We start from the raw sequence: 53,741 nt of genomic DNA, 5'->3' as shown, positions 1-53,741 counted from the left end.
GCGCGACGATCCAGCTCGCCTACGCGATCGGCGTCTCGAAGCCCCTGTCGATCTACGTGGACCTGCATGGCACCGGCACGGTGGACGAGGCCAAGCTCGAAGCCGTCCTGATGGACGCCATGGACCTGTCGCCCCGCGGCATCCGCACGGCGCTGGCCCTCAACAAGCCGATCTACGCGCGCACCGCGGCCTATGGCCATTTCGGCCGCGCCCCGGAGGCCGATGGCGGCTTCTCCTGGGAGCGCATCGACCTCGCCGACAAGCTGAAGTCGGCGCTGGCCTGAGCCTCCGCGCCAAGCCCGCCGGACACCCGGCGGCCTTGGCGCGACCGCCGACGCATCCGCCAGCGCACCGTCCCGGATCGGAGACGGTGCGCTGGCGTTTTTCTGAGGGCTGGTTTCATAAGGTCCGGGACCTTTTGCGGGTGCCGGGCCGAGCCCTGCTTCGAGGCCGCGCGCCCCTTTGAAACCCGTCCTGGCCGGGGCCGGACGACGCGTTGGAAACCGATGTCTGACCTGAACGGAGGGCCCGGTCGCGAGGCCGGGGAGCCGGAGCGTGCCTTCTTCGGGCGCCGCAAGGGCAAGCGCCTGCGCGGTCAGCAGGAGCGGCGGCTCGCCGACCTGCTTCCCGCCCTGCGGGTCGACCTGCCGCCGGAGAACGGGCCGCTCGATCCGCGCACGCTGTTCCCGGCCCTCGGCGGCGACCCGGAGGCGGTCTGGCTGGAGATCGGGTTCGGCGGCGGCGAGCACCTCGCCGCGCAGGCCGAAGCCCATCCCGGCATCGGCATCATCGGGGCCGAGCCCTTCGTCAACGGCGTGGTGAAGCTGCTCGCCGCGATCGAGGCGCGGTCCCTGCGCAACGTCCGCATCCGCGATGCGGACGTGACCGCGCTGCTGGCGCGCCTGCCGGATGCCTGCCTGGATCGGGTCTACCTGCTCTATCCCGATCCCTGGCCGAAGCGCCGCCAGCGCAAGCGCCGCTTCGTCTCGGACGGCTCCCTCGCCGAGATCGGCCGGGTCCTGAAGGATGGCGGCCTGTTCCGCTTCGCCAGCGATATCGACGATTATGCCGGCTGGACCCTGGTCCGGGCCGCGCGCTGCCCGGTCCTGGCCTGGACGGCGCGGGCTGCGCCGGATTGGACGCGGCCCTTTCCGGGCTGGCCCGGCACCCGCTACGAGGCCAAGGCGCTGGAAGCGGGCCGGCGGCCGACCTACCTGGAATTTGCCCGCCTGCCGCGCGGCTCTCGGGCGCTCGCCGCCGGAGCGGAGACCGGTTCGGCGTAGGCGAGCGCGGAGAATCAAGGACTTAGGGCCGTTCGCGATGGCAACGCGGTCGGGAACGGCTCTGGGGCATCGTCCCGAAAGAGGGCTGCCGGCTATCGGGAAAAAACGAGATCGTTCAAAAAGTTAGCGCGTCGTGCCGGTTCGGATATCCGGTACGATGTGCTAGGAAACGGCCTGGCGTGCGGTCACGCACCGAACCACCTTCCGCGGCGGCGGGCCCGCGGGGATCGCGCGCCGCATTCCCGGAGGACACCTTGCCACGGCCAGGCTCGGGCGCCATCCTGAAGTGCGGTCGCGGCTCGCGCCAGGCGCGGGGCCTTCCCCCTGCGGGAGCGCGCCAGGGCGCGGTCGAGGATTCGTTCAAGTGAGTGAGCGGGTGGGGCAGGGTTCGGCGGCGGACGACCCGTATCGCATCGGCTTCGAGGAGGCCGCGATCGGCCTCCTCGTGCTGTCGGCGGACGAGACCGTGATCGTCGCCGCCAACCGGACGCTGCACGACTTGGTCGGCTGGGCGCCGGGCACGCTGCCCGGGCAGGCGGCCGCCGCGCTGCTGGGCGAAGGGTCGGGAACCGAAGGGCCCGGGAGTCTTCGCGCCGGCCTCCAGTACTGGCGGCGCGCGGATGACAGCCCCCTCGACGTGCGGGTGCGCCGCACCGGTCATACCCTCGTGGTCGAGGCCGTCGACGTGGACGTGGCCGCCCATTCCGAGGCGAACCGCGAGGCGCTGGCTGCGGCCGGCCTCGGGGAATGGCGCTGGGAGCGGGCGACGGGCCTGCTCACCCTGTCGCGCCGGGCCGCGCGGATCCTGGGCCGCCCGCCGGGCCGCTCCGTGTCGTGGGACGCGCTGAAGACCGGCCTGTCCGAGACGGAACTGGTCCGCCTGAGCGCGATCATCGCGGAGGCGAGCGCGGCCGGCGAGCCTTACCAGTTCGACACCCCCACGACGGTGGCGGGGCGCACGGTGATCCTGCGGGTCCGCGGGCAGGCCGTGCCGGGCCCCGACGGCACGCCCGCCAGCATGGTCGGGATCATCCAGGACATCACCACCCGGGTCGAGGCCCGGGACGAGATCCTGTCCCGCGACCAGCGCCTGAGGGTCGCGACCACGATCGCCAAGCTCGGGATCTTCGAGTGGCACATGCTCGAGGATCAGGCGATCTGGGAGAACGAGCACATGTACGAGATCTTCGGGCATGCGCCCGAGGACGGCACCATCGGCAAGGCCGAGTTCCTCAACGACATCCTCCATCCGGAGGACCGCCCGGCGGTGCGCAAGGCGATCTCCCGGGCCCTGCGGGAGGACGGGATCCTGCAGATCGGCGGCCGCATCCGGCGCAAGTCGGACGGCGTGTGGCGCACGATCGACATGGCCGGCCGGTTCGAGCGCGACGCCCCCGGCCGGCTGCCGCGGCGCCTGATCGGCGTGGTCGCCGACGTGACCGACCGGCGCATCGCCGAGGAACGCCAGAGCCTGCTGATCCGCGAACTGCACCACCGGGTGAAGAACACCCTGGCCACCGTCCAGGCCATCGTCGGCTCCACGGCGCGGACGGCGTCGAGCATCGAGAGCTTCTACGAGGCCTTCGTCGGGCGCATCAAATCGCTGGCCCACACCCATTCGGTGCTCACCGAGGACACATGGCAGACGGCATCCCTGGCCAACCTCCTGCTCAACGAGCTGAAGCCCTACGCCGAGGTGGCGCAGGAGGACGGCGCCGAGGGCCGCATCAGCCTCGAAGGACCGGCGATCGACCTGCCCTCCGAGGTCGCCGTGCCGATCGGGATGGCGATCCACGAACTCACCACCAACGCCGCCAAGTACGGGGCGCTCTCCAACCGCACCGGGCGGGTCGCGGTGGAATGGTCGCTGGAGCCCGGCGGCACGGCCGGCATCCTGCGCTTCTCCTGGCGGGAGACCGGCGGTCCCCGGGTCGCACCGCCGAGCCGCCAGGGCTTCGGGTCGCGCCTGCTGCAGCGGGTGCTGATCACGCAGGTCCAGGCCGAGGTGGTGACCGACTACGCCCCCGGCGGCTTCTCCCTGACCATGCGCGCCCCGATCCCGCCGCGCAACGACAGCCTCAACCCGTTGGTGTGACCCGCCCGCCGGCGGCGCCTCAGGCCGCGCCCCGCGTGCCGGACTCGCCGCCATTGTCCACGAAGGCCTTCAGCTCATCGAGGGACGCGAAGGTGAAACGGCCCTGCGGCGTCTCCGCCTCGATCGATCCGTTCTCGAACATCACGTAGGTGTTGCCGCCGGAGGCGTAGCGGCCGACCACGGTGCGCGCGTCCGGCTTCGGGGCGGGCGGTGCGGGTTCGGGCACCGTGTCGAGGCTCGGACGCAGGGACGGCTCCGGTTCCGCAGGGGCCTCGGGCGCGGCGAACAGGTCGTCCTCGGGGGCGGTCACGGGTGCGGGCGGGGGCGTCTCGGATCTGGACACGTCCGGCCTGGGCACGTCCGGCTTGAGCCCATCGAGCTTGGGCCCGTCAGGCTTGGGCTGGAGGATCGGCGCCCGCGCCAGGGATGGCGGCGCGGCGGGCATCGGCTCGGCCCGGGTCGGCGGCTCGATCGGCGGCGGGGCCGGTGCGGGCTCCGCGTCCGTCCGGACGTCCAGACTCGGCGCGATCCGGGGACGTTCCGGATCGAAGGGCGGCTCGACCACCGACGGCACGATGAAGGCCGGGGCGGTGGGCATGAGCGGCGGCGGCCGGATCCGGCCCTCCACGGCAGAGGCGGCGACGGTGTCCCGCACCCCGGATGCCGGGGCCTGCTCGATCGCCCGTGCGACGCGCCGGAAGGCGAGGGCGAGCACGCCGAGCCCTAGAAGGACGGCCCCCGACGACGCCGCCACCGAGCCCGCGATCACCATCGCGAGGCCGCTCTCCAGACGCACATAGGGGAAGCCCTGGATCACGGCGGCGCAGCCGCCGATGATCATGGCGGCGGCGAGCGCGAACAGCGCAGCGATCATGATACTCTCTGGCACGTGCCGGCTCCCAGCCGGCGCTCAAGGCGTGGCCTACAGTAAGGCCTGGCCGTCATATTGCAAAACCATACGGCGATATCCCCCGGGATACCGGACTCCGCCGCCGCCCGGCGGTCCGCGATCCCGGAACTTCGCGCCCGCCCGACCGCGCCCGGCGTTGCCCTCGCGCGGCCCCCGACTTACCTAGCGGTCTCTCGACTCGGGCGCCCCCGCCGGGACCGAGGCTGCCCCCTGCCAAGCGGAGACAGACGCGATGACCTTCACCCTGCCGGAACTGCCCTACGCCTACGACGCGCTCGGGCCGTACATGTCGAAGGAAACCCTCGAGTTCCACCACGACAAGCACCACAAGGCCTATGTCGACACGGGCAACAAGCTGCTCGAGGGCACCGATCTCCAGGGCAAGAGCGTCGAGGAGATCGTCAAGGCCGCCTACAACACCAATCAGCCGCTCTTCAACAATGCCGGCCAGCACTACAACCACATCCACTTCTGGCAGTGGATGAAGCCCAACGGCGGCGGCGCCATCCCGGGGGCGCTCGCCAAGAAGATCGACGAGGATCTGGGCGGTGCGGAGAAGTTCAAGGCGGACTTCATCCAGGCGGGCATCGGCCAGTTCGGCTCGGGCTGGGCGTGGCTCGCCGTCAAGGACGGCAAGCTCGCGATCATGAAGACCCCCAACGGCGAGAACCCGCTGGTCCACGGCGCCAAGCCGATCCTCGGCGTCGACGTGTGGGAGCACTCCTACTACATCGACTACCGCAACCGCCGGCCCGACTATCTCAAGGCGTTTATCGAGAACCTCGTGAACTGGGAGCACGTGGAGAAGATGTACGCCGAGGCGACCGCCTGAGGCGGCTTAGAGCCGTGCCCGATCGCGTCGCAATCGTGCGCGGCTCCAAGCCCTTGGTGTGACGCGCTCTCGTGCGCCGAACCGGTATCCACTTCGGCGGAGAGCGCTTGAGCGGCTGCCGTGGGCCCTGTGTCCGCGGCACCCTTGAGGTGACGCATGAAACCGGCTCTTGATGCGCCCGACGCCGGATGACCCGGTGAAAAAAGGTTCGGCCATTCCTTTGTTGCGCGACGCTTCCGGCTTCACCCCCTCCCCCCTTTGCGGGGGGAGGGAGAGGCACGGAGCCGGTCACTCCTATTCTTCAACGTCGGGTGCTTCCGGCAGTCTGCTACGGCAGCCGTCCCGGCGGCATCCCCGCCCATGATCCGCTCCATCCTCTCGGTCGGCGGCTGGACCCTGGTCTCGCGCGTCACCGGCTTCGCCCGCGACGTGGTGATGGCCGCCGTGATGGGCGCCGGCCCGATGACCGACGCCTTCGTGGTGGCGTTCCGGCTGCCCAATCATTTCCGCGCGATCTTCAGCGAGGGGGCGTTCAACACCGCCTTCGTGCCGGCCTATGCCGGGCTCGCGGAGGCGGGCGCCCCGGGGGAAGCGCATCGCTTCGCCGACCGGGTCTTCACCCTGATGCTGATCGTGCAGCTCGTGCTGCTGAACCTCGCCCTGCCGGCGATGCCCTGGGTGGTGCGCGCCCTGGCGCCGGGCTTCGCGGAGGACGGCGCGCGCTTCCAGCTCGCGGTGGCGCTGACCCGCATCACCTTCCCGTACCTGCTGTTCATGACCCTGGTGACGCTGCTGTCGGGCATCCTCAACGCCCACCGGCATTTCGCCGTGGCGGCCGGGGCGCCGATCCTGCTGAACCTCGCCATGCTGGCCGCCCTGGGGTTGAGCGCTTTGTTCCCGAACGCCGCCTACGCGGCCGCCTGGGGCGTCGCCGTCTCGGGGGTGCTCCAGTTCGGCCTGCTCTGGTGGGGCTGCCGCCGGGCCCGGGTGATGCCCGACCTCGCGGTGCCGCGGGCCGATCCGGCGCTGAAGCGGTTCTTCGCGGTGCTCGGGCCGGCGGTGATCGGCTCCGCCGGCTTCCAGATCGCGGCCTTCGCCGACACGATCATCGCCAGCTGGCTGCCCACCGGGGCGGTCTCGGCGCTCTACTACGCCGACCGGCTCTACCAGCTCCCCTTCGGGGTCATCGCCATCGCGGCCGGCACCGTGCTCCTGCCCGAGATGAGCCGGCGGATCGCCGCCGGGGACGTCGCCGGCGCCCACGCGGCCCAGAACCGGGCGGCGGGGTTCTCCCTGGCCCTGTCGGCGCCGTTCACCGTGGCGTTCCTGACCATCCCGGGCCTGATCATGGCGGCCCTGTTCCAGCGCGGCGCCTTCAGCGCGGAGGATGCCGCCCGGGCCGCCGCGGTGCTCGCCGCCTACGGCTTCGCGCTGCCGGCCGTGGTGCTGGTGCGCAGCGCGGTGGCGAGCTTCTACGCCCGGCAGGACACCAAGACCCCGCTCTGGGCCTCGCTCACGGCGATCCTGGTCAACGTCGCCCTGAAGCTCTGGCTCACCGGCCCCTACGGCGTCACCGGGCTGGCGCTGGCCACCGCGGTCAGCCAATGGGTGAACCTGGTGCTGCTCCTCGTCCTGGCCAGGCGCCGGAACTGGACGGCGCCGGGGCGGACCCTGGGCCTCACCGTCGCCGGGGTCGCGCTCGCCTGCCTGGGCCTGGCGGCCGTCGCGGTCTATGGCGAAGGGCTCGCCCAGACCCTGGTGCCGGCCCTGCCGCACGGGCGTGAGCTCGCCGTCCTGGCGCTGCTGGGGCTGGCCGGGGCCGTCGTCTATGGCGGGCTGCTGGCGGGCCTGCTGCACCTGTTCGGCCTGCGCCTGCGCCGGGCCTGAGCGGACCGCGTCGGGCTCGCCATCGGGCGTCCCGGCCCCAGATCGGGAAAGAGCACCCAGTGAGGACCGCCATGACCGACGCCAAGGACCTGCTCGCGGGCGTGAAGGCCGTCCTGTTCGACGCCTACGGCACGCTGTTCGACGTCAACGCCGCGGTCCAGCGCTACGCCGCCGCGGTCGGACCGGACGCGGCCCACCTCTCAGAGGTCTGGCGCAACAAGCAGCTCGAATACAGCTGGACCCTGTCGCTCATGGGCCGCTACGCGGCCTTCTGGGACCTGACCGTACAGGCCCTCGACCATGCCCTGGCGCTCCATCCCGGGGTCGATCCCGGCCTGCGCGAGCGGCTGCTCGACGCCTATCGCGACCTCGACGCCTATCCGGAGGTGCCGGGCGTCCTGGCGGCCCTGCGCAAGCGCGGGATCCGTACCGCGATCCTCACCAACGGCAACGCCGCGATGGTCGACCGGGCCGTGGCCTCGGCGGGGCTCGCCGACCACCTCGACGCAGTCCTGTCGGTGGACGACGCGCAGGTGTTCAAGACCCATCCCGACGCCTACCGCAGCGCCCTGACGCGCATGGCGGTCGGGGAGGGCGACGTCCTGTTCTGCTCCTCGAACCGGTGGGATGTGGCCGGGGCCCGCGCCTTCGGATTCCGGACGGCCTGGATCAACCGCAAGGGGCTGCCGGACGAGTACGCCGATCTCGCGCCGGCCGTCGTGGTCGAGAGCCTCGACGGGCTGCTCTGACTCCGTCCGGCCGGACCGATCCGTTTCCCTGGCACACGATCGAATTGGGCCGCTTCGGGGATTTTTAATCCTCCCGGTGTTGGATCATCCCCAACACGAACGGGAGATGTTGCGCGTGTCCTTCAACGGTTCCTTCACGATGATCCGCGCCGGGGCCGCCGCCCTCGCCGCGACCCTGGTTCTCGGGGCCGTCGCCCCGGCCACCGCCCGCGACCAGACCGGCGCCATCGTCGGCGGCCTCGCGGCCGGCGTGGTCGGCGGCGTGGTCGGGAGCGCCCTCATCAACGGCGCGAACCCGCCCCCGCCGCCGCCGGAGTACCGCCCGCGCCGCGTCGTGGTCGAGGAGCCCGAGCCCGTCGTGATCCGCGAGCGCCGCGGCCCGATCTGCCACTACGAGCGCCGCAAGGAATGGCTCGGCGACGGCGAGTTCACCTATCGCCGCGTCGAGGTCTGCGAGTAGGTCCCGCCGACCCGGCGTCCTGTCTCTTGCGCAGGGCCGTGGCGGTCACACATCGCTTCCGGATGCGGGCAACGGCCAGCCCCGGGAGCGTCTCCCTCGCTGAGCTACGGGCGACACAGGTTTGAGGCACCGGCCCTGTTGCAGGCCGCGACCGGTCCCCTCTCCCGCTCCTGAGAGGGGACCTGCGCCTTGTGCGCCCATGGCATGATCACGGCGACGGTCGCACCCCGTGTCGTCCGTAGCCCGCAGGCGAGAGGGCCGTGCGTTTCCGCGCGTCAGGCCGCGGCCTGGCCCTCGGCCCGGTGATCCGCCCCGAGGTAATCCTGCACCGGCTGGGCCGGGCCGCCGCGCATCAGCACGTAGAGGAACGGCACCAGCAGCAGGGTCGCCGGGGTGGCGAAGGCGATGCCGCCCATCACGGCCCGGGCCAGCGCGGCGTTCTGCTCGCCGCCCTCTCCGGTGCCGAGCGCCATCGGGATCAATCCCAAGAACATCGCCGAGGCGGTCATCAGCACCGGCCGCAGCCGGGTCTCGCCCGCGGTGATCGCCGCCTCCAGGGCGCTGCAGCCCGTGGCCTCCCGGTGCTCCTTGGCGAAGGTGACGAGCAGGATCGAGTTCGCCGAGGCGATGCCCACGGACATGATCGCCCCGAAGATCGACGGGATCGAGAAGGCGGTGCCGGTGACGAACAGCGCGAAGGTGATGCCGCAGAACGCCATCGGCAGGGCGGCGATGACCACGAACGGGTCACCCCAGGTCTGATAGTTCACCGCCATCAGCAGGTAGACGGCGATCAGCGCGACGCCGAGACCGAGCTCCAGGCGGAAGAAGGCCGAGCGCATGTTCTCGATCTGGCCGCGGACCGCGATCCTGTCGGGCGCCTCCAGATTTTTCTGCTCGTCCTGGACGACCGCATCGATGTCGCGGGCGACCGAGCCGAGGTCGCGATCCTGGACCGCCGCGTAGATGTCGAAGGTCGGCTGGATGTTCACGTGGCTGATCATGGTCTGCGTCGGCGTCCGGCGCAGGTCCGCGAGGCTGGAGAGCAGCGTCAGCACCCCCGGACCCGAGCTCGAAGTCGCGGCGGCGCGCACGAACATCGGCGTGTTGCGCAGGTCGGTGAGCGAGGCGTTGCGGTATTCGGGCGTCTGCACCCAGAGCTGATACGGGATGCCGGTCTTGGGATCGGGCCAGAAGTTCGGCGTCACCTGGTAGCTGCCCGACAGGGAGATGTTCATGTTCTGCGCCACCTGCTGCTCGGTGAGCCCGAGTTCGGAGGCGAGGCGCCGGTCGACGTCGACGTAGAATTGCGGCTCGTTGACGATCTGCTGCAGGTGGACGTCGACGAGGCCCTTGGTGTGCTTCAGCCGCTGGACGATGCGCTGGGCGACCTCCAGGTCCTTCTCCGGGTGCCGGCCGGAGACCTGCACGTCGATCGGGGTGATGACGCCGAAGTTCAGGATCTGGGTGATCATGTCGGCCGGCTGGAAATAGACGGTCACGTCGGGGAAGCGCTTCATCAGCACCTCGCGCAGGCGCTTCGTGTAGCCCGCCACCGAGCCGTGGCCCTCCTTGAGGCTGACCAGCATCTGCCCGTCGTTGTAGGAGACGAACGAACCGTCCGAGAAGGCGAAGTTGTAGTTGTTCGACGGCAGGCCGATGTTCTGGAGGATCTGATCGATCTCGTCCGGCGGGATCACCGCCCGGACCGTGTCCTCGACCTGGGCGAAGACCTGCCGGGTGGTCTCGATGCGCATGCCGGTGCGCGTGCGCAGATGCATGGTCATCTGGCTCGCCTCGATCTGCGGGAAGTAATCCTGCCCGACGAAGACGAACAAAGCCCCGGTCATCGCCAGCACGACGCCGACGACGCCCAGCGTGACGATCCGGTGGCCCAGCACCGCGTGCAGCAGGCCGACATAGCCCCGGTGGAACCGCGTGAAGCCGCGCTCGAAGCCGGCATGGATGCCGCCGAACAGCCGCATCAGCGGGGCGCCGACGAGGCCGACGGCCCGGGCGATGCGGCCGCGCCGGGCCGGCGCCTCCCGGTTCTCGTCCCGGTCCTTGGCGTGGTTCTGGCGGTATTCCGGCGCCACGATCACGTCGATCATGAGCGGCACCAGGGTCCGCGACAGCAGGTAGGAGGTCAGCATCGCGAACACCACCGCGAGCGCCTGCGGGGTGAACAGGTATTTCGGCGTGTCGGTGAGGGCGAAGACCGCCGTGAAGGCCGCGCAGATCGACAGGGTCGAGATCAGCGCCGGCTTGGCGATGCCGGCGGCGCCGTGGACCACGCTCTCGCGGAACTCCTCGCCCTCCTCGAACAGCCGGTAGGTGTTCTCGATCGCCACCGTGGCGTCGTCCACCAGGATGCCGACCGCGAGCGCGAGCCCGCCCAGGGTCATCACGTTGATGGTCTCGCCGAGGGCGGCCAGCACGGCGAGCGAGGTCATCACGCAGAGCGGGATCGAGATCAGCACGATGATCGTCGAGCGCCAGGAGCCGAGGAACAGCAGGATCGCGAGCCCCGTCAGGGCGGCTGCGGTCAGGGCCTCGTGGAGCACGCCCTCGATGGCGTTCGAGACGAAGACCGACTGGTCGAACAGCTGCTTGACCGAGAGCCCCTCGGGCGCGGCCGCCCGGATCGTCGGCATCGCCGCCTTGACGTTGTTGACGACGTTGAGCGTCGAGGCGTTGCCGTTCTTGATCACCTGCATCAGCACGGCCTGCTGGCCGTCGGCGCTGACGACGTTGACCTGCGGCGGCCCGCCATCGCGGACGTAGGCGACGTCGCGCATCAGCACGGGCTGGCCGGCCACCACCTTGATCGGCGCGAGGTTGAGGGTCTCGATCGAGGGCGGGGTGGCGTTGAGCTGGACCGGGTATTGCTGCTCGCCGATCTTGGTGAGCCCCGACGGCACCGTCAGGTTCTGGGCCGTCATGGCGTTGGTGACGTCGAGCGGCGTCAGGCCGAGCGCCTGGAGGGCGTTGAGGTCGAGATCGACCATGATCTGCCGCGGCGCCCCGCCGAACGGCGACGGCAGGGTCGAGCCCGGGACCTGCGCGAGGGTCTGGCGGATCCGATACTGGGCGTAGTCGTAGACCTCGTTCAGGCTCTGCTTGGCCGAGGTCAGGGCGAGCTGGATCACCGGGACCGAGGAGGCGGAGTAGCGCACGATCACCGGCGGCTGGGTGCCGGTGGGCATCACCGCGCGGATCGAGTTGGTCGAGGAGACCACCTGGGCGATGGCGAGATCGATGCTGACCGAGGGGTCGAAGTAGATCCGCTGCACCGCCGTGCCCTGGAGCGTCGTCGACTCCATGCGGCGGATGTTGTTGACGTTGTTGGAGATGCCGTACTCGGCATAGGTGGTGATGCGCTGTTCCATCTCCGGCGCGGACAGGCCGGTATAGGTCCAGACCACCACGACGACCGGGATATCGACGACCGGCAGCACGTCCTTGGGCGTGACGAGGATCGCGCCGACGCCGCCGAGCATCATCAGCACCGCGAGCACGTAGGTCGTGATCCGGAACTTGAGGGCGTAGAGGACGAGGCCCATGCGGTCTCCGCCGGCCGGCACCGGGCCGGATTCTTCGCATCGCGTGCCGGTACATCGGACACCCGAATTGATTCGCTATCATGTCCGGCCAGGCAAAAAGCGTGCGGCTTCGCCGCAGGGGTGCCTTCCGCATCCGCCCCGCGACCGGGCCCAGCCTACGCCGCGGAGCGACGCTCCGGCACCTTCACGACCCGGCAGATCGCCGTCAGCGCCGATCGGACGGGCCGTCGAGCGGGCGGCGCCCGGATCGGGACCCGCGCCGCCACCGGCCCGACCTCGCGGGTCAGGGCGCCGGCGAGCGCGTCCGGTGCTCGCGTGCGCGATCGACCAGCGTCGGACCGAAGGCGATCTCACCCATCCGACGAACCGACACGGCTCACCCGCGCCTGAAAGCCCTCACCGCAGCAGCGCGGACTTGTCGACGTGCAGGGCGGCGGCGATCTCGTCGAGCGACGTGTGCTCGACCGTGCTGATCCCGTCGATATCGGCCACGTCGGCGCCGATCAGGAACACGTCCTGGCGCTGCTCGATCGGCCGCTCGGCGATGGCGGCCACGAGGCGCAGGTTCTCGAGCCGGCCGGCCCGGGTCTTGGCCCGGGCGATCGCCTCGTAGAGTTCCTGCTCGACCCGCAGGGTGTCGTAGGATTTCTCGAGGATCGGGTTGGCGCGGATCCCGGTGATCGCCGACTCGATCTCCTCCTCGGCCACGTCCCCGTCCGCCACGATGACGTTGGCCGCGGAGGAGACCGCGGCCTGCAGGAAGACCGCGTCGCCCGCATACGACATGATCGTGCGGCCGAACCGAAGGATGGCGTCCTGGAAAATGCTCATGCCGACCTCCCGTGGGACCGGAGATGGCGGATATTGTGGCCGCCGAGTCAAGCTCCGGCCGAGCTTGTCCCGGGGATGGGCGCCTCAGATGGCGGGCTCGTGGCCGGGCCAGTCCCGCCCGAGATGGGCCGCCACGCGGGCCGGATCGTCGCCCACCGCCGCCACCGCGGCCTCGACCCGCTCCACCGGCACCATGAACCGGCGCGCCCAGTAGGCCCGCTCCCAGGCATGGGCGACGTTCACGGCCCGGGGCTCAGTCTGATCCTGTGCACGCTCGTCGGTCATCGGCCCTTCCGCGTCTCGCGAGGGCCGGCCGGCCCTCCGGCGTGGAGAACGCCGGCCGGGCCGGATCGGGTCCGGACGACGGCAGACGCGCGTGTTTCGACCGTTGCGAGCCGCGCCCGCGAAGCCGGCGATCACGCTTACGTCAGCGACCGCGCGGCCGCCCGCAGGGCGTCGTTCATCCGGGTCTGCCAGCCCGGTCCCGTGGCCTTGAAGGCCTCGACGGTCTCGGCATCGAGCCGCAGGCTCACGAGCTGCTTGGTCGCCGCCTTCTGCGGTCCGCGGGACCGGCGCAAGGTGGCGGCCAGTTCGGGGAACGCCTCGGCGAAGGGACGCGCGTCGCGCGCCTGTTCGGCGGTGACCTCGGGGTTGTCCGGATCGGCGGCGATGCCGGCCTGGATCCGAGCCTCCTCCGCATCGGTGATCGGCGGCAGGTCGAGCTTAGGCATTCTCGTAGATCCTCCGTTCCGCACGGCTCGCCGGACGTAAACTGATGAGCGACAGCGCCTCCGATCCCAGCGGGGCCATCACCGCCGCAACGAGGAGCCCGTCCAGCACGCCTATCGCCACGAAGCGGGCTCTGCCGTCCCGCGCGGGATAAGACGGCACGATTACCGAATCCTCAAACAGAAAGCGGTCGCGGGCATCCGCGAAGTCGAGGCCGTGCTTTGCGAAATTGATCTCCCGCTTCCGCTCATCCCAGACGACGCGCATGCCGAGATCTACGATCCGAACCGCGATTGGTCAATCTGATCGTAGATACAATTTGCGATCGCCTGTTGAGAGATCGCGGCTCTCTGCCGTCTTCAACAGCAGCGGAAGCCGGAGGTATTCCCAACCCCGAAGCGGGCGTTCTCGCGATTGCGAAAAAACTCGACCTCGGTCATCGGCGCCCGGTCCGGATGGGTGCGGCGGAGGTGCTCGGCATAGGCCGCGTAGTCCCCCTGCCCGACCATCAGCCGGGCGCCGTCGCAGACGCATTTGGACAGCGTCCGGAGGCGATCCCGCAGGTTTGGCTGCTGCAGCATGACGTGCCCTACTCCGCCGCGGCCAGGCGCGGCTCGGTCTCGCTGGCGGTCCAGCGGTCGGCGCGCCACGCCTTGAGGCAGGCGGCGATGCCGAACCCCGCGATGGCGACGACGAGGCCGATGAACAGGGCCGCCAGCACCGCGTCGATCCGGTCGTTGAGGATGATCTGGCTCATCTGGTCGGCGGTCTTGGCCGGGGCCAGGATCTTGCCGTCCGCGGCGGCGGCCGCGTAGCGCTCGGCATGGGCCAGGAACCCGATCTTGGGGTCGGCGGACATGATCTTCTGCCAGCCGGCCGTGAGGGTGCACAGGCACAGCCACGCGGTCGGCAGGATGGTCACGAACGCGTAGCGCTCGCGCTTCATCTTGAAGATCACCACGGTGCACAGCGTCAGCGCCACCGCGGCCAGCATCTGGTTCGAGATGCCGAACAGCGGCCACAGGGTGTTGATGCCCCCCAGCGGGTCTGTGACCCCCTGGTACAGGAAGTAGCCCCAGGCCCCCACCGAGATGGCGGTGGCCGCGATGCTCGGCCCCCAGGACGTGGTGTTCTTGAACGACGGCACGGCGAGCGCCACGAGATCCTGCACCATGAACCGGCAGGCGCGCGTGCCCGCATCCACGGCCGTGAGGATGAACAGGGCCTCGAACAGGATCGCGAAATGGTACCAGAAGGCCATCATCGCCTTGCCGCCGATGGCCGAGGAGATGATGTGGGCCATGCCGACCGCGAGTGTCGGCGCGCCGCCGGCCCGGGAGATGATCGTGCGCTCGCCGACATCGGCGGCGGTCTGGGTGATGATGTCGGGCGTCGTGGCGAAGCCGAGCTTGGTGACGGCGGCCGCCGCGGTCTCTGGCGTCGTGCCGACGAGCGCCGCGGGCGAGTTCATGGTGAAGTACACGCCCGGGTCGATCACGCAGGCCGAGACGAGGGCCATGATCGCCACGAAGGATTCCATCAGCATGCCGCCATAGCCGATGAAGCGGGCATCGGCCTCGCTGGCGATCAGCTTCGGGGTGGTGCCCGACGCGATCAGGGCGTGGAAGCCCGAGACCGCGCCGCACGCAATGGTGATGAACAGGAACGGGAACAGGCTGCCCGCCCAGACCGGGCCGGTGCCGTCCACGAACTTGGTCACCGCCGGCATCTGCACGTGCGGCGCCACGACGGCGATGCCGAGCGCCAGACCCACGATGGTGCCGATCTTGAGGAAGGTCGACAGGTAGTCGCGCGGGGCGAGCAGCAGCCAGACCGGCAGGATCGAGGCGACGAAGCCGTAGCCGATCAGCATCCAGCAGAGCTGCGGGCCCGTGAAGGTGAAGGCCGGCCCCCAAACCGGGCTCGCCGCCACGGAGCCGCCGGCCAGGATCGCCAGCATCAAGAGGACGAAGCCGAGGATCGAGACCTCGCCGATCCGGCCGGGGCGGAGATAGCGCGCATAGACCCCCATCAGCATGGCGATCGGGATCGTCGACATCACCGTGAAGGTACCCCACGGGCTCTCGGCCAGCGCCTTGACGACGATCAGCGCCAGCACGGCGAGCAGGATCACCATGATCAGGAAGGTGCCGAACAGGGCGATGATGCCCGGCACGGTGCCGAGCTCGGCCCGGATCAGCTCGCCGAGCGAGCGCCCGTCCCGGCGCATCGATACGAACAGGACCATGAAGTCCTGCACGGCGCCGGCCAGCACGACGCCCGCCAGGATCCAGAGCATGCCGGGCAGGTAGCCCATCTGGGCGGCCAGCACCGGACCGACCAGCGGGCCCGCCCCCGCGATCGCCGCGAAATGATGGCCGAACAGCACGCCGCGGTTGGTGGGGACGTAGTCGAGCCCGTCATTGTGGCGCACCGCCGGGGTCACGCGCTTCGGGTCGAGGCGCATCACCTTCTCAGCGATGAACTTAGAATAGTAGCGATAGGCAATCAGATAGACGCAGACCGCGGCGACCACGATCCAGAGGGCGTTGATCGTCTCGCCCCGCTGGGTCGCCACGATCGCCAGAGCCGCGGCGCCGAGCGCGCCCACCAGGGCCCAGGGCCCATGGTCGCGGAGTTGCCTGCCGAGCGCCGTACCCATGTCGTTCCTCCCAGAACGCCGCCTCGGGCTCGGGCGGCTCCGGGGAGCCGCCGGCCGGGATTCGTTGATCCCGTGCGACAGGTCCGGTTTATCCTATCGGCCTCCCGTTGACGCAAGCGATCTGAACTGTGATGCAGCGCGTCAGACCGCACGATGACCGCCGCGTGTAACGGCGGATATCCGTCGCCGAGCCGTTTTCCTCGACCGGGCCGAACCATGGAATCCCGACGCCGCTCGCCGCTGATGTGGCTCCTGCTGCTGCCCTTCCTGGGGCTCCTGTGGGTGCCGTTCTACAACCAGCGCGATCCGATGCTGTTCGGCTTCCCGTTCTTCTATTGGTACCAGCTGGCCTGGGTGCCGCTGACCTCCCTGATCCTCTACGTCGTCTACCGGGCCGTGCGCGATGACCGCTGATCTCGATATCCCGGCCCTGTCGGTCTTCCTCTTCTTCTTCGTGCTCGTGACCGTGATGGGCTTCGTCGCCGCGCGCTGGCGCCGGCCCGAGACGCTGGCCCATCTCGACGAATGGGGCCTGGGCGGGCGCAAGTTCGGCACCTGGATCACGTGGTTCCTGATCGGCGGCGACTTCTACACCGCCTATACGGTCATCGCGGTGCCGGCGCTGGTCTACGCTGTCGGCGCCTACGGGTTCTTCGCCCTGCCCTACACGATCATCGTCTACCCGTTCGTGTTCGCGGTGATGCCGGTCCTGTGGCAGGCCGCCAAGGACAAGGGCTACGTCACGGCGGGCGACGTCGTGTACGGCACCTACGGCTCGCGGGCGCTCGAACTGGCGGTCGCCGTTACGGGCGTGGTCGCTACCATGCCCTACATTGCCCTGCAGCTGATCGGCATGGAGGTGGCGATCAAGGCGCTGGGCCTGCACGGCGAGATCCCGCTGATCCTCGCCTTCCTGGTGCTGGCCTTCTACACCTACTCGTCGGGCCTGCGGGCCCCGGCGCTGATCGCCTTCGTCAAGGACATCATGATCTACGTCGTGGTGCTGGTGGCGGTGGCGATCGTGCCGTCGAAGCTCGGCGGCTACGCCGCGGTGTTCGACGCGGCCGACGCGGCGTTCAAGGCCAAGGGCTCGGGCGGCACGCTGCTCAGCCCGGCGCAGATCCTGCCCTACGCCTCCCTGGCGCTCGGCTCGGCGCTCGCCGCCTTCATGTACCCGCACACGCTGACCGGCATCTTCGCCTCCTCGGGTGGCAACACGATCCGCAAGAACGCGGTGCTGCTGCCGGCCTACACGCTGCTCCTCGGGCTGCTGGCGATGCTCGGCTACATGGGCCACGCCGCCGGCATCAAGGTGGCGAGCAACAACGATGTGGTGCCGATCCTGTTCAAGACCCTGTTCCCGGGCTGGTTCGCGGGCTTCGCCTTCGCGGCCATCGCCATCGGCGCCCTGGTGCCGGCGGCGGTGATGTCGATCGGCGCCGCCAACCTGTTCTCGCGCAACGTCTGGAAGGCCTACGTCAACCCGAACGTGACCCCGTCCGGCGAGGCCCAGGTCGCCAAGATCACCTCGATGCTGGTCAAGATCGGCGCCCTGGTGGCGATCCTGGTCCTGCCGACGCAGTTCGCCCTCGATCTGCAATTGCTCGGCGGCCTGTGGATCCTGCAGACCCTGCCGGCCCTGGTCTTCGGCCTCTACATGTCGTGGTTCCGGGCGCCGGCCCTGCTCGCCGGCTGGGCGGTGGGCTTCGTCGCCGGCAGCGCCATCGCGTGGTCGGACGGGCTGAAGCCCCTGCACACCCTGACCTTCGGCGACGCGAAGCTCACGCTCTATACCGGGCTCCTGGCGCTCGCCGTGAACATCGTGGTGGCTGTCATCGTCAACGCGGCGCTGACCCTCGGGGGCCGGAACCCGGCCGTCGCCGCCGGCCGCTGAGCCACCGTTCGGGATCGCGCCGGAGCGATCCGGCGGACGTTGAGGAGAGCACAATGGCGAAGGTCGCATTCCTGGGCCTCGGCGTGATGGGCGGCCCGATGGCCGGCCACCTCGCCAAAAAGGGTGGCCACGACGTCACCGTCTACAACCGCACGACCCCCAAGGCGGAGGCCTGGGTGAAGACCTATGGCGGCGCCTCCGCGGCCACGCCCCGGGAGGCCGTCGCGGGCGCCGAGATCGTGTTCGCCTGCGTGGGCAACGACGACGACCTGCGCAGCGTCGTGCTGGGCGGTGACGGCGCGCTCGCCGGCATGAAGCCCGGCGCCGTCTTCGTCGACCACACCACGGCCTCGGCCGAGGTCGCCCGGGAACTCGCCGCCGCCGCCGAGGCCAAGGGGGTGGGCTTCATCGACGCCCCGGTCTCCGGCGGCCAGGCCGGCGCCGAGAACGGCGTGCTCACCGTGATGTGCGGCGGCGCGCCGGCGACCTACGCCAAGGCCGAGGGGGCGATCGGCGCCTTCGCCCGGGCCTGCCGGCTGATGGGCCCGGTGGGCTCCGGCCAGCTCACCAAGATGGTCAACCAGATCTGCATCGCCGGTCTGGTCCAGGGCCTGTCCGAGGGCGTCCACTTCGCCAAGCGCGCCGGCCTCGACGTCGAGGCGGTGCTCGACGTGATCTCCAAGGGGGCCGCCGGCTCCTGGCAGATGGAGAACCGCGGCAAGACCATGAACCAGGGCCAGTTCGAGTTCGGCTTCGCGGTCGACTGGATGCGAAAGGATCTCGGCATTTTGCTCGACGAGGCCCGCCGCAACGGCGCCAAGCTCCCGGTCTCGGCGCTCGTCGACCAGTTCTACGCCGAGGTGCAATCCATGGGCGGCAACCGCTGGGATACGTCGAGCCTGGTGGCCCGGCTGGAGCGCTGAGCGCTCTTTTCGCGCGTTGCCAAACCGGCCCCCGCTGCGTCTCCCTCTCCCCTCTGCGGGAGAGGGTGGCCCGCGAAGCGGGTCGAGAGAGGGGAGCGACGGCGCAGAACAAAGCTCTGCCCCTCATGAAAGGCGCGCCTTTTCCGGAGCCCGCGCTCCCCTCCCCCGCAGAGGGGGGAGGGAGAGATGCGGTAAGCTCACAGTTCGCTCTGAGCCGCCTCCGAATCGAGCCAGCGCCAGTCCGTTCCCATCTGGTGGCGGAACCACGTGAATTGCCGCTTGGCGTAGGCACGCGTATCCGCCTGCCCCCGGACGATCGCCGCCTCCAGATCGATCGCCCCGTCGAGATGGGCGATCAGGCCCGGCACGCCGTGGGCACGCATCACCGGCAGCATCGGATCGAGCCTTCGCGACCGCAGGCGGGCGACCTCGTCCAGCGCGCCCTCCGCGATCATTGCCCGGAAGCGGGCGTCGATTCGGGCGCGCAGCACCGCGCGATCGGGCGCCAGGAAGATTCTTTTGAGACTCCAGCCGGCCAGGGGCCCGGGCACCGGGTCGCCGTAGAAGCTGGCGATCGGCCGGCCAGTGGCAAAAAAGATCTCCAGGGCGCGCATCACCCGCATCCGGTCGCTCGGGCGCAGGCGGGCGGCACCCTCGGGGTCGTGCCGGGCGAGGTCGGCGTGCAGCGCCTCGGTGGGGCGCCCCTCGGCCTCCTCCCGCACCCGCGCGCGCACCGCCTCGGGCACGGGCGGCAGCTCCGAAAAGCCCTGCTCCAGCGCCCGGAAGTACAGGCCGGTGCCGCCGACGAAGACCGGCAACCGCCCGTCGAGCGCCGCGAGCAGCGCCGCCGCGTCGCGGGAAAAGTGCCCCAGCGAATAATTCACGGCGCCGTCGACATGGCCGTAGAGGTGGTGGGGCACCCGGGCGGCCTCATCCGGGTCGGGCCGGGCGGTGAGGCGGCGCAGGTCCGCGTAGACCTGCATGGAATCGGTGTTGATCACCACGCCGCCGTGGCGCAGCGCCAGCCGGGCGGCCAGGGCCGACTTGCCCGACGCAGTGGGCCCTGCGATGAGGATCGCCGCCGGGCGCCCCCCGTCCCCCCGGTTTGGCAAGGCGAACCTCCACGATGCTGGTCGCGGTCCTGATAGCAAACCCGGATCGGCCGTCCATCACCGACGCGGTCCTGGCCGAGACGCGCGCCGTGCTGCGGACGGAGAACCAGCCCCGGATCCTGCACGGGGAGGTCGCGGCCGAGATCCTGGTCCCGGGCGAGCCCGCCGCGGCCGCGTCCCTCACGGAGCGGCTGCGGACCGCGCTCGCGGGGGAGCCGATCGACCTCGCCGTGCTGCCCGCCGACGCGCACCGCCGCAAGCGCCTGTTCCTGGCCGACATGGACTCGACCATGATCGAGCAGGAATGCATCGACGAGCTCGCAGGCACCCTCGGCCTCAAGGACCACGTGGCCGCGATCACCGAGCGGGCGATGCGCGGCGAGATCGCCTTCGAGCCGGCCCTGCGCGAGCGCGTGGCGCTCCTGAAGGATATCCCGGTCGCGGCGGTGGACGGTCTGATCGCCGATCAGCTCAGCCTGACCCCGGGCGGCCCGACGCTGGTGCGGACGATGCGGGCGCACGGCGCCCGGACCTGCCTGGTCTCGGGGGGCTTCACCCTGTTCACCGGCCCGATTGCCGGGATGATCGGGTTCGAGGCGCACCGGGCCAACGTGCTCGGCGTCGCTGACGGGCGCCTCACCGGCACGGTCGAGGACCCGATCGTCGGCAAGGCCGAGAAGCGCGCGGCGCTGATCGAACTGCGCGACGCCCTCGGGCTTAGCCCCGCCGAGACCTTGGCGGTCGGCGACGGCGCAAACGATCTCGACATGCTGGCGGAAGCCGGCCTCGGTGTCGCCTTCCGGGCCAAGCCCGCGGTCGCGGCCGCCGCCCGGGTCCGGATCGAGCACGGCGACCTCACCGCGCTGCTGTACCTGCAGGGCTATGCGGCGGCCGAGTTCGTGGCGTGAGGGGTCAGTGGATGAGGATCCGAGCGAGCGTGACGACGGCACCCAGGAGAGCCACCGTCTGAAAGCCGATCGCACCGAAGATCCAGCGCACCATCTCCACCTTGGCAGAGGCAATCGCGCCTTTCGTCGTTTCGATATCCGCCTTCATCTCGAGGCCGAGAGCCTTGATATCGGCTTTGGTGGAAACGCGGAGATTCTCGCTATCCGCCTGCGTCGTTAGCCGCAGAGCCTCGATATCGGCGCGGGTCTGGATCTTCAGCGCTTCGATATCGCCGCGAACGGCCTGGATTTCAGCCTGAACGTCGCGGATGTCAGCCTTCGTCGCGAGGGTTCCGTCAAAGACATCGACCAGCGCATCCGCCAAGCCCTCGGCCTGCTCGGGTGACAGCTTCGCCTTCTCGCGCAGGGCGCGGGCGAATTTTTGGGTGTCGAAGGCGACGGCCGTCATGGGGTTCGAGAGAGCTCGAGCCGGATCGACTCACGGCCCCAGTGTGCTGCACGGATCCGCCGCGTCAATGCGGCCTCCCAGCTCCTGTCGAACCGCTTCGCGGCGCATCCCGTGCTGGGTCCCGGATCAGGTTCCGCTTCGCTCCACCTGTCCGGGAAAGGGGGGCGGGGCAAGATGAAACGTCAGGCCCTTTCCCGGGCGCATGCAGCGCCAGCGGAATGCGACCCGGGACCCAGCGCAAGACTTGCCGCGAAGCGGCTCTCCCTAAAGGCGCCCAGCCCTGTCCCGAAAACGCGAAGGCCGCCGCATTCTTTCGGAGCGACGGCCCTCGGCCTTTCGATGCGGAGCCGGTTTACTCGAGCCCGACCGCCACGAACCGCACGTCGCCGGTGGCGCTGGCCACGAGGAGCAGCACCGACTTGCGACCGTCCTTCTTGAGGGCGTCGATCCGCTTCGTCACATCCGCCGGGGTATTCACCGATTCCTGGCCGACCTCGACGATCACCTCGCCGGGCTGGATCCGCTTGTCGGCCGCCGTCGAGTTCGGATCGACGCGGGTGACGACCACACCCTTCACGGTGTCCTTGATGGCGTATTTCTTCCGCAGGTCGTCGGTCATGCCGGACAGGTTGAGCCCCAGCGCCTGACGGGTCGCGCTCTCGGGCTCCGGCTGGCGCAGATTGGCGAGCTGCGGCTTGTCGCTGTCCTCCAGGCGGCCGAGGGTGACGGGCTTGGTCACCTCCTCGCCCTTGCGCACCACCACCACGTCGACCTTCTGGCCCACGGGGGTCGAGGCGACGATCCGCGGCAGGTCGCCCGAGGCCTTCACGGGGGCGCCGTTGAACTTCACGATCACGTCGCCGACGTCGATCCCGGCGGTCTTGGCGGGGCCCTTCTCGTCGACACCGGCCACGAGGGCGCCCCGGGCACCGCCCTTGAGATTGAGCGCCTCGGCGGTGGTGTCGTCGACGTTCTGGATGCGCACGCCGAGCCAGCCGCGCCGGACCTCGCCGAAGTCGCGCAACTGGTCGATCACGGGCTTGGCCGTGTCCGACGGGACCGCGAAGCCGATGCCCACCGAGCCGCCGGTGGGCGACAGGATCGCCGTGTTGATGCCGATCACCTCGCCGTCCATGTTGAACAGCGGCCCGCCGGAATTGCCCTTGTTGATCGCCGCGTCGGTCTGGATGTAGTTGTCGTAGGGTCCGGACTCGATGTTCCGGCCGCGCGCCGAGACGATGCCGGCCGAGACCGAGCCGCCGAGTCCGAACGGGTTGCCGATGGCGATGACCCAGTCGCCGGGCCGCATCGTGTCGGAATTGCCGAACGGCACCGCCTTCAGCGGGTGATCGGCCGGGGGCTTCACCCGCAGCACCGCGAGGTCGATCTTCGAGTCCTTGCCGACGATCTCGGCCTTCAGCTTGGTGCCGTCGTGCAGGATGACCTGGATGTCGTTGGCGTCGCCGATGACGTGGTTGTTGGTCACCACGATCCCGGACGCGTCGATGATGAAGCCCGAGCCGAGGGAGTTCGACTTGCGCTGCTGACGCGGCGCGTCGTTGTCGCCGCGCTCGCCGCCCTTGCCGCCGCGGCGGTTGAAGAACTCCTCGAACAGGTCCTCGAACGGGGTGCCCGGGGGCACCTGCGGCATGGCGCGCCCGCCCCGGGCCTCGACCGTGGTGGAGGCGGAGATGTTCACCACCGCGTCGGTCACCTGATCGGCGAGGTCGGCCAGCGAGGCCGGCCCCTTGGCGAAGGCCGGGCGCGGCACGGCGGCGCTCGCGACCGAAGCTCCGAACAGGACAGCCGCCACGAGGGCGCGGGTGCGGGAGCGGGGCTGCGCCTTCGCGCGGCCGAAGGGCGCCACGGGGGCGCGCGCGACGGGGTGCATGATCGACCTCTTCAAGACCGCGTTTCCAGCGTCGCGGGCCCCTGATCGATGATCGGGGCCCGCGTATCGACGTGCAAGGTAGTCTTCCGGTGCCCGCGCGCCAACGCGCGTCCGATCAGCGCGCCGTCCCGGCGGTGGAACCGGTGGTGGCGCTCGGATCAGCCGGTCCCCGCGGTGCCCGCGTCGCTGCGGCCGCCGCCCGGCCCTGCGGATCGCTGAAGTAGCGGAAGAAATCCGTGTTCGGGCTGATCACCAGCCGCGTGTCGGACCCCTTCAGGCCGGTCTCGTAGGCCTGCATCGAGCGGTAGAAGCTGAAGAAGTCCGGGTCCTTGCCGAACGCCTCGGCGAGGATGCGGTTCTTGTCGGCATCGCCCTCGCCGCGCAGCTGCTCGGCCTTCTGCGTCGCCTCGGCCAGGATCACCGTGACCTCGCGTTCGGCCTTGGCGCGGATCGTGGCGGCGCTCTGGTCGCCGTTGGCACGGATGTCGGCGGCCTCGCGCTCGCGCTCGGTCTTCATCCGCCGGTAGACCGCGGCCGAGTTCTGCGCGGGCAGATCGACGCGGGTCATGCGTAGGTCGACGATCTCGACGCCCAGCGCCTTCGCCTGCCGGTTCACGTCCTCCTGGATGTTGTGCATCAGCTGGCCGCGCTCGGTCTTGACGATGGCGTCGCGGGTTGAGCGGGCGAGCACGTTGCGCAGGCTTGAATTGGTGAAGCTGGCCAGCCGCTGATTGGCCAGCCCGATATTGCCCACCGCCTGGTAGAAGCGCAGCGGATCGAGGATCCGGTAGCGGGCGAAGGCGTCCACCTCCAGGTTCTGCCGGTCGGCGGTGAGCACCGTCTGCACCGGCAGGTCGAGGTCGAGCACGCGCTTGTCGAAGATCACGACGTTCTCGACGAACGGAACCTTGAAGTAGAGGCCGGGCTTCTCCTCGCCGGTGGCGTTGAGCACGGCGCGGACACGGCCGAATTGCAGCACGAGCGCCTGCTGCATCTGGCCGACGGTGAAGATCGAGGCATAAAGCCCGATCGCGACGATCGCGGCGACGGCGATCAGGCCGGTGCGGAGGGCCTGTTTCATCGGGCGGCTCCCGCCTGAGCCGGGGACTGGGCGCGCGCACCGAATTCGGTGAGCGGCAGCACGGGCAGGACCCCGGCCGCGGTGGCGCCGCCCGGCTGCGCGCCGTTCTGATCGATGATCACCTTGTTCACGGAGCCCAGGACCTTCTCCATCGTCTCCAGGAAGATCCGCTCGCGGCTGATCGCCGGGGCGGCCTTGTAGGAGGCGTAGACCTCGCTGAACCGGGCCGCCTGGCCGGTGGCGTCGGCCGTCGCCTTGGTCCGGTAGGCCTCGGCCTGCTGGAAGATCTGGGACGCCTTGCCCCGGGCCTGCGGCACTTCGCGGCTGGCGTAGGTCTTGGCCTCGTTCTGCGCCGTGTCGGCGTCCTGCTGCGCGGCGTTCACGTCGATGAAGGCGGGACGCACCTCCGGCGGCGGGTTGACCGAGACGAGCTGCACCACCTCGATGCGCACGCCGGCGCCGTACTCGTCGAGCGCCTTCTGGACCATCTCCTTGACCTCCTGGGCGATGCTCGACTGCTCGTTGGTGAGGATCGCCTGGATGTTGCGGCGGCCGATCACCTCGCGCATCGCGCTCTCGGAGATCGCCTTGATGGTGCCCTCCGGGTTCTGGAGGTTGAACACGAAGTCGGAGGCCTTGAGCGGGTTGATCCGCCACTGCACCTCGAAGTCGAGGTCGACGATGTTCTCATCACCGGTCAGGATCAGGCTCTCGTCCGGCACGTCGCGGTTGCGGCCCTGGCCGCCGGGACCGGCGCGGAAGCCGATCTGGATCGAGTTCTGGGAGCCGACATCCGGCTTGACCACCCCGCCGATCGGGTAGGGGAAGTTGTAGCGCAGGCCCTCGCCCTTGGTGCCGACGTAGCGGCCGAAGATCGTCTCGATGCCGACCTGACGCGGATAGACGGTGTAGAAGCCGGTGGCGAGCCAGACCGCGACGGCGAGCGCCGCGATGACCGCCGCGCTGCGGCCGCCGCCGAAACCGGTCGAGCCGCCGCCGCTATAGCCACCGCCGGTGCCGCCACCCCCCGGGATCAGGCCACGCAGGCGATCCTGCCCACGGCGGAGCAGTTCCTCGAGGTTCGGCGGAGTCTTGCCGCCGCCGCCCCAGGGGCCGCCGCCGTTGCCGCCGGGTCGGCCCCAGGGACCCCCGCCGCCGCTCTGATTGCTCCAAGGCATCCTAGCCGTCGTCTCCCGCCTGTCCGCGCCCGGCCCGATCCCGGCGGGCGCCCCCCTTGGCCTGAACGGCCACGCTCGCCCGTCTAGTCCCGGATGGCCGGGCGATCCGGCCCCTCGCAGGCCTAGCGCATCGTCCTGGATATCGGAACCAGGACGACACGTAGGTCTTTGGTTTTGCATCATCTTTTTCCGAAAGCCGGAAACCGCCTCTCGGGATGATGCTCTAAGCGCTTGCACGGGCGCATCGTCCCGCAAGATGTGCAAGCCTGCGGTGAGCGCACGCACCCGATTGGCACCTGCGGGCGCGCCCCCCATGCTGTCAAGGCTGGCAGGTGGGCATGCGCGACGCCAAAGGCAAATGCGGCGGCGCGCCTCAGCGCACCCGATCCCAATCGACGAACGCGAACGCGTGCGCGTCGCGGGGACCCGCCGGGTGCTGCTCGCGGAAGGTCTCGCGGAAGCGGGCCCGGTCGAAATCCGGGAATCGCACATCGCCCTCCGGATCGGCCGCGACCTCGGTGAGGTGGAGCCGATCGGCCCGCGGAAGCGCGATTGCGTAGATCTCGGCGCCGCCCACCACCATCAGCTCCGGCCCGGCGGCAGCCGCCAGCGCGGAATCCCAATCGTGGACGGTCTCGGCGCCCTCCGCCCGAAAGGTACGGTCCCGGGTGAGCACCAGCGTGCGGCGGCCCGGGAGCGGTCGGCCGATCGAGTCCCAGGTCCTGCGGCCCATCAGCATCGGCTTGCCCAGGGTCAGGGCCTTGAACCGCTTCAGGTCGCTGGAGAGATGCCAGGCGAGGCCGTTGTCGCGGCCGATGACGCCGTTGCGGGCGATGGCCGCCACCAGCGCGACGATCGGGCTCATACCGCCACCGGGGCGGCGATGGCGGGGTGCGGGTCGTAGCCCGCGACGGAGACATCCTCGTACCGGAAGGCGAACAGGTCGCGGACCTCGGGATTGAGCCGCAGCTGCGGCAGCGGGCGCGGGGCGCGGGCGAGCAGGGTGCGGGTCTGCTCCAGGTGGTTCCGGTAGAGATGCGCGTCGCCGAAGGTGTGGACGAAGTCGCCGACGCCGAGCCCGGTCACCTGGGCGATCATGTGGGTGAGGAGCGCGTAGCTCGCGATGTTGAACGGCACGCCCAGGAAGGCATCGGCCGAACGCTGGTAGAGCTGACAGGAGAGCCGCCCGTCGCTCACGTAGAACTGGAACAGGCAGTGGCAGGGGGCGAGCGCCATCCGGTCGAGGTCGGCCGGGTTCCAGGCCGAGACGATCAGGCGGCGGGAGTCGGGGTTGCGGCGGATCTCGCCCAGCACCCAGGCGATCTGGTCGACGGTGCCGCCGCCGGGCTTCGCCCAGGAGCGCCACTGCTTGCCGTAGACCGGGCCGAGGTCGCCGGCCTCGTCCGCCCACTCGTCCCAGATCGTCACGCCATTCGCCCGCAGGGCGGCCACGTTGGTGTCGCCGGTGAGGAACCAGAGCAGCTCGTGGATGATCGAGCGCAGATGCAGACGCTTGGTGGTGACCAGCGGGAAGCCGGCCGACAGGTCGAAGCGCATCTGGTGGCCGAACACCGAGAGCGTGCCGGTGCCGGTGCGGTCGTCCTTGGCGGTGCCCGCGTCGAGGATGCGCCGGAGCAGGTCGTGATAAGCGTCCATCGGCCCTTCCTGCGCGCCGGCGCGGCGCCCGGCAAGCGCGCCGCCGACATATGCACCGCTCCGCTCAGGGCGGCCACAGCAGGTAGGTCACGAGGGCGAGGTTCGACCAGCCGTGGAGGGCGATGCCGGGCCAGAGCCGGCCGGTGCGCCAGCGCAGCCAGCCGAGGGCCAGGGCGAGGGGCAGGAGCGAGACGGGCCGGGCGAGCCCCCAGGACGAGACGTGGGCGGCCGCGAAGATCACGGCTGTGACCAGGATCGCCCCCGCCGGTCCCAGGGCCGCGTCGGCGCGGGCATAGGCCTCGCCGCGCAGCAGCAGTTCCTCGGCCACCGGGGCCAGGATCGTGAGATAGGCGAGCCATGCCGCCACAGCGGCCTGGCTCATGAACGGCGACAGCCGGACGTGCTGGCCGAAGCTCGCGCCGAACAGCTCCGCGGTGCCGGTCACCCAGGCGATGTGCAGCACCGGCCAGACCAGGAGCAGCCCCAGCAGCGCCACCGGCCGCATCCCGTTCTGGCGTTCCCGGTCGAGGGCGAGGCGGCGGCGCCACCCGGCCCGGTCCCGCCACCACGCGCCGCCGAGCACGAAGGCCGCGAGGAAGACCTGGCGCAGGGCGTCGACCGCGAAGGCCCGGTGGGCAAGTTCCACCGCGCTGAGGAACTGGCGCCGCTCCGGCGGCAGGAACGGGTCGATCCCGTTCCACAGGTCGAACCCGACGCGCACGCTCGCCAGCGAGAGCAGGCTCGCGGCGCCGAGGTAGAGGATGACGAGCCCGATCAGGACGGCGAGGCGCCCCATCGCCGACCAGACGCGCCCCGGCCGGGGGCCGTCGCCCGGGGACTGCGCGCTTCCCGCAACAGCCTCGCCGAGAGACTCGCCCTGAGACAGCGACGCGACACGATCGGGCTTCAAAACCGGACCGATCCCCTCTATATCTTGGGTGCCGGTCGCGAGGCCGGCTATGGCGATAAACGTTCTTCGCAATAAACCTATCGGACCCGGGGGCGGTACCCGGCGCCTCCACCCGAACCCAGGACATGCTGCCGCAAGGCGCGTGACGGGAGCCTGGGCTCCGGCGGGGGCGAAGTGAGGATCGACGAGGGCGTAAAGGTTGGACTTTCGCTCGGCATGGTTCCGCCGTTATCGGGCCTCTGCAACAGTTGCCAACGACAACTTTGCTCTGGTGGCGGTGGCCGCGTAAGCGGTCCCCAAGATCGATCTGAAGTCCTAGCGGGTAGCACCGCATAGGCGGGGTCCGGAGGCACCTGGTACCAAAAGCCTCCACTTCATTCCTCGGTCCGGCCATCCGCGGCGGGGCGCCGGGCACAGACCGGGCTAGAGCGCGACCGCAGATGGCAGACGACCTGATCCGCTACGATCTCCTGGTACAGGACGCCCTGCGCGGCGTCGTGCGCAAGGTGCTGACCGACGCGGCCCGCGAAGGGCTGATGGGGGAGCACCATTTCTACGTGTCATTCCGGACGGAGGCGCCCGGCGTGCGGATGTCGCAGGCCCTGCGCGAGAAATACCCGCAGGACATGACCATCGTCCTCCAGCACCAGTTCTGGGACCTCAACGTCACCGAGCACGCCTTCGAGGTCGGCCTGTCCTTCTCGGGCGTGCCGGAGCGGCTCCTGGTGCCATTCGACGCCCTGTCGGGCTTCTTCGACCCCTCCGTGCAGTTCGGCCTGAAGTTCGACCTGAGCGAGGCCGGCGAGACCCCCGAGGAGGCCAACACCGCCCCGGCCAAGTCCGGCCCGCGCGGCGCGGGCTCCGAGCCCGGCGAGGTCCGCCCCAAGGGCTCCGGTCTCGCCACGATCGGCGCGGCCGCGCCGAAGGGCCTGCCGGCCCCCGCTGCCCAGGGCGACAAACCCACCGGCAAGCCGGACGAGAAGGCCCCCCGCCCCGCCGCCAAGAAGGAGGGCGAGGAGGGCAGCGCCGAGGTCGTGAGCCTCGACGCCTTCCGCAAGAAGAGCTGAACTCTTCGGGTCAAATCGACGGCCCGGGGACTCAGGAGTGGACGAGGGGATCGCGCGGTTAGGGCTGTCGGCGAGCGAGCGGAAGCACCGCGCGAAGCGCTTCAGATTTTGGCCCTCGCCGTAGCCGTGTCGGCCCTCGGCCTCGGCTTCGGCGGTCTCTTCATTGCGTCACGGCTCTACGACCGCAAAACCCGTCAGCTTGAGGCGCGTCGGGGCGATGAGCGTACGTTCGAACGAAGGTCTGAAGGCTTACCCGATCGCCGGCATCGATCGCTCAGGACGACCCGCTCGATGATCGCCCGGAGAGCTGGCACGCGACACCGGCAGGATTTTAGACCGCGCCGACGCCAAGAGGCTTGTCGTGCCCTGTAGCTGATCACGGGCTCAGCAGTTTGACGCAGGCGGCGCCCGCGCCGAAGAACGCCGCCGCTGCCGCCATGCCGGCCAAAGCGATGGAGAGCGGGGCCAGGACCCGGTCCCGACCGAGCTTCAGCGTCCCGGCGCGCAGCTTCGCTGCCACGGCCTGAAGCTTGGTCTGCTCGTCGATGAGCTTACGCTGCTCGGCCTTGAACGTTTCCGTTTCGGCATTGGAGCGCAGGACGCGGGCGACCTGCTCGGCGTAGCCCAGCGTGGCGGGAGCAAGGGTATTGGCCATCGCGGTTCGTGCCTGAGCCCAGCCTGAGCGAATCTTTCGTCTCGGTCAGCGCTGTGAGAACGCATCGGGAACCCGTCGACCCGCTCAGGCCCGTCCCTCGGCCTCCATGCGCAGCCCGTGCTCCGGCCGCAGCGTCACCCGGTGGAGCGGCGTGACCGGTGGGTGATCCGCCGGCAGGTGGAACCGCACCGCCCGCACGATGTGCGCCAAGAGGATCACCGCCTCCTGAACCGAAAAGCTCTGGCCGATGCAGACCCGCGGTCCGGCGCCGAACGGCAGATAGGCGAAGCGCGGGATGCTGTCGCGGTTCTCGGGCAGGAACCGCTCCGGCACGAAGGCCTCGGGATCCTCCCACAGCAGATGGTGCCGATGGAGCACCCAGGGCGCCACCATCACCAGCGAGCCCCGCGGCACCTTGATCCGGCCGAGCCGGTCGTCCCGGACCGCCTGCCGGCTGAGGAACGGCACCGGCGGGAACAGCCGCATCGCCTCCTCGATCACCGCCCGGGTGAAGGGCAGCCGCTCCACGGCGAAATCCCCCGGCCCCGCGGCATCGACCTCGGCCTCGATCCGCGCCTGCGCGGCGGGATCCTGCGACAGGCAGTAGAGCGTCCAGGTCAGGGAATTGGCCGTGGTCTCGTGGCCGGCGGCGATGAAGGTGACGATGTTGGCCTTCACGGCGAGATCCGAGAGGCCGGTGCCGGTCTCGGGATCCTGCGCCGCCAGCAGCAGGGTCAGCAGGTCCCGGGGCGCCTCCCCCTGCGCCATCAGCCCCTTGCGCCGGGCGATCAGTTCGTCGACCACCTCGGCGAAGAAGCGCCCGGCCGGCCGCGCCCGCAGGCGGCCGATCCGCGGCACGAAATCGGGCACGCCGAACACGTCGAGGGGGTCGATCGGCCCCACCGCCTCCAGGAAGCGCGTGATGGCGCGGCCCAGCGCGTCCGGGTCGCCCGGCAGCCCCTGCGTGAAGATCGTCCGTTCCAGCACGTCCAGGGTGACCCGGGTCATCTCCAGGGCGACGTCGACCCGCTTGCCGGCCCGGCGGGCGAGGCGCCGCCCGAGCTTGGCGCCGGCGGCATTCATGGCCTCGGAAAAACCCTGGACGGTGCGGGCGTTGAAGATCGGCGCCAGGGTCCGGCGCTGGAGCCGCCACTCGTCGCCCTCGGCGCTCAGCAGGCCGTTGCCGAGCCCCGGGGCCAGGACCCGCCGCTGGAGGTCGTCCTTGCGGTAGCCGTCGGCGTTCTCGACGAGCAGGTAGCGGATCAGCGCCGGGTCGCTCACCACGGTGATCCGGCCCATCGCGCCCTCGGCCGCCACGACCGGCAGCTTGAAATGCACGTCCATCCAGGTGGTGATCGGGTTCTTCCGCGCCGCCCGCAGGAACTCGAACAGGCCCAGCGGCTCGCGCAGCGGCGGCGGCACGGCGGGGCGGAACCGGGTGACGGGCTCGGGGAGATCGATCGTCGCGCTCATCGGCTCCTTCCGGCGGGAACAGAGCCCCGCCCTTGTCGGTGCGCCGGGGAAAACCGGCATCGCGATTCACCCGCGCCTCATTTAAGTAGGCACCGCACTGCACCAGACGTAGAGGCCACGATGTCGCCCACCGAGACCGCCACCCGCACCGAGTCCGACACCTTCGGTCCGATCGAGGTCCCGGCGCATCGCTACTGGGGCGCGCAGACCCAGCGCTCGATCCAGAACTTCAAGATCGGCACCGACCGGATGCCGGCGCCGCTGGTGCACGCGCTCGGCCTCGTGAAGCAGGCCGCCGCCCTGGTGAACAAGGATCTCGGCGCCCTGGAACCGAAGCTCGCCGACGCCATCGCGGCCTCGGCCGCCGAGGTGGTGGAGGGCCGCTACGACGACGAGTTTCCGCTCGTCATCTACCAGACCGGCTCGGGCACCCAGTCCAACATGAATGCCAACGAGGTGATCGCCAGCCTCGCCAACGAGCGGCTCGGGGCTAAGCGCGGCGGCAAGTCCCCGGTCCACCCGAACGACCATTGCAACCGCGGCCAGTCCTCCAACGACACCTTCCCCACCGCCATGCACATCGCGGTGGCGCGGGAGATCCAGGGCCGCCTCCTGCCGGCCCTGAGCCACCTGCACACGGCCCTCGACGCCAAGGCCCGGGCGTTCGCCTCGATCGTCAAGATCGGCCGCACCCACCTGCAGGACGCGACCCCGGTCTCCCTCGGCCAGGAATTCTCCGGCTATGCCGCGCAGGTGGCTCTGGGCGGGGCGCGCGTCGCCGCGACCCTGCCGGGCGTGCTGGCGCTGGCCCAGGGCGGCACCGCGGTCGGCACCGGCCTCAACGCCCACCCGGAATTCGCCGACCGGTTCGCCGCCAAGGTCGCGGAACTGACCGGGCTGTCCTTCACCTCGGCCGAGAACAAGTTCGAGGCGCTGGCCACCCACGACGCCCTGGTGTTCACGCAGGGCGCGCTCGCCGCCCTCGCCGCCGGCCTGTTCAAGATCGCCCAGGACATCCGCTTCCTCGGCTCCGGCCCGCGCTCCGGCCTCGGCGAGCTGTCCCTGCCCGAGAACGAGCCCGGCTCCTCGATCATGCCCGGCAAGGTCAACCCGACCCAGTGCGAGGCGCTGACCATGGTCTGCGCCCAGGTAATCGGCAACGGCACCACGGTGAGCTTCGCCGGCAGCCAGGGCAATTTCGAGCTCAACGTGTTCAAGCCGGTGATCGCCAACGCGGTGCTGCAGTCGATCCGGCTGCTCGCCGACGCGGCGGTGAGCTTCACCGACAATTGCGTGGTCGGCATCAAGGCGAACGAGGACAAGATCGCCGACCTGATGAGCCGCTCCCTCATGCTGGTGACGGCGCTCGCCCCCTCGATCGGCTACGACAAGGCCGCCGAGATCGCCAAGACGGCGCACAAGAACGGCACGACCCTCAAGCAGGAGGCCCTGCGCCTCGGCTACGTCACCGAGGCGGAGTTCGAGCGCGTGGTCCGGCCGGAGACCATGCTGGCCCCCAGCGCCGACTGATTTTTTTTGGGATCTGGCCGGCGCGTCTCTCATGCGCCGGTCGCCACCATCGGGAGGCGATCCGTGGCTGAGATCATCAACCTGCGTCAGGTCCGCAAGGCGAAGGCCCGCGCCGGGGCCGACGCGAAGGCCGAGGCCAACCGGATCGCCTTCGGGCAGCCGAAGAAGGCCAAGACCCTCCAGCAGCGGCGCAAGTCCCTGGAGATCGAGCGCCACGAGGGCCATCGCCTCGACCGGCGCGAGCCGGATCCCGATTCGGCGGAATGACCGGTCCCTCCGTGGGCGCGGGCGTCACCAAGCGCTCCGTGATGATCGCCGGGCACCGCACCAGCATATCCCTGGAGGAGCCGTTCTGGGCGGCGTTGCGCGAGGTCGCGGCGGCCCGGGGCCAGTCGGTCCAGGCCCTCGTCGGGGCCATCGATGCCGGGCGCGGCGGGCAGAACCTGTCCTCGGCGATCCGGGTGTTCGTGCTGGACGCGGTGCGCCGGCCGCCGCTGCAGCAAACGTGAGCGCCCGCGGGCCGGCTTGGCCTTTCAGGCTGCGGCGTTGTGTGACATCCCCATGACAAGACCACGCAGGAAGCACGACTCATGACCACCCGAGAACCGCTGCTCAAGCCCGTCCCGATCGCCGAGTTGCGGCCGACCCAGATGACCGTGGGCTACCGGGAAGTCGCGGAGAAGCGGCGCCGCTGGCGGGCCTATGACGGCGACAAGAAGCGGGAATTCCTCGGTGCTCACCAGATCCCGACGGTGCTGGGCCCCAAGAAGCGCCACTACGTCGTCGATCATCACCACCTCTCCCGCGCCCTGCAGGAGGAGGGCGTCAAGGATGTGCTGGTGACGGTGATCGCCGACCTGCACCATCTCGAGAAGGACGCGTTCTGGACGGTGTGCGATCACAAGTCCTGGGTCTATCCCTACGATGCCGAGGGGGTGCGCCGCGACTTCAAGGACCTCCCGAAGACGATCGCCGACCTCGCCGACGATCCCTTCCGCAGCCTGGCGGGCGAATTGCGCCGGGCCGGCGGCTTCGCCAAGGACACGACGCCGTTCAGCGAGTTCCTGTGGGCGGATTTCCTCCGGCGCAACATCAAGGAGAAGCGTGTCGAGCACGATTTCTCGGCGGCGATGGAGAAGGCCATGGCGCTGGCCAAGTCCAAGGATGCCGGCTACCTGCCCGGCTGGTGCGGCCCCTCGGAGGGCTGAGGCGCCCTCGGATCCCCCGATAGGGCGCCGCGTCGCCGCGGCGGTGGATCTGTTCCTCCCGGGCGCCGTCCGTGGCCGGATCGGTGTCCTCGGGGCTGCGGGCCGGGGCGGCGCACATCTGGGCCGATCGCCCGGTCGCCGTCATCGGTGCTGCCCGAGCTGTCGTGCGCGTCTGCCCGAAAAACGCCCCTTGCTGGGGCCACGTTCCGGCGCGCGCCCGCGCCCGCCCTCCCGATGACGGACGAACAGCCCCGCATGCCGATGCCGCGCCCTGCCATCCCTCTGGCCAAGAGCCTGATGCTCGCCGCCCTGCTCCTGCCCGCCGCCGCGCACGCCCAGGACCTCGGCAGCGTCAACCCGAAGCCCCTGCCGCCGCTGGAGCATCCGGACGCCCCATCGACCCCCGCCAAGGCCCTGTTCGGGCGCGTCACCCGGGGCTCGTCCGGGCCGGCCCATATCTACGGGTTCTACGCCAAGGGCTGCTTCGCCGGCGGCGAGGCCCTGCCGCTGGACGGGCCGAGCTGGCAGGTCATGCGCCCGTCCCGCAACCGGATGTGGGGCACGCCGTATCTTGTCACCTTCCTGGAGCGGCTGTCGCAGAAGGCCGGCCGGGTGGGCTGGCCGGGGCTGCTCGTCGGCGACATGGCCCAGCCCCGGGGCGGCCCGATGATCACGGGCCACGCCTCGCACCAGATCGGCATCGACGCCGATGTCTGGCTGACGCCGATGCCCGATCACCGCATGAGCCGGGCGGAGCGCGAGGAGACCTCGGCCACCGACATGGTCCGGCCCGACCGGCTCGACATCGACCCGCAGGTCTGGACTCCGACGCATCTGCAATTGATCAAGCTCACCGCCGAGCAGCCGGAGGTGGAGCGCATCTTCGTCAACGCGGCGATCAAGAAGGCGCTCTGCCGCGAGGCCGCGGGCAGTTCCTGGATGTCCAAGGTGCGACCGATGTACGGGCACAACTACCACTACCATATCCGGCTCTCCTGCCCGGCCGGCCAGGAGGATTGCCAGCCGCAGGCCCCGCCCCCGGGCGGCGACGGCTGCGACGACCTCGGCTACTGGTTCTCGGACGCGGTGCTCCATCCCAAGCCCGCCAAGACGCCGGCCAAGCCGAAGCCCGCCATGACCATGGCGGCCCTGCCGGCCGCCTGCCGGACGGTGCTCAAGGCGCCGTGAGGCGATCGGCGGCGGTTCGCGAACCGGGCATGCCGTGCTAACGCCCCGGAATGCCCCGCTGGCTTTTCCTCATCCTCGCCACCGCCGTCGCCCTCTCGGTCCTGGGCAGCGTGCTGATCGTGCTGCGCAGCCCGAACAGCACGCCGCCCCTGGGGGGCAGCGCCCCCGCGGCGGCAGGCGCACCGCCGCGGCCCGGCGGCAACCCGTGAGGCTCAGGCCGCGACGCCGGTCCCCACCGGGCAGCTGACGCCGGTGCCGCCCAGGCCGCAATAGCCGCTGGGGTTCTTGGCGAGGTACTGCTGGTGGTAGCCTTCCGCGAAGTAGAACTGCTCCAGCGGCCGGATCTCGGTGGTCACGTCCGGGTAGCCGCGCGCCTGCAGGGCCTCGGCATAGGCCGTCCGCACCGCCCGGGCGGTCGCCTCCTGCGCCGGACCGGTGGTGTAGATCCCCGACCGGTACTGCGTGCCGACATCGTTGCCCTGGCGCATGCCCTGGGTCGGGTTGTGGCTCTCGAAGAAGGTCCGCAGCAGCGCGTCCAGCGGCAGGACCGCCGGGTCGAAGGCGACCAGCACCACCTCGTTGTGGCCGGTCTGGCCGGAGCAGACCTCTTCGTAGGTCGGGTTCGGGGTTAAGCCGCCGGCATAGCCCACGGCCGTCACGAACACGCCCTGCGGCACTTGCCAGAACCGGCGCTCGGCGCCCCAGAAGCAGCCGAGCCCGAGGACGATCGTCTCGGTGCCCGGCGGATAGGGCCCCTTGAGCGGGTTGCCGTTGACGTAGTGGGTCTCGGCGGTCGGGAGCGGCGTCGGGCGGCCGGGCAGGGCGTCGGCGGGGCTCGGCATCTCGGGGCGCTTGCGGAACAGGAACATCGGCTTGCCTTCCGGTCACTCGGGTCCCGCCAATATGGGGACGCGCCCGTCGACGAGAAAGCTTCCGGGCTCTTCGAAGCGCGAAACCTAGACGAAGGACTGGACCTCGCTGACGATTTCCGGCTTGTAGCCCGCAGGGGGCGGCCCGGGTGCCGCCATGCGGGGGCGGGGCCGGATGGAGACGGGCGGGAGTGCCACGGGCCACGTGCCGGACAACCTCAAGATGGAGGCGCACCGGGGCGATCCCTTCGCGGCGGCCGTCCGCGCGACCCGGATGCCGATGATTATCACGGACCCGCGGCAGCACGACAATCCGATCGTGTTCGTGAACGACGCCTTCCTGAAGCTCACCGGCTATACCCGGCTCGACGTGACCGGCCGGAACTGCCGCTTCCTCCAGGGGCCGGAGACCGATCCGGCGGCCGTCGACCGGCTCCGCGACGCCATACGGCAGCAGGCGGACATCCGGGTCGATCTGGTCAATTACCGCAAGGACGGCTCGACCTTCCACAACGCGCTCTATGTCGGGCCGGTGCGGGATGCGGCCGGCACGGTCGTCTACTACTTCGCCTCGCAGATCGACGTGAGCGAGCGCTACGCCCTGACCGCCGAGATCGAGCGGCTGAAGGGCGAGCTCGCCGAGGCCAGGGCCCGGCTCGACGGGCGATAGGGGCGCGGCGCGCTCAGGGCTTCGTCAGGAAGCCGATCGGCTCACGGCCGGGCTGGCCGAGCCAGAGCAGCACCGCCCCGAGCCCCAGCCCGATCAGCGAGGCCGGCGCCAGGGTGAGCGGCAGACCCAGCACGTGCCACAGCCAGGGTGCCGCCCCCTCGACGCTGCCCTGCAGGGCGCCGGCCCGGTCCTTGAACAGGGTGGCGATCACCTCGGAGAGCGCCGTCACCCGCAGGCCGTTATTGGCGATGGAGCGGGCACCGTCATAGACCAACGCGACGAAGCCGCCGGCCATCAGCAGGAAGCCCAGGACGCGGACCAGGAAGCGGAGCATCGCGGATTCTTCCGAAGCCTTCTTGCGCGCCCGGCCGGCGCCCGCCCAGGGAGTATGAGGCCGGGCCGCCGGGTGCAAGGGCGGCCACGGGTCGTGGGCTCCGCGCGGCGAAGCGTCGACCCCGCGCGGTTGCCGGTCCGGGGAGCCCGTGTCACAGGGGCGGGCGGCGGCGGGCCGTGGGGGAAGAACGGTCGGTCTTGGACGCGCGTGCGAAACAACTCGGCCTCGTGATCTTCGATTGCGACGGCGTCCTGGTCGACAGCGAGCCCCTGAGCCTCGCCTGCCTCACCGCCGGCCTCGTCCGGATCGGCGTGGCGATCGACCTCGCCACCGTGCGGAGGCGCTTCACCGGCATGGCGATGCCCTCGATCATGGCGCAGGTCGCCCAGGATTACGGGGTCACGGCGCCCCCGGATTTCGTCGCGGCGGTCAAGGAAGAGACCCTGGCGCTGTTCGATGCGGACTTGAAGGCGATGCGCGGCGTCGCCGCGGCGGTCGCGGCCCTCGGCCTGCCGTCCTGCGTGGCCTCGAGCAGCGATCCGGTGCGCCTGCGCCATTCCCTGACGCTGACCGGGCTGCTGCCTCTGTTCGGCGCGCACGTCTTCTCCTCGTCCCAGGTGGCCCGCGGCAAGCCCTTCCCGGACCTGTTCCTGTTCGCCGCCGCCCGCATGGGGGTCGCCCCCGGGGCCTGTCTGGTGATCGAGGACAGCGTGCCCGGCGTCACGGCCGCCCGGAGCGCCGGCATGCGGGTCGCCGGGTTCACCGGCGGCGGTCATTGGGGCCACGACCCCGCGGGGGCCGACCTCGTGCGCGCCGGCGCCGCCCCGATCTTCTCGGATTTCTCCGATCTCGCGGCCATCGTCGAAGGCGCCTGACGGATCCCGTCTCCCCGGAGCCCGATCGGGGCCGCGCCCCTGCCAGAGGGGCCCCGAAAAACGGAATTCGGTTCCGTTGACGGGGCGCGGCGGCGGCGCCATCTTCGGTGGTGCCGCGGAGGGGTCGTCCCCGCCGCAGCCGCGGTGATTTGAGAAGCGTCGCTTGCGCCGCGTCATCAAACGCTAAAGCACTGCGACGGCCCCAGCGCCGCGCGGTCCTTCAGTCTGGAGGACATCCGATGTCGAGCCGGCTTCACCCCGACGCCCACGCGCTCCCGAACGCGCCCTGCTCCCGCGCTCAAGACCGGCGCTGTCGACGCTAGCGCGCCGACCATCATGCAGCAGTCATCGCGTTCCGGCATGGCTTCACGCCGGCCCAGGGAGTTCCAAGTGCCATGCACAGTCTCTTCACAGAGCCCACGCCCGGCGACCGCCTTACCCCCGCCGAGCTGCCGTCGCCGGCTGAGCCGCCGCGGGTGATCGAGATCGGCGAGATCACCGCCGGGATCGCTGTGCCCGAAGGGCGCGGGGTGCGGTTCTTCTCGTCCGCCCGCGATTTCGACGGGCTCGACGGGGCCCTGTTCCGCACCGCCGAGCAGGCGGCCCGCGCGGCCCGGGCGCGGATGCGCCCCCGGGCTCAGGCCGACGCCCGGCAGGCTCAGCCCCGCCTCCGCCGGGCCTGACCCGAGCGACCGGCGCGTCGGCCCCGCCCGGATGATCCGGCCGGGCGGTCTACCGGCCGCACTCGTCGCGGGTGCGCTTCATGGCTTCGGCGAAGCCGCCGAGGGCGTATTCGTCGCTCGTCGGGTTGCCGCGCATCGAGGTGGTCTTGATGACGAGCTTCGGGTTGCGGGCGCTCATTTCGGAGACGACCCGTCCTTCCTCGGCGGGGTTCTGCAGCCACGCGTTCCCGTCCTTCACCACGAGGCCGTAGCGGCTGGCGCCGAGATTGAGGCTCGGATCGGTGGGCGCGGCGGCCGAGCCGGGCTTGAGTTGCGCGGCCGCGGGCTTCGACGGGAAGCCCAGCATCACCGCCACCTCGTTCTGGACGTTCTCGCCCTTGCGCACGCTCACGAACAGGTAGGCGGTGTCGCGCTTCAGGGTCTTGGGCGAGCGCGTCTGCGGCTGCGCGATGGCGTAGCAGAGCTTGCCGCGGCCGTCGCCGTTCACGAACACGTTCCAGTCGCCGAAGATCGCCACAGGCGTGGCCTGCTGCATGCCGGGGGGCGTGGCCGGCTTCCGCTCGGCGCGGCTCGGCCGCTGGCGGCCGCGCCGGCGCCCGCGCGTGGCAGGGGCGGCATCGTCGCCGCTCGTATCGGGGGCGGCCTCCTGCGCCTGGGCCACCGTCGCGGCCAGGCCGGCCGCGCCGACCAGGCCTCCGGGGAGGCCGGTGACGAGCCCGGATGAGAGCAGGATGAGGGCTCCGGCCGGGAGCAGGCGGGGGACGCGGACCATCTTCACTTCCTGACGACGGGCGGCCTCATCAGGAGCCGCACCGGGGACGAGGATTAGTGAAGCTTGCGTAAAACGTCGGCAAGATGGCGAGGCGGCTCAGCCGAGCTCAGATCGCCCAAGCCTCCGCGGCCTGGGCGGCGATCACGACGGCCACCGCGGCGACCGGCTCGACCGCCGCACCAACAGGGCAGGGCACCGCGTTCGGCTGAGCCGGGGCGGCGCGTTTGCGGGGCGGGTCGTTGTACGGGGTGTTGTATCCCTTCCGCACGGCCGCCCAGTAGCAATCCCGCGCCAGGTCCGAGCCCGTGAGGGCGGCGTCGATCATCGCTGTCGCCCACGCCGCGAGATCCGGTACCTCGTCCGGCTTCAGCCAACTCTCGACATGCATCCGGCGCACTCCGTTCCACACGGCGAAGCTTGTACCTGATCGGACTTAGCCAGATGGTGAACGCGCGGCGCCGGAGATGGTTGCGCTGCACAATTCCGGTTCGTGCCTGTGGGTAAGCGGGATGCTGGCCAACCAGACCGCCCGGGCCACCGACGGGATCGCGGCCCAGATCGGCGGGATCCAGGGGGCGACCCTGGACGCGGTCCTGGCGATCACCAGGATCGTCACGCGGATCACCGACCGCGATGGCGTGTCGGCCGCCCTCACGGCATGGGCGCCGTGAACAGGGTCCCGGCGGTCGAGGGTCTGAACGCAATCCGCTTGGCTATCTGAGCGGCTGGTTCCGACCCAACCGAGCCGCCCGGACCGCCGTCGGCGCTTCTCCAAAGCGGCTCTTCGTCAGCCCTCCGGCAACTTCGGCTTGGGGTGGGCAGCGGCGGTTGAAATCGGATCCGTTGATATCGGTTCTCAGCCCTGTAGCCCACAAATTGACGCCAGCCTGGGCCCACTGTTACGTCCCCAGCATCTGAACCTGGATGCCCGTCAAAGGCTGAGCTTGGGCCTTATCGCGTACCTGACAAGGATTATCGTTCTGGCCGTCATGCTGACGGCCGGCGGCGTTGTTGCGTCCGCGCAGGCTCACGAAGGCCATGGCGGAACCCACGCTGTCAGGCACGACCATTCGGGAGACGTCGGCGCCGCTGCGGGGGGTGTCGCGGCCGCGGCTACCATCGGGGCGAGTGCCATCCACCACGGGTGTCCCGACGGGAGCCCTGGTTGCCCGTCCTGCAACCTTGGGTCAGCGTGCTGCTCACCAGCCGTGACCGGTGACGTCGCCGGTCTCGCGGGTCCGAGCGATCGTGGTTGCCGGATCGCCTTCCCAGAGCCGCCGGTCCTGTCCGGGCGCGAGCCCGAGCGTCCGGCTGAGCCCCCGAGACCGCTCGGCGCCTGAGCCGCCGCCGGCGCGGGTCGTCGCGGCGCATCTCCGACCCTCCCAATTCTTCGCCCGGGATCCGCCGTCGAGCGGCCGATGGGGCGTATGCCATAGGACGTACCATGCGATATCTTATTGCCGCAGCCACGCTGCTGGCCGCCACCACGGCTGCGTGGGCCCAGCACCATGGTCACGACGCCAGACCGAAACCGGCCGCGGCGCAGACACCGGCCACGCAAGAGTTCGTGGCGGCCCATCATAGGATGATGGCGGCGATGGAACAGCCGTACACGGGCGATCCGGACGCGGATTTCCGCATCCAGATGATCCCGCACCACCAGGGCGCCATCGACATGGCTCGGGTTGCGCTGAGCCGTGCCAAGGACCCGTGGACGCGTCAGCTCGCCGAGGCAATCATCGTCGAGCAGCAGCGCGAGATCTACGACATGCGCAACTGGCTGGCCCGGCACGGCTACGCCGCGCCTCCCGGTGGCGAGCCGGTCCATGTGATCGGTTGGAACTCCTACCGGACCCTGCCGCCGAGTGAGGGCTCCCTGGAGGAGACACAGGGCCGGTCGTGGGCTCCTGGGTCGGGGCTGCCTGAACAAGGCCGGTAGCCGAAGATTGTCACGGCGGGATGGTAACGTCCCGCCGTGTTCAAAGGCTGGCCCTGAAACTATCGTCAGATGTGATGAATGAGATATAACACCTTTTCTTTGGGCGACGCGCGGGCGCGAAGATGACCTCCGCTTCAAGTCGTTGCTTCTCGAAAGCGGACTGGCGGACATCGCCAAGGCCAAGCTGGTTGAGTGCAGACCCCGGAATGATGCCGTGGCGGTGACAGACCGGGCTTTGTCCGGGACGATGCCCTAACCGTGGCCCGCCCGGGCGACCAGTTCGCGCAGCGTCCGGCCCGTGGCCGCGCCGGTGACCGGCAGCTTGGCGCCGCGCTCGAACGTCTCGATCGCCGCCCGGGTGCCCGGACCCATCGCGCCGTCCGGCTTGACCGCGTAGCCGAGCTTCGACAGGGCCCGCTGGGCCCGCAGCACCAGATCCGCGTCCGGCGCGGGCTTCGTCTTGAGGGTCGGCTTCGCGGCGGTCCGGGCCGGGGCGGCCTTCGGAGTCACCGACGCGGTGGTCTCGTCGGCGCGGATCAGCGCGCCGATCGCGTCCCGGGGCTCCGGCTTGGCGGGGGCTGGCGGCGCGGAGCGCTCCGGTTCGGTGCGGACCGGCTCCCGCGCGATCTCGCGCACCGGCTCCCGAACGGCCTCCCGCGCGGCGGGCGCCTTCTGGGCGAGCTTGGGCAGGATCGGGGCCGGATGGCGCCCGGCCTGGTAGCCGAGGGCGTTGACGCAGATGAATCCCGCCGCGCCCAAACCCACGAGGCTGCCGAGGACGGTGCCCGGGCTGTTCCGGCAGGTGGTGCCGGTCGCCCGCAGGGCACCGACGAGGACGGACCGCCAGTCGCCGGGGACCGCGGCGCGGCGCAGGGCGGGGCGACGCGCGCGGCCGGCTTCGCCCGGTACGGTGATCTCTCGGTAGCCTGACATCGGGTCTCCTTCCGGGGGATCTGTGGCTCAGCCGGTGCGGCGCAGGACCGAACCCGACGGGGCCGACTCGGGGCCCGGTTCCGCGTCGAACAGGCCGAGCGGCAGGCGCACCACGCGGCGCGGCGGGGGGGCGCCCCGCACGGCGGTGCGGATCGGGGCCGGGCTGCCTTCGGACGCCGGCGTCCGGCACAGGCGGGGCAGGGTCACGGTGACCACGGTGCCGGCCTGCGGCGCGCTCTCGATCAGCACCGCGCCGCCGTGCAGGCCGACCAGGCCCTGGACCACCGAGAGGCCGAGGCCAGTCCCCTCGTGGGGGCGCTTGTAGCCGCCGGCCCCGGCCTGGAAGAACGGCGTCCCGAGCTTGGGCAGGTCCTCGGCGCCGATCCCGAGCCCGGTATCGGCGACGACGATGTCCAGGCCGTCGATGCCGCCGCGCAGGGACAGGTCGACCCGGCCGCCGCGCGGGGTGAACTTCACGGCGTTCGAGATCAGGTTGATCAGGATCTGCCGGCAGGCGCCGGGGTCGGCGGTGATCTCCACCGGGCCGGAGGCGGAGACCGCGAGGGTGAGGCCCGCCGCCTCGGCCTTGAGGCGCATCAGGTCGCAGCAGGACCGCAGGAGCGACGCGATGTCGAAGGTCTCCGGCGCGTAGTCGAAGTTGCCGCTCTGGATCCGGCTCATGTCGAGGAGCGTGTTGACGACGCCGAGGAGGTGGTGGCCGGAGGCGCCGATGATCCCGGCATAGTCCCGCGCCTGGTCGGGGCCGAGGCTGAGGGCGCCTTCCCCCGCCAGCACCTCGGAGAAGCCGATGATCGCGTTGAGCGGCGTGCGCAGCTCGTGGGTGACGTTGGCCAGGAACCGGCCCTTGATCGCGTCGGCCCGCTCGGCCTCGGCGCGGGCGCGCTCCAGCTCCTCGGCGTGGCGGTGGTGCTCGGTCATGTCGCGGGTCACCGCCACCACCGCCAGGGCGGCGTCGTGGGACCCGTGCAGGATGCGGTGGGCGCGCATCTCCGCGTGGATCAGGCGCGCCCCGTCGGTCCGGCCGGCGCCGGCCTCCACGTGCAGGCGCAGCGGCAGGGTGGCGGGCCGCCCGGTCGCGGCGACGTCGCTCACCGCCTTGAGGAAGGCCGGCCGGTCCGCCACGTGGACCCGCTCCAGCAGGCCGTGGCCGCACAGCCGCGCCGGCGCGCTGCCGAGCAGCCGGGTCGCCGAGACCGAGGCCTCCAGCACGCGGCCGTTGCGGTCGTGCCAGGTCACGAGATCGTCGATCGCCGAGAGCAGCAGCCGGTCCCGGGCCTCGTTGTCGCGCAGCCGGGCGCGCCACGCCCCCTCGTTGCGCAGGTGCTCGAGCACCTGGGCGGCGACGTGGCCGATCGCCGTGATCGCGAAGGCCGGCAGGGCGAGGCCGGCGGAGATGTCCATGACCGGCAGGGCGCCCGCGACGGCGCCGAGCCCGACCACCGCCAGCACCCCGAGGATCGCCATGGCGGCGGCCGCGACCGTCGCGCGCAGCGATCCGGAGACCAGCGCCTCCACGGGGATCGCCACCAGCCAGACCGCGGCCGGGGAGGCGGTGCCCCCGGTGATGCTCGCCAGCGCCACCACGACCCCGGTCAGCCCCGCCGCGGAGACCGCGTGGGCGAGCCACAGGGATCCGGTGCGGACGAGCAGCACGGCGGCGAAGACCGGCAGCAGCAGGCTCGCGATCGTCAGCACCTCGACGCCCGACGGCACCCCGCGCCAGAGCAGGTAGGGCGGCAGCGCGGCCATCATCACGGCGCCCGTGGCGAGGCGCGACACCAGGAAGCGCTGGTGGCGGGCCCGGGCGGCCGCGTCGTCCGCGACGGTGGCGTGAACCAGCCCCGCGAGACGGTCGTCGATCAAGGAAGTCAGGACTTTTTTAATGGGCAAGGCTGGCACACGCCGCGATGTATGCGTTTCCGCATCCCTCGCGCCTCCGGTTCGACTTCGAACGACTTCCGGACGGTCGCAGAGCCGGCTTAAACGAGTGTTGCGCGACTTGCCCGAACGGTCAGGATGCTTTCCGCGAGGTAACCAAGCGTTCTGAGACAAGCTTCATTCACCATCGCGCGCGAAAGCCCGAACCGGTTGAGGGCCGGTTCACGAAACCCGTCGAATCCTCGCATCCGCGCCCCGTCCCGAAGGCCGGCCTTCGGGCTGAGCGGCGCGCGACACCGAGCGGAGAGACGAATCCATGACCGTCCTGCTGCGCGCCGTTCTGGTGATCGGCGTGCTCTCGTATCTCGCGCTGATGCGGAGCGGCGCCGATCCCGCCGGCGAGGCCCGCAAGCTCGCCGGGGCGGTGCCGGGCGCCGCGGCGGCGCTGCCGGCGGCCCTCGACGCCCTCCCGCCCGAGAGCGGTGAGCGGGCCGTCCGCGCCGTGCTCGCCCGGGGCCTGATGGCGGAACTGAGCCGCCGGGCCGGGGAGCCCCCGGCCTCGATCGACACCCTCGAGGAGGCCGACAGGCAGCCCGCCTGGCGGGGCGTCGCCCCCCGCTGACGGCTCTCTGGTCAGCCCGCCTTCGCGCTGGACGCGACCCCCGCCCGCCCCGGTGCGGGCGCGCGCTGCCCGGCTCCGCGTTCGGCGCCCTGGCGCAGCTTGGCCTCCGGTCCGTGCAGCGGCTGGTGCGGCTCGCTCCGCACGCGCTCGGCGAGCGGCCGGTCGAGGAGCGCCGCGACGAGGTCCCGGGCCGCCGGCCGGCTCACGGTGCGGAACAGGCGGACGAGGTCGGAGACGCGCTCGGCGGAGCGCGCCACCCCCTGGTTGAGGGTGAGGAAGACGTAGACCCCCTCCTCTTCGTGCAGGCCGGCGGCGCGCAGGCCCAGGGTCAGGAGGTCGTAGCGGGCGCTGGCGTCGGCCACCACGGTGAGGAAATCGCGCGGCAGGCCGAGGCCGTCCGCCAGGGCCGCCACGAAGGCGCCGACATCGTGCGCCGCCGAGAGCCCGGTCAGGACCGCGCCGAGGTCGCGGGGCGGCGGCGGGCACGGGCGCAGGGCGGCGGTCGCCTCCACGGCCCGGCCGATCACCGCGCGGCGCATCGGGTCGGCGTGCAGGTAGAGGGGCACGAGATCGGCCGCGGAGACGTCGGGGCGCACCAGGAGCAGCCGGGCGAGGTCGGCGGCGCCGCGGCCCCGGTCCACGAGCCGGGTCAGGGCGGCGCCCCAGAGGGTGATGCCGAGGTTGGCGGCCAGCGCCCGGTCGATCTCGGGCCGGCCCTCCCGGGAGAGGTCGTCCACCGCCTCGCGGCTCAGCCCGGCCCGGGCGGCGATGCGGGCGGCGATGTCGGAGCCATCGGCGAGGGCGGCCTCGATCAGGCCGCGGCTCAGCACCGGGGCCAGCTCCACCACCGCGTCGCGGGCGCCGCCGCCCCGGAACGCGAGCGCCTGCAGGACCGCCGGCGGCGTCTCGGGGCAGGGGGCGAGCTTTCGGGCGACCACCCGGGCCGTCTCCTCGTCCACCGTGGGGATCAGCCCGCAGGCCAGGGACTCGAAGATCTCGATCGCGTTCCGGTCCCGCACCGATGCCCGCACGAACAGATCGGTCTGCACCCGCAGGATCACGGGCTTGAGATCGAGATTCTCGATGCGTGAGAGTTCGAGGAGCCCGGACAGGTCCGGCGGAGCATCGACGGATGAGGGCATGGAGGATCGGTTTACGCAGGACTGCAGTAAGCTCACGCTAACTGCATCGACGTGAATCGACCTTTAAGGCGGCGCTGACGGGACCGTGCCGTCCTGCACCATCGCGGGCCACGGGCGGCGCACCCGCACCGCCGGTCACCGTCCGGCGCGGGGCCTCAATGCGTCAGCCAGAGCCCCAGCGCGAGCGCCACCGCCACCAGGACGATGACCCCGACGAAGGCGGGCACGACCCAGCTCTGCCGCTGGCGGGCGCGGCCCGCCGCGGCCTTCTCCGAGGGCGCCCGCTCGTTCTGCCGGGCGAGCCGGACCTCCTGCGAGCTCGGCGGCGTCCCGCCGGCCTCCTCGCAGGTCCCGAGCGGCGCCGCCCCGACATCCAGGTGCGGGGCCTTGTCGGCGGTGCGGCCGCTGTCGATGTCGGCCTTGAGCTGGGCGGAGGTCGGCGTATCCGAATCCGGCGGGGGATCGGCCGGGAGATTGGCGGGGGGCGGCGGGGTCTCGGAGCGCAACATGGTCGGGGTCTCCTGCGTATCCCGGTCAACGCCCGGACGGGCCGTCGGCTGCGGTCAGGATGTCGCGGGGCTCAGACGTCGCCGGATCCCCGCTTCAGGAGCGGGCGGGACAGGAGCCCGGCCGCCGCGACGAAGCCCGCCGCGGCGCAGAAAGCCTCCAGCGTATCCTGGCCGGGCCCGACGCTCAGGAGCAGCCGGTCGCAGCCCGCCTGCCGCGCCGCCCGCCCGACCGCCTTCAGCAGCACCCGCCCGATGCCGCGGCGCCGGGACTCGGCGGCGACCACGAGGGTCGTAATCAGGCCGGCGGGCCGGGGGGCGTCGAGGGTTCGGACGGGGGTGAGGGCGATCAGCCCGCTCGGCGGGCCCCATTCCACGGCGACGAGGGCGGTGCCGCCGTCCCGCTGCAGCCCCTCGAGCCGGGCCGCGAGATCGGCGGCGCCGACCGCGAGGCCGGCCTCGCCCAGCAGCGCCGCGAGGCCGGCGGCGTCGGGGCCGGCGGCCGCGCGGATCTCCAGCCCGTATCGATTGCCCAATGCGCGCCCCGCCCGGTCTCAGCCCGATCGATCGCCCGTCAGACCCGGCGCCAGCCCGGCTGCGACGGGTCGACCAGCCTGTAATTGACCGGCGCCATGCCGCAGATGGCGATCACCGCGGGCTCCGGCCCGTCGCGGACCACGCCGTCGTAATGCGGCGTCCCCGCGACCCGGCGCACGAAGCTGCCGGCCTTCACCGGCACGCACGCGGCGGGATCGAAATCCGCCCCGCTGTTGCACCACCACGTGCCGGACAGGACCATGCAGAACCGGTCGGAGGTGTAGGTGTGCGGCGCGCTCATGTAGCCCGGCCACCAGCGGATCAGCGTATAGTACAGGCCGGTGCCGTTGAGGTCGCCGGTGAGCGTGCACCGGTCGACGCTGCGCTCCGGGTAGTCCTTCGAGGGCTGCCACGGGAGATCGCCGGGGGCACGGATGATGGTCTGGTCGGGGTTCAGCGGGCTGCCCGTCGCCCCGTTCGCCAGGAGCAGCGGGAGCGTCCCGAGGAGCGAGGCCGCCAGCAGGTCGCGCCGGCTCGCCTCCGCCCGAATATGCGTCTCCGTCATCGCAGGATCCGTCCCTGTCGCCGGCGGCCAGCCCGCCGGCATCCGCACCGGCAACGCAGACGCCCGGGTTTCTCTCCCGGACCGGGCCCCCGCACGGTTTCAATCGCGCGGCGCTCTCAGCGGATCGGCCGGGCGTGGAACGCGCGGGGCGCCAACGGCATTGCTCCGCAGGATCGGCGGGGATGGGTCCGGCGGGGGTGGGTCATGGCGGATCGGGTGCGGGACCAAGTCCCGGACGAGCCGGACGGCAAGGATCCGAAGGCCGGGCCGCCGGAGCGCAGGCCCGGCGACGCGGCCGCGCCCGCCGAGGCCGAGCCCAGCGAGCGCCGGAAGGCCGAGACCGAGATCGCCGCCGGAGACGTGGCCGACGACCTCGCCGATTTCGCGTAAGGGGGACGGCCGGCGTGGCGCGCGCCGACCCCCACGGCGCGGCTTGTCGTCAGGCCGTTTCCTTGGCCTTGCGCGGACGGGCTGCGCGCTTCGGCTTCTCGGCGACTTCCTCCTCGGCGGGCTCCGGGGCCGCCGCGGACTTGCGGCGCTGCTGGCCGAGGCCGAGGCTGCGGGCGAGTTCGGAGCGCTGGGCGGAATAGCTCGCGGCCGTCGACGGATAGTCCCGCGGCAGCCCGAAGCGCTCGCGATACTGCTCGATCGTCAGACCGTTGCGCGAGAGATGGCGCTTGAGCGTCTTGTACGGCTTGCCGTCGATGAAGGAGATCAGCGCGTCCGAGGTCACCGACTTGCGGATCTGGGCCGGCGTCGGCTTGTCGGCCGCCTCGGTGACGGCCGCCGCGGGGGCGGACAGCTTCGCCAGAGCGGCGTGGACACCGGCGAGCAGACCGGGCAACTCGCTGATCGGCACGGAATTGTTTGAGACATACGCTGAGACGATGTCCGAGGCTTGCTCGATAAAGGTCTGCTGCTGCTCAGTGGCGTTGTCGTCCATCGATGATTCCCTCTATCCGGCGGTGGTGAGACAGTTCTAACGTCTGTGCAGCAAAATCAAGTCGTCGTCGAGCATTTCCCTGCACAGCGTGCCGCCCGTTAACACGCATATTATTCAAGCGCGGGGTCGAGCTGAAATCGTTGCCGGTGAAACCCGGTCGGTGGGACGGGCACTTTCACGAGTTCGCGGCCCTCGGCGCTCTGCCCGCGTGCCTCTGACGGGGATCAGGCCGGTCGCTTCGATTGCGAAGATCGGTTGTCGGTCTGACGAGACGCGTAAAATCTCGCGGCGCGTCCTGCAAAGGATCTTGGGCAAAGGATCTTGGGCACAGGATCTTGGGGCCGCGCGGCGCATGCGTCATAACGGGCCGGGCGGGACAGGACCGGGACGGTGGGCGTGGATCAGCAATCGGAGCCGGGCACCGTCTTCGGGGCCCATATCCCGTTCGTGGATTTCTGCGGGATCGAGGCGCTCGACGTGGCGGAGGGCCGGACGCGCCTGCGGCTCGTTCTGCGTCCGGAGCATGCCAACAACCTCGGCATCGCCCATGGCGGCGTGCTCTGCACCCTGCTCGACGTCGCCCTCGGGACGGCCGCCCGCCTCCGGGCCGGGCGGCCGGTGGTGACCCTCGACCTGCAGGCCCGGTTCCTCAATCCCGCCCGGGGCGAACTCGTGGCGGAGGGGCGCGTCACCCGGGCCGGGCGCGCGGTGATCTTCTGCGAGGCCGAGATCCGCGACGCGGCCGGGACGCTGTTGGCGAGCGCCACCGGCCTGCTCAAGCCGGTGGGCGAGGGCGCGCCCCGCTGACGCCCGGTCCGGCGCAGGCCTGCGCCGGACCGGGGCCTCAAAACCGTCCTAGGCAGTCTTGAGATGGTCGAGTTCCGTCAGCCCGCTGCCGCCATCGGCGTAGGCCGCCTTGAAGCTCGCCCGCGCCTGCCAGCGCCGCCACAGGGCGTCGAGCTGCTCGAACCGCTCGTCGAGCGGGGTGGCGCAGACCGGGAATTTCGAGAACGCGATCGCCGTGCAGAGCGTGATGTCGGCGAAGGTCGGCTCGTCGCCGCCGAGCATCCAGGCGCGGCCGTCCGCGAGGTGGCGGTCGACCAGGCCAGCATGCGCCAGCGCCTCCTTGCGGCAGTGCTCGCCCCATTGCGGGTTGTGCGTCAGCTCCAGCTTCGGCCCGAGCCCCTGGTTCAGCACGTGGAACATCGTGGTGATCCGGTAGAGGATGTGCACCCAGATCCGGTTGTCCCACATCGTGTCGAGCCCCTGCTCCAGAGGCGTCTCGCCGGTGAGGCGGCGACCCGGATGGGCCGCGTCGAGGTAGCGCACGATCGCGGCCGTCTCGGACAGCACGGTCCCGTCGGCGAGCAGGAGGGTCGGCGTCTCGCCCCAGGGATTCATCTTGAGATGGCGCCATTGCCGCTGCTCGCCCCCCGGCGCCATGTCGTAGACCACCTCGTCGAACAGATGGGCGATGCCCTTCTCGTGCGCGAACAGGCGCAGGCGCTGCGGATTCGGGAAAGCGGAGGGCGAGGTGAAGAGGCGAAGGGTGTCGGCCATGGTCTCGGGCTGTCCTGACGGTTCGAGGGCGCGCCGCACGGGCGCATGACCGGCGGATCTAGGGCGGCGATGCCGTGTCGGCCCGGGACTGAGGCGCAGGGCGATGCGGCGCGCCGATTTGGCGCCCGCCGATTGACGCCCCAGCGGCGCAGTGGGAAAGCCTACCGCATGACGATGCCGGACGACGCCCGCGCAGCCCTGACTGCCCCCCTGTCCGAGGCCGACGTGACGGCCATGAAATCCGAGGCCGCGGCCTGGTTCGCGACCCTGCGCGACCGCATCCTGGCGGCCTTCGAGACCCTGGAGGCCGAGGCCGAGGGGCCGTTCCACCCGGATGCGCCCGCAGGCGCCGGGACCTTCGAGAAGACGCCCTGGAACCGCACCGACCATACCGGGCAGCCCGGCGGCGGCGGCGTCATGGCGATGCTGAAGGGCCGGGTCTTCGAGAAGGCCGGGGTCCATATCTCCACGGTCCACGGCGAGTTCGCCCCGGAATTCCGCGCCCAGATGCCCGGGGCGGCCGAGGATCCGCGGTTCTTCGCCACCGGCATCTCGCTGATCGCCCATCCGTGGAACCCGCATGCGCCGACGGTCCACATGAACACCCGCTTCGTCGCGACCACGAAGGCGTGGTTCGGGGGCGGGGCCGACCTCACGCCGGTGCTGATGCGGCGGCGCAACCAGGATGATCCGGACAGCCGCCATTTCCACGCCTGCCTGGCGCGTGCCTGTGCGGCCCACGGCGTCGACCATGCCCGCTACAAGGCGTGGTGCGACGAATACTTCCATCTCAAGCACCGCAACGAGCCCCGTGGCATCGGCGGCATCTTTTACGATTATCGCTGGACCGGCGATGCGCAGGCCGATCTCGCCTTCACCCGCGACGTGGGGGGCGCCTTCCTGGAGGCCTATCCGAAAATCGTCCGCGACAATGTCAGGACCGCCTGGACCGAGGCCGACCGCGAGGAACAGCAGGTCCGGCGCGGACGCTACGTCGAGTTCAACCTGCTCTACGACCGCGGCACGATCTTCGGGCTGAAGACCGGCGGCAACGTCGCCTCGATCCTGTCGTCCCTGCCGCCGACGGTGCGCTGGCCGTGATGGGGGCCCCGTGAGCGCCGGGCTGCCGGCCGCCTACGCCCCGCAGCAGGACGCGGCGCTGAAGGCGATCGCCGCGTGGCGGCGGGGGGGCGGATCCCAGGTGTTCCGGCTGTTCGGCTATGCCGGCACCGGCAAGACCACGCTGGCGCGCCGGATCGCCGAGGATGTCGACGGCACGGTGGTCTACGGCGCCTTCACCGGCAAGGCGGCCTCGGTGATGCGCCAGAAGGGCTGCTACGACGCCGCCACGATCCACTCGCTGATCTACCGCACCAAGGAAGCGGAGGAGGGCGGGCCGACCTTCACGCTGAACCGGTCCGGGCCGGCCGCGAAGGCGGACCTGATCATCATTGACGAATGCTCGATGGTGGATTCCGACCTCGGCAACGACCTGCTGTCGTTCGAGCGGCCGGTGCTGGTCCTGGGCGACCCGGCGCAGCTGCCGCCGGTGCGCGGCGGCGGCTTCTTCACCGAGGCCGAGCCGGACGTGATGCTCACGGAGGTCCATCGGCAGGCCAAGGACGACCCGATCGTCCGCATGGCGATGACCATCCGCGAGGGCGGCCGGCTGGACCTCGGCACCTTCGGCCAGAGCCGGGTGGTGTCGCGCCGCGCCCTGGACCCGGCCGAGGTGCTCGAATGCGACCAGGTGCTGGTCGGCCTCAACAAGACCCGCCGCCTCTACAACGGGCGGCTCCGGGAACTCGCCGGCCACACCGATCCGATGCCGGCGATCGGCGAGAAGCTGGTCTGCCTGCGCAACGACCGGGTGAAGGGCCTGCTCAACGGCTCGACCTGGACGGTGCAGGCCCTGCGCGCGCCGCCGCGGCCGGACCTGATCCGCCTCGACGTGGTGCCGGAGGACGACCCGGGCCTGCGCCGGAAGCCCACCGACATCAAGGTCCTGCGCGCGATGATTTCAGGCTCGGACGAGGAGATCCCGCTGTTCCTGCGCCGGGAGACCGACGAGTTCACCTACGGCTACGCGCTGACGGTCCACAAGGCGCAGGGGTCGCAGTGGGACCGGGTGACGCTGTTCGACGAATCCTACGCCTTCCGCGAGCACCGGGCCCGCTGGCTCTACACCGGGCTGACCCGGGCCGCGCAGGCGATCACCGTGGTGGTCTGATCCGTCGCCGGGGTTTTCCGCGGGACGGCACCACGCCCGACGCATCGCTCCGGAGACCGCGCGGTTCCGGGCGCGGGCGCGCACGACAACCGAGGCCGCCGGCACGGGGCGGCCTGCTGCGGAGGCAGGCGATCGCGTGACCTGACCCGCCAACCGAGCTGTTACAGCCCGAGACCGCGCAGAGGACGTGGGCCACGAACCAAGTCCATTTCACCCCGCCGATGCAGGCCTATCGAACCCGGGCCGTCGGATCGGGTCCGGCTCTCATAAACGATGGGTGCAAGTAATTCATCAGCCGCTGAATGTGTAATTGAGGTGACGAGGAGCATTAAATCTAAATAATCCGATGAATATTCATAAAAACACGATTTTGCTTTGGTTCAGAATCGAACGATAGACGCGGGGCCGATCAAGCTGCGGCCGTGATTTCCCACCGCTGACGCCGGTGGGCCACTCGCATGATGCTGTTTGCTCGACGTTCGGAGGGACATCCATGCGCAGGCTCACCTGTATGGCACTTGTTCTCATCCCAGCCGCCGCTCCGGCCCGCGCACGGGCCTGCGAGGGCGTGAGCGCGCGCAACGCCGGGACGGATATCGCGTCCGCCCAGCGGCAGCAGGCCGAGTTCACCCGCGCGCGGGCTCAGCGTGATCGCGGGCGGGCTTGGCGGGACGAGAATGCCTCCGTCAACGCGGAGCGCGATGCGCGGAGTGCGCGCCGCTTCGATACGCGCGGATCCATTTCGAAACGCGGATCCATCGCGGGAGGCCGCCGGCATCGGTCACAGGACGAAGAAACCGACGCTGGCGACCGTCATGAGGGCGGTGGCCAGCCATCCGCCCACCCGCATCGGCGTCGACAGGCTCAGGCGCCCCATGATGCGGCCGTTGCAGGCGACGAGCATCAGCGCGGCCATGACCGGCGCCGCCAGGATGCCGTTGACGACGGCGGCCCAGTACAGCGCCTTGACCGGATCGAGCGCGGTGAAGTTGAGGCCGACCCCGGCCAGGGTCGCCACCGAGAGCGTCGCGTAGAAGGCCTTGGCCTGCCGAAGGCGTCGGTCGAGGCCCCCGGTCCACCGGAAGGCCTCCGAGAGGGCGTAGGCCGCCGATCCGGCCAGCACCGGCACCGCGAGCAGGCCCGTCCCGAGGATGCCGACGGCGAAGAGCGCGAAGGTGAAGATGCCGGCGATCGGCCGGAGGGCCTCGGCCGCCTGCGCCGAAGTCTGGATGTCGGTGACCCCGTTCGCGTGCAGCGTGGCGGCGGTCGCGTAGATGATGAAGATGGCGATGACGTTCGAGACGCCCATCCCGACCACCGTGTCGGTCCGGATGCGGGCGAATTGCGGGCCCGCGTCCCGCGGCGTGCGCCAGAGGGGTTGGGCGCCGCGCTTGATCCGGTCCTCCACCTCCAGCGCCGACTGCCAGAAGAACAGGTACGGGCTGATCGTGGTGCCGAGGACCGCCACCAGGGCGGTCGCGTGGACGGCGTCGAAGCGCAGGTGCGGCACGAGGGTGGCGAACAAAGCCGCGTCCCACG

At 70.8% G+C, this 53,741-nt stretch carries 59 protein-coding genes and 1 other RNA gene (2 of these 60 only partly in view); 29 read left to right on the top strand and 31 right to left on the bottom strand.

Annotated features, from left to right (window positions below; all coding sequences use genetic code 11):
- From metK to AC3IF3_RS09155, 3 genes are all read left to right on the top strand, one after another.
- A protein-coding gene (metK, locus tag AC3IF3_RS09165; protein WP_489215352.1) for a methionine adenosyltransferase crosses the window boundary here: on the top strand, nt 1–284 show its 3' end. It extends 895 nt beyond the left edge of the window; 284 of the gene's 1,179 nt are visible here — the last part of the coding sequence; its start codon lies off the left edge, out of view; its stop codon occupies nt 282–284.
- 222 nt (nt 285–506) lie between these two features.
- Entirely contained in the window at nt 507–1,283 is a 777-nt protein-coding gene (gene trmB / locus AC3IF3_RS09160; protein ID WP_489228408.1) for a tRNA (guanine(46)-N(7))-methyltransferase TrmB, read from the top strand.
- 364 nt (nt 1,284–1,647) lie between these two features.
- Entirely contained in the window at nt 1,648–3,378 is a 1,731-nt protein-coding gene (locus AC3IF3_RS09155) for a sensor histidine kinase (protein ID WP_489228406.1), read from the top strand.
- Nucleotides 3,379–3,397: 19 nt separating this feature from the next.
- On the opposite strand, the gene AC3IF3_RS09150 is transcribed toward AC3IF3_RS09155, so the two are convergent.
- Entirely contained in the window at nt 3,398–4,267 is an 870-nt protein-coding gene (locus tag AC3IF3_RS09150; protein ID WP_489228404.1) for a hypothetical protein, read from the bottom strand.
- Between the two features lie 253 nt (nt 4,268–4,520).
- Between AC3IF3_RS09150 and AC3IF3_RS09145 the strand changes: the two genes are divergently transcribed.
- The 4 genes from AC3IF3_RS09145 (at nt 4,521) to AC3IF3_RS09130 (ending at nt 8,216) form a co-directional block, all read left to right on the top strand.
- Entirely contained in the window at nt 4,521–5,120 is a 600-nt protein-coding gene (locus AC3IF3_RS09145) for a superoxide dismutase (protein ID WP_244001266.1), read from the top strand.
- 360 nt (nt 5,121–5,480) lie between these two features.
- Complete coding sequence (gene murJ, locus AC3IF3_RS09140) at nt 5,481–7,007, top strand: murein biosynthesis integral membrane protein MurJ (RefSeq protein WP_243971096.1); 1,527 nt, start codon at nt 5,481–5,483, stop codon at nt 7,005–7,007.
- A 71-nt stretch (nt 7,008–7,078) separates the two neighbouring features.
- Entirely contained in the window at nt 7,079–7,756 is a 678-nt protein-coding gene (locus tag AC3IF3_RS09135; RefSeq protein ID WP_243971098.1) for a haloacid dehalogenase type II, read from the top strand.
- A gap of 106 nt (nt 7,757–7,862) precedes the next feature.
- On the top strand, nt 7,863–8,216 hold the full coding sequence (locus AC3IF3_RS09130) for a hypothetical protein (protein WP_409564856.1): 354 nt from the start codon (nt 7,863–7,865) through the stop codon (nt 8,214–8,216).
- Nucleotides 8,217–8,491: 275 nt separating this feature from the next.
- Here the strand turns inward: AC3IF3_RS09130 and AC3IF3_RS09125 are convergent, their stop codons facing one another.
- The 7 genes from AC3IF3_RS09125 to AC3IF3_RS09095 all read right to left on the bottom strand — a co-directional run bounded on the left by AC3IF3_RS09125 (nt 8,492) and on the right by AC3IF3_RS09095 (nt 16,001).
- Nucleotides 8,492–11,779 carry an efflux RND transporter permease subunit gene (locus AC3IF3_RS09125; RefSeq protein WP_489228401.1) on the bottom strand — a complete coding sequence of 1,096 codons (3,288 nt, stop codon included), beginning with the start codon at nt 11,777–11,779 and terminating at the stop codon, nt 8,492–8,494.
- A 396-nt stretch (nt 11,780–12,175) separates the two neighbouring features.
- Nucleotides 12,176–12,610, bottom strand: a complete 435-nt coding sequence (locus tag AC3IF3_RS09120; protein ID WP_243971102.1) for a tellurite resistance TerB family protein — start codon at nt 12,608–12,610, stop codon at nt 12,176–12,178.
- Between the two features lie 84 nt (nt 12,611–12,694).
- Nucleotides 12,695–12,895 (bottom strand): DUF3606 domain-containing protein, encoded by a 201-nt coding sequence (locus tag AC3IF3_RS09115; protein ID WP_489228400.1) that lies wholly within the window; start codon nt 12,893–12,895, stop codon nt 12,695–12,697.
- A gap of 137 nt (nt 12,896–13,032) precedes the next feature.
- Nucleotides 13,033–13,341, bottom strand: a complete 309-nt coding sequence (locus tag AC3IF3_RS09110; RefSeq protein WP_489228398.1) for a BrnA antitoxin family protein — start codon at nt 13,339–13,341, stop codon at nt 13,033–13,035.
- Nucleotides 13,334–13,606: a BrnT family toxin gene (locus tag AC3IF3_RS09105; protein ID WP_243971107.1), complete on the bottom strand. Its 273-nt coding sequence runs from the start codon at nt 13,604–13,606 to the stop codon at nt 13,334–13,336. Before AC3IF3_RS09105 ends, AC3IF3_RS09110 begins: the two co-directional genes overlap by 8 nt.
- 92 nt (nt 13,607–13,698) lie before the next feature.
- Complete coding sequence (locus AC3IF3_RS09100) at nt 13,699–13,920, bottom strand: YbdD/YjiX family protein (RefSeq protein WP_243971109.1); 222 nt, start codon at nt 13,918–13,920, stop codon at nt 13,699–13,701.
- Between the two features lie 8 nt (nt 13,921–13,928).
- The gene (locus tag AC3IF3_RS09095) at nt 13,929–16,001 is read right to left on the bottom strand and encodes a carbon starvation CstA family protein (protein ID WP_489228396.1); all 2,073 of its coding nucleotides are present in this window, start codon (nt 15,999–16,001) and stop codon (nt 13,929–13,931) included.
- 216 nt (nt 16,002–16,217) lie between these two features.
- Here AC3IF3_RS09095 and AC3IF3_RS09090 point away from each other — a divergent pair, with 216 nt between their 5' ends.
- The 3 genes from AC3IF3_RS09090 to AC3IF3_RS09080 are packed head-to-tail and all read left to right on the top strand — an operon-like array spanning nt 16,218 to nt 18,818.
- Complete coding sequence (locus AC3IF3_RS09090; RefSeq protein ID WP_243971113.1) at nt 16,218–16,415, top strand: DUF3311 domain-containing protein; 198 nt, start codon at nt 16,218–16,220, stop codon at nt 16,413–16,415.
- Nucleotides 16,405–17,895: a monocarboxylate uptake permease MctP gene (gene mctP / locus AC3IF3_RS09085; RefSeq protein ID WP_489228394.1), complete on the top strand. Its 1,491-nt coding sequence runs from the start codon at nt 16,405–16,407 to the stop codon at nt 17,893–17,895. The genes AC3IF3_RS09090 and mctP overlap by 11 nt, the downstream gene beginning before the upstream one ends.
- A gap of 53 nt (nt 17,896–17,948) precedes the next feature.
- On the top strand, nt 17,949–18,818 hold the full coding sequence (locus AC3IF3_RS09080) for an NAD(P)-dependent oxidoreductase (RefSeq protein ID WP_489228393.1): 870 nt from the start codon (nt 17,949–17,951) through the stop codon (nt 18,816–18,818).
- 197 nt (nt 18,819–19,015) lie between these two features.
- On the opposite strand, the gene miaA is transcribed toward AC3IF3_RS09080, so the two are convergent.
- Complete coding sequence (gene miaA / locus AC3IF3_RS09075) at nt 19,016–19,930, bottom strand: tRNA (adenosine(37)-N6)-dimethylallyltransferase MiaA (RefSeq protein WP_489228392.1); 915 nt, start codon at nt 19,928–19,930, stop codon at nt 19,016–19,018.
- Between the two features lie 14 nt (nt 19,931–19,944).
- Here miaA and serB point away from each other — a divergent pair, with 14 nt between their 5' ends.
- Nucleotides 19,945–20,838 carry a phosphoserine phosphatase SerB gene (gene serB, locus AC3IF3_RS09070; protein WP_489228391.1) on the top strand — a complete coding sequence of 298 codons (894 nt, stop codon included), beginning with the start codon at nt 19,945–19,947 and terminating at the stop codon, nt 20,836–20,838.
- Nucleotides 20,839–20,842: 4 nt separating this feature from the next.
- Here serB and AC3IF3_RS09065 read toward each other — a convergent pair whose 3' ends face one another.
- From AC3IF3_RS09065 to AC3IF3_RS09035, 7 genes are all read right to left on the bottom strand, one after another.
- A complete protein-coding gene (locus AC3IF3_RS09065) occupies nt 20,843–21,286 on the bottom strand; it encodes a DUF1640 domain-containing protein (protein ID WP_489228390.1) in 444 nt (147 codons plus the stop codon).
- A gap of 352 nt (nt 21,287–21,638) precedes the next feature.
- On the bottom strand, nt 21,639–23,177 hold the full coding sequence (locus tag AC3IF3_RS09060) for a Do family serine endopeptidase (RefSeq protein ID WP_243971124.1): 1,539 nt from the start codon (nt 23,175–23,177) through the stop codon (nt 21,639–21,641).
- A gap of 115 nt (nt 23,178–23,292) precedes the next feature.
- Complete coding sequence (gene hflC, locus AC3IF3_RS09055; RefSeq protein WP_489228388.1) at nt 23,293–24,258, bottom strand: protease modulator HflC; 966 nt, start codon at nt 24,256–24,258, stop codon at nt 23,293–23,295.
- Nucleotides 24,255–25,436 (bottom strand): FtsH protease activity modulator HflK, encoded by a 1,182-nt coding sequence (hflK, locus tag AC3IF3_RS09050; protein ID WP_489228386.1) that lies wholly within the window; start codon nt 25,434–25,436, stop codon nt 24,255–24,257. Before hflK ends, hflC begins: the two co-directional genes overlap by 4 nt.
- Nucleotides 25,437–25,809: 373 nt before the next feature.
- Nucleotides 25,810–26,301: a dihydrofolate reductase gene (locus tag AC3IF3_RS09045; RefSeq protein ID WP_489228384.1), complete on the bottom strand. Its 492-nt coding sequence runs from the start codon at nt 26,299–26,301 to the stop codon at nt 25,810–25,812.
- On the bottom strand, nt 26,298–27,092 hold the full coding sequence (locus AC3IF3_RS09040) for a thymidylate synthase (protein ID WP_489228382.1): 795 nt from the start codon (nt 27,090–27,092) through the stop codon (nt 26,298–26,300). Before AC3IF3_RS09040 ends, AC3IF3_RS09045 begins: the two co-directional genes overlap by 4 nt.
- Before the next feature lie 64 nt (nt 27,093–27,156).
- Complete coding sequence (locus AC3IF3_RS09035; protein WP_489228380.1) at nt 27,157–28,002, bottom strand: CPBP family intramembrane glutamic endopeptidase; 846 nt, start codon at nt 28,000–28,002, stop codon at nt 27,157–27,159.
- On the opposite strand from AC3IF3_RS09035, the gene ssrA reads away from it, so the two are divergent.
- Together ssrA and AC3IF3_RS09025 are read left to right on the top strand one after the other, a co-directional pair.
- Nucleotides 27,994–28,376: a transfer-messenger RNA gene (gene ssrA / locus AC3IF3_RS09030) on the top strand. The two genes, AC3IF3_RS09035 and ssrA, sit on opposite strands and share 9 nt — an antisense overlap.
- A gap of 66 nt (nt 28,377–28,442) precedes the next feature.
- Nucleotides 28,443–29,069, top strand: a complete 627-nt coding sequence (locus tag AC3IF3_RS09025) for an SspB family protein (RefSeq protein WP_243971135.1) — start codon at nt 28,443–28,445, stop codon at nt 29,067–29,069.
- Between the two features lie 376 nt (nt 29,070–29,445).
- Here the strand turns inward: AC3IF3_RS09025 and AC3IF3_RS09020 are convergent, their stop codons facing one another.
- Nucleotides 29,446–29,724 carry a hypothetical protein gene (locus AC3IF3_RS09020; RefSeq protein WP_489228378.1) on the bottom strand — a complete coding sequence of 93 codons (279 nt, stop codon included), beginning with the start codon at nt 29,722–29,724 and terminating at the stop codon, nt 29,446–29,448.
- Nucleotides 29,725–29,808: 84 nt separating this feature from the next.
- Complete coding sequence (locus AC3IF3_RS09015; RefSeq protein ID WP_489215306.1) at nt 29,809–31,197, bottom strand: cytochrome P450; 1,389 nt, start codon at nt 31,195–31,197, stop codon at nt 29,809–29,811.
- Between the two features lie 120 nt (nt 31,198–31,317).
- Here AC3IF3_RS09015 and fumC point away from each other — a divergent pair, with 120 nt between their 5' ends.
- From fumC to AC3IF3_RS08985, 6 genes are all read left to right on the top strand, one after another.
- Nucleotides 31,318–32,727, top strand: coding sequence for a class II fumarate hydratase (fumC, locus tag AC3IF3_RS09010; RefSeq protein WP_489228376.1), 1,410 nt, complete (start codon nt 31,318–31,320; stop codon nt 32,725–32,727).
- Nucleotides 32,728–32,790: 63 nt separating this feature from the next.
- Nucleotides 32,791–32,994: a DUF4169 family protein gene (locus tag AC3IF3_RS09005; RefSeq protein WP_243971143.1), complete on the top strand. Its 204-nt coding sequence runs from the start codon at nt 32,791–32,793 to the stop codon at nt 32,992–32,994.
- On the top strand, nt 32,991–33,236 hold the full coding sequence (locus AC3IF3_RS09000; protein ID WP_243971144.1) for a ribbon-helix-helix domain-containing protein: 246 nt from the start codon (nt 32,991–32,993) through the stop codon (nt 33,234–33,236). Before AC3IF3_RS09005 ends, AC3IF3_RS09000 begins: the two co-directional genes overlap by 4 nt.
- A gap of 81 nt (nt 33,237–33,317) precedes the next feature.
- Entirely contained in the window at nt 33,318–33,935 is a 618-nt protein-coding gene (locus AC3IF3_RS08995) for a ParB-like protein (RefSeq protein ID WP_243971146.1), read from the top strand.
- A 255-nt stretch (nt 33,936–34,190) separates the two neighbouring features.
- Complete coding sequence (gene mepA / locus AC3IF3_RS08990) at nt 34,191–35,123, top strand: penicillin-insensitive murein endopeptidase (RefSeq protein WP_243971148.1); 933 nt, start codon at nt 34,191–34,193, stop codon at nt 35,121–35,123.
- Between the two features lie 50 nt (nt 35,124–35,173).
- Nucleotides 35,174–35,332, top strand: coding sequence for a hypothetical protein (locus AC3IF3_RS08985; protein ID WP_243971150.1), 159 nt, complete (start codon nt 35,174–35,176; stop codon nt 35,330–35,332).
- Nucleotides 35,333–35,335: 3 nt separating this feature from the next.
- Here the strand turns inward: AC3IF3_RS08985 and msrA are convergent, their stop codons facing one another.
- Nucleotides 35,336–35,992, bottom strand: coding sequence for a peptide-methionine (S)-S-oxide reductase MsrA (msrA, locus tag AC3IF3_RS08980; protein ID WP_489215300.1), 657 nt, complete (start codon nt 35,990–35,992; stop codon nt 35,336–35,338).
- A gap of 157 nt (nt 35,993–36,149) precedes the next feature.
- Here msrA and AC3IF3_RS08975 point away from each other — a divergent pair, with 157 nt between their 5' ends.
- Nucleotides 36,150–36,662, top strand: coding sequence for a PAS domain-containing protein (locus AC3IF3_RS08975; RefSeq protein WP_489228375.1), 513 nt, complete (start codon nt 36,150–36,152; stop codon nt 36,660–36,662).
- A 13-nt stretch (nt 36,663–36,675) separates the two neighbouring features.
- Here AC3IF3_RS08975 and AC3IF3_RS08970 read toward each other — a convergent pair whose 3' ends face one another.
- On the bottom strand, nt 36,676–36,996 hold the full coding sequence (locus AC3IF3_RS08970; protein WP_489215296.1) for a PetM family of cytochrome b6f complex subunit 7: 321 nt from the start codon (nt 36,994–36,996) through the stop codon (nt 36,676–36,678).
- Nucleotides 36,997–37,193: 197 nt separating this feature from the next.
- Between AC3IF3_RS08970 and AC3IF3_RS08965 the strand changes: the two genes are divergently transcribed.
- Nucleotides 37,194–37,871, top strand: a complete 678-nt coding sequence (locus tag AC3IF3_RS08965; protein WP_489215294.1) for an HAD family hydrolase — start codon at nt 37,194–37,196, stop codon at nt 37,869–37,871.
- A gap of 395 nt (nt 37,872–38,266) precedes the next feature.
- Entirely contained in the window at nt 38,267–38,554 is a 288-nt protein-coding gene (locus AC3IF3_RS08960; RefSeq protein WP_489215292.1) for a hypothetical protein, read from the top strand.
- Nucleotides 38,555–38,603: 49 nt separating this feature from the next.
- On the opposite strand, the gene AC3IF3_RS08955 is transcribed toward AC3IF3_RS08960, so the two are convergent.
- Together AC3IF3_RS08955 and AC3IF3_RS08950 are read right to left on the bottom strand one after the other, a co-directional pair.
- Entirely contained in the window at nt 38,604–39,326 is a 723-nt protein-coding gene (locus tag AC3IF3_RS08955; protein WP_489228373.1) for an invasion associated locus b family protein, read from the bottom strand.
- 106 nt (nt 39,327–39,432) lie between these two features.
- A complete protein-coding gene (locus AC3IF3_RS08950) occupies nt 39,433–39,714 on the bottom strand; it encodes a hypothetical protein (protein WP_489228372.1) in 282 nt (93 codons plus the stop codon).
- 76 nt (nt 39,715–39,790) lie between these two features.
- Between AC3IF3_RS08950 and AC3IF3_RS08945 the strand changes: the two genes are divergently transcribed.
- Entirely contained in the window at nt 39,791–39,997 is a 207-nt protein-coding gene (locus tag AC3IF3_RS08945) for a hypothetical protein (RefSeq protein ID WP_489228370.1), read from the top strand.
- A 773-nt stretch (nt 39,998–40,770) separates the two neighbouring features.
- Nucleotides 40,771–41,265, top strand: coding sequence for a DUF305 domain-containing protein (locus tag AC3IF3_RS08940; protein WP_489215286.1), 495 nt, complete (start codon nt 40,771–40,773; stop codon nt 41,263–41,265).
- Between the two features lie 252 nt (nt 41,266–41,517).
- On the opposite strand, the gene AC3IF3_RS08935 is transcribed toward AC3IF3_RS08940, so the two are convergent.
- Nucleotides 41,518–42,198: a peptidoglycan-binding domain-containing protein gene (locus tag AC3IF3_RS08935; protein ID WP_489228368.1), complete on the bottom strand. Its 681-nt coding sequence runs from the start codon at nt 42,196–42,198 to the stop codon at nt 41,518–41,520.
- Nucleotides 42,199–42,225: 27 nt separating this feature from the next.
- Nucleotides 42,226–44,118 (bottom strand): PAS domain-containing sensor histidine kinase, encoded by a 1,893-nt coding sequence (locus tag AC3IF3_RS08930; RefSeq protein ID WP_489215282.1) that lies wholly within the window; start codon nt 44,116–44,118, stop codon nt 42,226–42,228.
- A gap of 295 nt (nt 44,119–44,413) precedes the next feature.
- Here AC3IF3_RS08930 and AC3IF3_RS08925 point away from each other — a divergent pair, with 295 nt between their 5' ends.
- Nucleotides 44,414–44,719: a hypothetical protein gene (locus AC3IF3_RS08925; RefSeq protein ID WP_489228366.1), complete on the top strand. Its 306-nt coding sequence runs from the start codon at nt 44,414–44,416 to the stop codon at nt 44,717–44,719.
- A gap of 11 nt (nt 44,720–44,730) precedes the next feature.
- Here the strand turns inward: AC3IF3_RS08925 and AC3IF3_RS08920 are convergent, their stop codons facing one another.
- From AC3IF3_RS08920 to AC3IF3_RS08905, 4 genes are all read right to left on the bottom strand, one after another.
- The gene (locus tag AC3IF3_RS08920; RefSeq protein WP_489228365.1) at nt 44,731–45,861 is read right to left on the bottom strand and encodes a DUF2336 domain-containing protein; all 1,131 of its coding nucleotides are present in this window, start codon (nt 45,859–45,861) and stop codon (nt 44,731–44,733) included.
- Between the two features lie 155 nt (nt 45,862–46,016).
- Entirely contained in the window at nt 46,017–46,370 is a 354-nt protein-coding gene (locus AC3IF3_RS08915; protein WP_489228363.1) for a hypothetical protein, read from the bottom strand.
- A 71-nt stretch (nt 46,371–46,441) separates the two neighbouring features.
- The gene (locus tag AC3IF3_RS08910) at nt 46,442–46,903 is read right to left on the bottom strand and encodes a GNAT family N-acetyltransferase (RefSeq protein ID WP_489228362.1); all 462 of its coding nucleotides are present in this window, start codon (nt 46,901–46,903) and stop codon (nt 46,442–46,444) included.
- Between the two features lie 38 nt (nt 46,904–46,941).
- Nucleotides 46,942–47,469: a cupin domain-containing protein gene (locus AC3IF3_RS08905; RefSeq protein WP_243971176.1), complete on the bottom strand. Its 528-nt coding sequence runs from the start codon at nt 47,467–47,469 to the stop codon at nt 46,942–46,944.
- Between the two features lie 204 nt (nt 47,470–47,673).
- Here AC3IF3_RS08905 and AC3IF3_RS08900 point away from each other — a divergent pair, with 204 nt between their 5' ends.
- The gene (locus AC3IF3_RS08900) at nt 47,674–47,859 is read left to right on the top strand and encodes a hypothetical protein (protein ID WP_489215275.1); all 186 of its coding nucleotides are present in this window, start codon (nt 47,674–47,676) and stop codon (nt 47,857–47,859) included.
- Between the two features lie 49 nt (nt 47,860–47,908).
- On the opposite strand, the gene AC3IF3_RS08895 is transcribed toward AC3IF3_RS08900, so the two are convergent.
- Nucleotides 47,909–48,412 (bottom strand): Ros/MucR family transcriptional regulator, encoded by a 504-nt coding sequence (locus AC3IF3_RS08895; protein ID WP_243971180.1) that lies wholly within the window; start codon nt 48,410–48,412, stop codon nt 47,909–47,911.
- Between the two features lie 396 nt (nt 48,413–48,808).
- Here AC3IF3_RS08895 and AC3IF3_RS08890 point away from each other — a divergent pair, with 396 nt between their 5' ends.
- The gene (locus tag AC3IF3_RS08890) at nt 48,809–49,219 is read left to right on the top strand and encodes a PaaI family thioesterase (protein WP_489228361.1); all 411 of its coding nucleotides are present in this window, start codon (nt 48,809–48,811) and stop codon (nt 49,217–49,219) included.
- A gap of 48 nt (nt 49,220–49,267) precedes the next feature.
- Here the strand turns inward: AC3IF3_RS08890 and AC3IF3_RS08885 are convergent, their stop codons facing one another.
- Nucleotides 49,268–49,972: a glutathione S-transferase family protein gene (locus tag AC3IF3_RS08885; RefSeq protein WP_243971184.1), complete on the bottom strand. Its 705-nt coding sequence runs from the start codon at nt 49,970–49,972 to the stop codon at nt 49,268–49,270.
- Between the two features lie 168 nt (nt 49,973–50,140).
- Here AC3IF3_RS08885 and hemF point away from each other — a divergent pair, with 168 nt between their 5' ends.
- Nucleotides 50,141–51,073, top strand: coding sequence for an oxygen-dependent coproporphyrinogen oxidase (gene hemF / locus AC3IF3_RS08880; protein ID WP_489228359.1), 933 nt, complete (start codon nt 50,141–50,143; stop codon nt 51,071–51,073).
- A gap of 10 nt (nt 51,074–51,083) precedes the next feature.
- Nucleotides 51,084–52,202 carry an ATP-dependent DNA helicase gene (locus AC3IF3_RS08875; RefSeq protein ID WP_489228358.1) on the top strand — a complete coding sequence of 373 codons (1,119 nt, stop codon included), beginning with the start codon at nt 51,084–51,086 and terminating at the stop codon, nt 52,200–52,202.
- A 781-nt stretch (nt 52,203–52,983) separates the two neighbouring features.
- Here AC3IF3_RS08875 and AC3IF3_RS08870 read toward each other — a convergent pair.
- On the bottom strand, nt 52,984–53,741 hold the 3' portion of the coding sequence (locus tag AC3IF3_RS08870; protein ID WP_489228356.1) for an NRAMP family divalent metal transporter. The gene runs 580 nt beyond the window's last position; the window shows 758 of its 1,338 coding nt (coding positions 581–1,338); its start codon lies off the right edge, out of view; the stop codon is at nt 52,984–52,986.

It is taken from the genome of Methylobacterium sp. J-118, from assembly GCF_057836565.1.
Note: the sequence above shows the minus strand (reverse complement) of the source record. Positions and strands in the feature narration are given on the sequence as shown.

Bases quoted from the DNA above. Each gene is read 5' to 3' on its own strand.
- trmB (WP_489228408.1), top strand. From the start codon at position 507: ATGTCTGACCTGAACGGAGGGCCCGGTCGCGAGGCCGGGGAGCCGGAG.
- AC3IF3_RS09145 (WP_244001266.1), top strand. From the start codon at position 4,521: ATGACCTTCACCCTGCCGGAACTGCCCTACGCCTACGACGCGCTCGGG.
- murJ (WP_243971096.1), top strand. From the start codon at position 5,481: ATGATCCGCTCCATCCTCTCGGTCGGCGGCTGGACCCTGGTCTCGCGC.
- AC3IF3_RS09135 (WP_243971098.1), top strand. From the start codon at position 7,079: ATGACCGACGCCAAGGACCTGCTCGCGGGCGTGAAGGCCGTCCTGTTC.
- AC3IF3_RS09130 (WP_409564856.1), top strand. From the start codon at position 7,863: ATGTTGCGCGTGTCCTTCAACGGTTCCTTCACGATGATCCGCGCCGGG.
- AC3IF3_RS09125 (WP_489228401.1), bottom strand. From the start codon at position 11,779: ATGGGCCTCGTCCTCTACGCCCTCAAGTTCCGGATCACGACCTACGTG.
- AC3IF3_RS09120 (WP_243971102.1), bottom strand. From the start codon at position 12,610: ATGAGCATTTTCCAGGACGCCATCCTTCGGTTCGGCCGCACGATCATG.
- AC3IF3_RS09115 (WP_489228400.1), bottom strand. From the start codon at position 12,895: ATGACCGACGAGCGTGCACAGGATCAGACTGAGCCCCGGGCCGTGAAC.
- AC3IF3_RS09110 (WP_489228398.1), bottom strand. From the start codon at position 13,341: ATGCCTAAGCTCGACCTGCCGCCGATCACCGATGCGGAGGAGGCTCGG.
- AC3IF3_RS09105 (WP_243971107.1), bottom strand. From the start codon at position 13,606: ATGCGCGTCGTCTGGGATGAGCGGAAGCGGGAGATCAATTTCGCAAAG.
- AC3IF3_RS09100 (WP_243971109.1), bottom strand. From the start codon at position 13,920: ATGCTGCAGCAGCCAAACCTGCGGGATCGCCTCCGGACGCTGTCCAAA.
- AC3IF3_RS09095 (WP_489228396.1), bottom strand. From the start codon at position 16,001: ATGGGTACGGCGCTCGGCAGGCAACTCCGCGACCATGGGCCCTGGGCC.
- AC3IF3_RS09090 (WP_243971113.1), top strand. From the start codon at position 16,218: ATGGAATCCCGACGCCGCTCGCCGCTGATGTGGCTCCTGCTGCTGCCC.
- mctP (WP_489228394.1), top strand. From the start codon at position 16,405: ATGACCGCTGATCTCGATATCCCGGCCCTGTCGGTCTTCCTCTTCTTC.
- AC3IF3_RS09080 (WP_489228393.1), top strand. From the start codon at position 17,949: ATGGCGAAGGTCGCATTCCTGGGCCTCGGCGTGATGGGCGGCCCGATG.
- serB (WP_489228391.1), top strand. From the start codon at position 19,945: ATGCTGGTCGCGGTCCTGATAGCAAACCCGGATCGGCCGTCCATCACC.
- AC3IF3_RS09065 (WP_489228390.1), bottom strand. From the start codon at position 21,286: ATGACGGCCGTCGCCTTCGACACCCAAAAATTCGCCCGCGCCCTGCGC.
- AC3IF3_RS09060 (WP_243971124.1), bottom strand. From the start codon at position 23,177: ATGCACCCCGTCGCGCGCGCCCCCGTGGCGCCCTTCGGCCGCGCGAAG.
- hflC (WP_489228388.1), bottom strand. From the start codon at position 24,258: ATGAAACAGGCCCTCCGCACCGGCCTGATCGCCGTCGCCGCGATCGTC.
- hflK (WP_489228386.1), bottom strand. From the start codon at position 25,436: ATGCCTTGGAGCAATCAGAGCGGCGGCGGGGGTCCCTGGGGCCGACCC.
- AC3IF3_RS09045 (WP_489228384.1), bottom strand. From the start codon at position 26,301: ATGAGCCCGATCGTCGCGCTGGTGGCGGCCATCGCCCGCAACGGCGTC.
- AC3IF3_RS09040 (WP_489228382.1), bottom strand. From the start codon at position 27,092: ATGGACGCTTATCACGACCTGCTCCGGCGCATCCTCGACGCGGGCACC.
- AC3IF3_RS09025 (WP_243971135.1), top strand. From the start codon at position 28,443: ATGGCAGACGACCTGATCCGCTACGATCTCCTGGTACAGGACGCCCTG.
- AC3IF3_RS09020 (WP_489228378.1), bottom strand. From the start codon at position 29,724: ATGGCCAATACCCTTGCTCCCGCCACGCTGGGCTACGCCGAGCAGGTC.
- AC3IF3_RS09015 (WP_489215306.1), bottom strand. From the start codon at position 31,197: ATGAGCGCGACGATCGATCTCCCCGAGCCCGTCACCCGGTTCCGCCCC.
- fumC (WP_489228376.1), top strand. From the start codon at position 31,318: ATGTCGCCCACCGAGACCGCCACCCGCACCGAGTCCGACACCTTCGGT.
- AC3IF3_RS09000 (WP_243971144.1), top strand. From the start codon at position 32,991: ATGACCGGTCCCTCCGTGGGCGCGGGCGTCACCAAGCGCTCCGTGATG.
- AC3IF3_RS08995 (WP_243971146.1), top strand. From the start codon at position 33,318: ATGACCACCCGAGAACCGCTGCTCAAGCCCGTCCCGATCGCCGAGTTG.
- mepA (WP_243971148.1), top strand. From the start codon at position 34,191: ATGCCGATGCCGCGCCCTGCCATCCCTCTGGCCAAGAGCCTGATGCTC.
- AC3IF3_RS08985 (WP_243971150.1), top strand. From the start codon at position 35,174: ATGCCCCGCTGGCTTTTCCTCATCCTCGCCACCGCCGTCGCCCTCTCG.
- msrA (WP_489215300.1), bottom strand. From the start codon at position 35,992: ATGTTCCTGTTCCGCAAGCGCCCCGAGATGCCGAGCCCCGCCGACGCC.
- AC3IF3_RS08975 (WP_489228375.1), top strand. From the start codon at position 36,150: ATGCGGGGGCGGGGCCGGATGGAGACGGGCGGGAGTGCCACGGGCCAC.
- AC3IF3_RS08970 (WP_489215296.1), bottom strand. From the start codon at position 36,996: ATGCTCCGCTTCCTGGTCCGCGTCCTGGGCTTCCTGCTGATGGCCGGC.
- AC3IF3_RS08960 (WP_489215292.1), top strand. From the start codon at position 38,267: ATGCACAGTCTCTTCACAGAGCCCACGCCCGGCGACCGCCTTACCCCC.
- AC3IF3_RS08955 (WP_489228373.1), bottom strand. From the start codon at position 39,326: ATGGTCCGCGTCCCCCGCCTGCTCCCGGCCGGAGCCCTCATCCTGCTC.
- AC3IF3_RS08950 (WP_489228372.1), bottom strand. From the start codon at position 39,714: ATGCATGTCGAGAGTTGGCTGAAGCCGGACGAGGTACCGGATCTCGCG.
- AC3IF3_RS08945 (WP_489228370.1), top strand. From the start codon at position 39,791: ATGGTTGCGCTGCACAATTCCGGTTCGTGCCTGTGGGTAAGCGGGATG.
- AC3IF3_RS08940 (WP_489215286.1), top strand. From the start codon at position 40,771: ATGCGATATCTTATTGCCGCAGCCACGCTGCTGGCCGCCACCACGGCT.
- AC3IF3_RS08935 (WP_489228368.1), bottom strand. From the start codon at position 42,198: ATGTCAGGCTACCGAGAGATCACCGTACCGGGCGAAGCCGGCCGCGCG.
- AC3IF3_RS08925 (WP_489228366.1), top strand. From the start codon at position 44,414: ATGACCGTCCTGCTGCGCGCCGTTCTGGTGATCGGCGTGCTCTCGTAT.
- AC3IF3_RS08920 (WP_489228365.1), bottom strand. From the start codon at position 45,861: ATGCCCTCATCCGTCGATGCTCCGCCGGACCTGTCCGGGCTCCTCGAA.
- AC3IF3_RS08915 (WP_489228363.1), bottom strand. From the start codon at position 46,370: ATGTTGCGCTCCGAGACCCCGCCGCCCCCCGCCAATCTCCCGGCCGAT.
- AC3IF3_RS08905 (WP_243971176.1), bottom strand. From the start codon at position 47,469: ATGACGGAGACGCATATTCGGGCGGAGGCGAGCCGGCGCGACCTGCTG.
- AC3IF3_RS08900 (WP_489215275.1), top strand. From the start codon at position 47,674: ATGGCGGATCGGGTGCGGGACCAAGTCCCGGACGAGCCGGACGGCAAG.
- AC3IF3_RS08895 (WP_243971180.1), bottom strand. From the start codon at position 48,412: ATGGACGACAACGCCACTGAGCAGCAGCAGACCTTTATCGAGCAAGCC.
- AC3IF3_RS08885 (WP_243971184.1), bottom strand. From the start codon at position 49,972: ATGGCCGACACCCTTCGCCTCTTCACCTCGCCCTCCGCTTTCCCGAAT.
- hemF (WP_489228359.1), top strand. From the start codon at position 50,141: ATGACGATGCCGGACGACGCCCGCGCAGCCCTGACTGCCCCCCTGTCC.